This window comes from Rahnella bruchi (assembly GCF_003614975.1).
Taxonomy (GTDB): domain Bacteria; phylum Pseudomonadota; class Gammaproteobacteria; order Enterobacterales; family Enterobacteriaceae; genus Rahnella; species Rahnella bruchi.
This window is the reverse complement of the sequence record NZ_QZWI01000011.1, coordinates 1-56,709: the sequence shown is the minus strand read 5'-3', so window position 1 is coordinate 56,709 and position 56,709 is coordinate 1. Positions and strand designations below refer to the sequence as shown.

The 56,709-nt window shown below is 52.6% G+C and carries 59 protein-coding genes and 1 pseudogene (1 of these 60 only partly in view); 27 read left to right on the top strand and 33 right to left on the bottom strand.

The features are described from left to right. The 5 genes from D5398_RS17520 to D5398_RS17500 all read left to right on the top strand — a co-directional run. A protein-coding gene (locus D5398_RS17520; RefSeq protein ID WP_120508773.1) for an MFS transporter crosses the window boundary here: on the top strand, nt 1-283 show its final stretch. Its footprint begins 956 nt before the window's first position; the window shows 283 of its 1,239 coding nt (coding positions 957-1,239); its start codon lies off the left edge, out of view; it ends in the stop codon at nt 281-283. Between the two features lie 287 nt (nt 284-570). Continuing rightward, a complete protein-coding gene (locus D5398_RS17515) occupies nt 571-2,304 on the top strand; it encodes an ABC-F family ATP-binding cassette domain-containing protein (RefSeq protein WP_120508772.1) in 1,734 nt (577 codons plus the stop codon). A 160-nt stretch (nt 2,305-2,464) separates the two neighbouring features. After that, nucleotides 2,465-3,199, top strand: coding sequence for a pirin family protein (locus D5398_RS17510; protein ID WP_120508771.1), 735 nt, complete (start codon nt 2,465-2,467; stop codon nt 3,197-3,199). A gap of 977 nt (nt 3,200-4,176) precedes the next feature. Then, nucleotides 4,177-5,421, top strand: a complete 1,245-nt coding sequence (mtr, locus tag D5398_RS17505; protein WP_120508770.1) for a tryptophan permease — start codon at nt 4,177-4,179, stop codon at nt 5,419-5,421. Between the two features lie 81 nt (nt 5,422-5,502). Continuing rightward, on the top strand, nt 5,503-6,168 hold the full coding sequence (locus tag D5398_RS17500; protein WP_120508769.1) for a Rossmann-fold NAD(P)-binding domain-containing protein: 666 nt from the start codon (nt 5,503-5,505) through the stop codon (nt 6,166-6,168). 64 nt (nt 6,169-6,232) lie between these two features. Here D5398_RS17500 and D5398_RS17495 read toward each other — a convergent pair whose 3' ends face one another. From D5398_RS17495 to D5398_RS17455, 9 genes are all read right to left on the bottom strand, one after another. Beyond that, nucleotides 6,233-7,618, bottom strand: a complete 1,386-nt coding sequence (locus D5398_RS17495; protein ID WP_120508768.1) for a PTS transporter subunit EIIC — start codon at nt 7,616-7,618, stop codon at nt 6,233-6,235. A gap of 41 nt (nt 7,619-7,659) precedes the next feature. Further along, entirely contained in the window at nt 7,660-8,730 is a 1,071-nt protein-coding gene (locus tag D5398_RS17490) for an SIS domain-containing protein (protein ID WP_120508767.1), read from the bottom strand. A 205-nt stretch (nt 8,731-8,935) separates the two neighbouring features. Then, nucleotides 8,936-9,982, bottom strand: coding sequence for a LacI family DNA-binding transcriptional regulator (locus tag D5398_RS17485; RefSeq protein ID WP_120508766.1), 1,047 nt, complete (start codon nt 9,980-9,982; stop codon nt 8,936-8,938). Between the two features lie 63 nt (nt 9,983-10,045). Beyond that, a complete protein-coding gene (locus tag D5398_RS17480; protein WP_120508765.1) occupies nt 10,046-10,612 on the bottom strand; it encodes a hypothetical protein in 567 nt (188 codons plus the stop codon). Nucleotides 10,613-10,645: 33 nt separating this feature from the next. Further along, nucleotides 10,646-11,233, bottom strand: a complete 588-nt coding sequence (locus D5398_RS17475; RefSeq protein WP_120508764.1) for a flavin reductase family protein — start codon at nt 11,231-11,233, stop codon at nt 10,646-10,648. A 58-nt stretch (nt 11,234-11,291) separates the two neighbouring features. After that, nucleotides 11,292-12,146 carry a metal ABC transporter permease gene (locus D5398_RS17470; protein WP_120508763.1) on the bottom strand — a complete coding sequence of 285 codons (855 nt, stop codon included), beginning with the start codon at nt 12,144-12,146 and terminating at the stop codon, nt 11,292-11,294. Continuing rightward, the gene (locus tag D5398_RS17465; protein WP_120508762.1) at nt 12,143-12,997 is read right to left on the bottom strand and encodes a metal ABC transporter permease; all 855 of its coding nucleotides are present in this window, start codon (nt 12,995-12,997) and stop codon (nt 12,143-12,145) included. The genes D5398_RS17470 and D5398_RS17465 overlap by 4 nt, the downstream gene beginning before the upstream one ends. Next, nucleotides 12,994-13,773 (bottom strand): ATP-binding cassette domain-containing protein, encoded by a 780-nt coding sequence (locus D5398_RS17460; RefSeq protein WP_120508761.1) that lies wholly within the window; start codon nt 13,771-13,773, stop codon nt 12,994-12,996. Before D5398_RS17460 ends, D5398_RS17465 begins: the two co-directional genes overlap by 4 nt. Then, on the bottom strand, nt 13,770-14,723 hold the full coding sequence (locus tag D5398_RS17455; RefSeq protein ID WP_120508760.1) for a metal ABC transporter substrate-binding protein: 954 nt from the start codon (nt 14,721-14,723) through the stop codon (nt 13,770-13,772). The genes D5398_RS17460 and D5398_RS17455 overlap by 4 nt, the downstream gene beginning before the upstream one ends. Before the next feature lie 188 nt (nt 14,724-14,911). Here D5398_RS17455 and mntR point away from each other — a divergent pair, with 188 nt between their 5' ends. From mntR to D5398_RS17440, 3 genes are all read left to right on the top strand, one after another. Then, nucleotides 14,912-15,352: a manganese-binding transcriptional regulator MntR gene (gene mntR, locus D5398_RS17450; protein WP_120508759.1), complete on the top strand. Its 441-nt coding sequence runs from the start codon at nt 14,912-14,914 to the stop codon at nt 15,350-15,352. A 263-nt stretch (nt 15,353-15,615) separates the two neighbouring features. After that, complete coding sequence (locus D5398_RS17445; RefSeq protein WP_120508868.1) at nt 15,616-15,969, top strand: hypothetical protein; 354 nt, start codon at nt 15,616-15,618, stop codon at nt 15,967-15,969. Nucleotides 15,970-15,984: 15 nt separating this feature from the next. Then, nucleotides 15,985-16,524, top strand: a complete 540-nt coding sequence (locus tag D5398_RS17440; protein ID WP_120508758.1) for a glycine zipper family protein — start codon at nt 15,985-15,987, stop codon at nt 16,522-16,524. Between the two features lie 74 nt (nt 16,525-16,598). Here D5398_RS17440 and D5398_RS17435 read toward each other — a convergent pair whose 3' ends face one another. The 5 genes from D5398_RS17435 to tssD form a co-directional block, all read right to left on the bottom strand. Continuing rightward, on the bottom strand, nt 16,599-17,411 hold the full coding sequence (locus D5398_RS17435; RefSeq protein ID WP_120508757.1) for a Cof-type HAD-IIB family hydrolase: 813 nt from the start codon (nt 17,409-17,411) through the stop codon (nt 16,599-16,601). A gap of 117 nt (nt 17,412-17,528) precedes the next feature. Then, nucleotides 17,529-18,698: an MFS transporter gene (locus D5398_RS17430; RefSeq protein WP_120508756.1), complete on the bottom strand. Its 1,170-nt coding sequence runs from the start codon at nt 18,696-18,698 to the stop codon at nt 17,529-17,531. Between the two features lie 87 nt (nt 18,699-18,785). Next, nucleotides 18,786-19,784, bottom strand: a complete 999-nt coding sequence (locus D5398_RS17425; RefSeq protein WP_120508755.1) for an ROK family protein — start codon at nt 19,782-19,784, stop codon at nt 18,786-18,788. 145 nt (nt 19,785-19,929) lie between these two features. Further along, on the bottom strand, nt 19,930-20,418 hold the full coding sequence (locus D5398_RS17420) for a hypothetical protein (protein ID WP_120508754.1): 489 nt from the start codon (nt 20,416-20,418) through the stop codon (nt 19,930-19,932). Continuing rightward, nucleotides 20,418-20,882 carry a type VI secretion system tube protein TssD gene (tssD, locus tag D5398_RS17415; RefSeq protein ID WP_244216791.1) on the bottom strand — a complete coding sequence of 155 codons (465 nt, stop codon included), beginning with the start codon at nt 20,880-20,882 and terminating at the stop codon, nt 20,418-20,420. The genes D5398_RS17420 and tssD overlap by 1 nt, the downstream gene beginning before the upstream one ends. A gap of 221 nt (nt 20,883-21,103) precedes the next feature. Here tssD and D5398_RS17410 point away from each other — a divergent pair, with 221 nt between their 5' ends. After that, the gene (locus tag D5398_RS17410; RefSeq protein ID WP_120508753.1) at nt 21,104-21,511 is read left to right on the top strand and encodes a VOC family protein; all 408 of its coding nucleotides are present in this window, start codon (nt 21,104-21,106) and stop codon (nt 21,509-21,511) included. Here D5398_RS17410 and D5398_RS17405 read toward each other — a convergent pair. The 5 genes from D5398_RS17405 to D5398_RS17385 all read right to left on the bottom strand — a co-directional run bounded on the left by D5398_RS17405 (nt 21,508) and on the right by D5398_RS17385 (nt 25,743). Further along, the gene (locus D5398_RS17405; protein WP_120508752.1) at nt 21,508-22,395 is read right to left on the bottom strand and encodes a serine hydrolase domain-containing protein; all 888 of its coding nucleotides are present in this window, start codon (nt 22,393-22,395) and stop codon (nt 21,508-21,510) included. The two genes, D5398_RS17410 and D5398_RS17405, sit on opposite strands and share 4 nt — an antisense overlap. 53 nt (nt 22,396-22,448) lie before the next feature. Next, the gene (locus D5398_RS17400; protein ID WP_120508867.1) at nt 22,449-23,171 is read right to left on the bottom strand and encodes an amino acid ABC transporter ATP-binding protein; all 723 of its coding nucleotides are present in this window, start codon (nt 23,169-23,171) and stop codon (nt 22,449-22,451) included. Continuing rightward, complete coding sequence (locus D5398_RS17395; protein WP_120508751.1) at nt 23,158-23,922, bottom strand: amino acid ABC transporter permease; 765 nt, start codon at nt 23,920-23,922, stop codon at nt 23,158-23,160. Before D5398_RS17395 ends, D5398_RS17400 begins: the two co-directional genes overlap by 14 nt. 60 nt (nt 23,923-23,982) lie before the next feature. After that, the gene (locus tag D5398_RS17390) at nt 23,983-24,750 is read right to left on the bottom strand and encodes a basic amino acid ABC transporter substrate-binding protein (protein ID WP_120508750.1); all 768 of its coding nucleotides are present in this window, start codon (nt 24,748-24,750) and stop codon (nt 23,983-23,985) included. 87 nt (nt 24,751-24,837) lie between these two features. Beyond that, nucleotides 24,838-25,743 carry a LysR family transcriptional regulator gene (locus D5398_RS17385; protein ID WP_120508749.1) on the bottom strand — a complete coding sequence of 302 codons (906 nt, stop codon included), beginning with the start codon at nt 25,741-25,743 and terminating at the stop codon, nt 24,838-24,840. 131 nt (nt 25,744-25,874) lie between these two features. Between D5398_RS17385 and D5398_RS17380 the strand changes: the two genes are divergently transcribed. Together D5398_RS17380 and D5398_RS17375 are read left to right on the top strand one after the other, a co-directional pair. After that, nucleotides 25,875-26,687 (top strand): alpha/beta fold hydrolase, encoded by an 813-nt coding sequence (locus D5398_RS17380; protein WP_120508748.1) that lies wholly within the window; start codon nt 25,875-25,877, stop codon nt 26,685-26,687. Between the two features lie 77 nt (nt 26,688-26,764). After that, the gene (locus D5398_RS17375; RefSeq protein WP_120508747.1) at nt 26,765-27,562 is read left to right on the top strand and encodes a hypothetical protein; all 798 of its coding nucleotides are present in this window, start codon (nt 26,765-26,767) and stop codon (nt 27,560-27,562) included. A gap of 33 nt (nt 27,563-27,595) precedes the next feature. Here D5398_RS17375 and kup read toward each other — a convergent pair whose 3' ends face one another. Both kup and D5398_RS17365 read right to left on the bottom strand, forming a co-directional pair. After that, on the bottom strand, nt 27,596-29,470 hold the full coding sequence (gene kup, locus D5398_RS17370; RefSeq protein WP_120508746.1) for a low affinity potassium transporter Kup: 1,875 nt from the start codon (nt 29,468-29,470) through the stop codon (nt 27,596-27,598). 222 nt (nt 29,471-29,692) lie between these two features. Continuing rightward, nucleotides 29,693-30,733: an oxidoreductase gene (locus D5398_RS17365; RefSeq protein ID WP_120508745.1), complete on the bottom strand. Its 1,041-nt coding sequence runs from the start codon at nt 30,731-30,733 to the stop codon at nt 29,693-29,695. A gap of 224 nt (nt 30,734-30,957) precedes the next feature. Here D5398_RS17365 and umuD point away from each other — a divergent pair, with 224 nt between their 5' ends. Continuing rightward, on the top strand, nt 30,958-31,377 hold the full coding sequence (gene umuD, locus D5398_RS17360) for a translesion error-prone DNA polymerase V autoproteolytic subunit (protein ID WP_120508744.1): 420 nt from the start codon (nt 30,958-30,960) through the stop codon (nt 31,375-31,377). A gap of 264 nt (nt 31,378-31,641) precedes the next feature. Further along, a complete protein-coding gene (gene mntP / locus D5398_RS17355) occupies nt 31,642-32,214 on the top strand; it encodes a manganese efflux pump MntP (RefSeq protein WP_120508743.1) in 573 nt (190 codons plus the stop codon). Between the two features lie 24 nt (nt 32,215-32,238). Here mntP and D5398_RS17350 read toward each other — a convergent pair whose 3' ends face one another. From D5398_RS17350 to D5398_RS17320, 7 genes are all read right to left on the bottom strand, one after another. Continuing rightward, complete coding sequence (locus tag D5398_RS17350; RefSeq protein ID WP_162940787.1) at nt 32,239-32,745, bottom strand: hypothetical protein; 507 nt, start codon at nt 32,743-32,745, stop codon at nt 32,239-32,241. Nucleotides 32,746-32,925: 180 nt separating this feature from the next. Beyond that, entirely contained in the window at nt 32,926-33,435 is a 510-nt protein-coding gene (locus D5398_RS17345) for a hypothetical protein (protein WP_120508866.1), read from the bottom strand. A gap of 307 nt (nt 33,436-33,742) precedes the next feature. Next, nucleotides 33,743-34,894: a BamA/TamA family outer membrane protein gene (locus D5398_RS17340; protein ID WP_244216785.1), complete on the bottom strand. Its 1,152-nt coding sequence runs from the start codon at nt 34,892-34,894 to the stop codon at nt 33,743-33,745. Nucleotides 34,895-34,911: 17 nt separating this feature from the next. Beyond that, complete coding sequence (locus D5398_RS17335; RefSeq protein ID WP_120508741.1) at nt 34,912-36,012, bottom strand: DUF4056 domain-containing protein; 1,101 nt, start codon at nt 36,010-36,012, stop codon at nt 34,912-34,914. 32 nt (nt 36,013-36,044) lie between these two features. Further along, nucleotides 36,045-37,175: a BamA/TamA family outer membrane protein gene (locus tag D5398_RS17330; RefSeq protein WP_120508740.1), complete on the bottom strand. Its 1,131-nt coding sequence runs from the start codon at nt 37,173-37,175 to the stop codon at nt 36,045-36,047. Further along, nucleotides 37,175-38,083, bottom strand: coding sequence for a hypothetical protein (locus D5398_RS17325; protein ID WP_120508864.1), 909 nt, complete (start codon nt 38,081-38,083; stop codon nt 37,175-37,177). The genes D5398_RS17330 and D5398_RS17325 overlap by 1 nt, the downstream gene beginning before the upstream one ends. 126 nt (nt 38,084-38,209) lie before the next feature. Then, complete coding sequence (locus tag D5398_RS17320) at nt 38,210-39,241, bottom strand: HAD family hydrolase (RefSeq protein ID WP_120508739.1); 1,032 nt, start codon at nt 39,239-39,241, stop codon at nt 38,210-38,212. Between the two features lie 206 nt (nt 39,242-39,447). Here D5398_RS17320 and D5398_RS17315 point away from each other — a divergent pair, with 206 nt between their 5' ends. The 9 genes from D5398_RS17315 to D5398_RS17275 all read left to right on the top strand — a co-directional run bounded on the left by D5398_RS17315 (nt 39,448) and on the right by D5398_RS17275 (nt 49,767). Further along, a complete protein-coding gene (locus tag D5398_RS17315) occupies nt 39,448-40,638 on the top strand; it encodes an OmpP1/FadL family transporter (protein ID WP_120508738.1) in 1,191 nt (396 codons plus the stop codon). 307 nt (nt 40,639-40,945) lie between these two features. Then, nucleotides 40,946-42,535: an arylsulfatase gene (locus D5398_RS17310; protein ID WP_120508737.1), complete on the top strand. Its 1,590-nt coding sequence runs from the start codon at nt 40,946-40,948 to the stop codon at nt 42,533-42,535. 53 nt (nt 42,536-42,588) lie between these two features. Beyond that, nucleotides 42,589-43,884 (top strand): anaerobic sulfatase maturase, encoded by a 1,296-nt coding sequence (locus tag D5398_RS17305; protein ID WP_120508736.1) that lies wholly within the window; start codon nt 42,589-42,591, stop codon nt 43,882-43,884. Then, entirely contained in the window at nt 43,881-44,879 is a 999-nt protein-coding gene (locus tag D5398_RS17300; RefSeq protein ID WP_120508735.1) for an AAA family ATPase, read from the top strand. The genes D5398_RS17305 and D5398_RS17300 overlap by 4 nt, the downstream gene beginning before the upstream one ends. After that, entirely contained in the window at nt 44,879-45,784 is a 906-nt protein-coding gene (locus D5398_RS17295; RefSeq protein WP_120508734.1) for a DUF58 domain-containing protein, read from the top strand. Before D5398_RS17300 ends, D5398_RS17295 begins: the two co-directional genes overlap by 1 nt. Continuing rightward, the gene (locus D5398_RS17290) at nt 45,785-46,225 is read left to right on the top strand and encodes a DUF4381 family protein (protein WP_120508733.1); all 441 of its coding nucleotides are present in this window, start codon (nt 45,785-45,787) and stop codon (nt 46,223-46,225) included. It begins immediately after the preceding gene. Then, complete coding sequence (locus D5398_RS17285) at nt 46,218-47,195, top strand: VWA domain-containing protein (RefSeq protein ID WP_120508732.1); 978 nt, start codon at nt 46,218-46,220, stop codon at nt 47,193-47,195. Before D5398_RS17290 ends, D5398_RS17285 begins: the two co-directional genes overlap by 8 nt. Beyond that, entirely contained in the window at nt 47,192-48,718 is a 1,527-nt protein-coding gene (locus tag D5398_RS17280; protein ID WP_120508731.1) for a vWA domain-containing protein, read from the top strand. The genes D5398_RS17285 and D5398_RS17280 overlap by 4 nt, the downstream gene beginning before the upstream one ends. Next, entirely contained in the window at nt 48,715-49,767 is a 1,053-nt protein-coding gene (locus D5398_RS17275) for a BatD family protein (protein ID WP_120508730.1), read from the top strand. The genes D5398_RS17280 and D5398_RS17275 overlap by 4 nt, the downstream gene beginning before the upstream one ends. A gap of 42 nt (nt 49,768-49,809) precedes the next feature. On the opposite strand, the gene D5398_RS17270 is transcribed toward D5398_RS17275, so the two are convergent. Further along, the gene (locus tag D5398_RS17270) at nt 49,810-50,751 is read right to left on the bottom strand and encodes a LysR substrate-binding domain-containing protein (protein WP_120508729.1); all 942 of its coding nucleotides are present in this window, start codon (nt 50,749-50,751) and stop codon (nt 49,810-49,812) included. Nucleotides 50,752-50,846: 95 nt separating this feature from the next. Here D5398_RS17270 and D5398_RS17265 point away from each other — a divergent pair, with 95 nt between their 5' ends. Next, nucleotides 50,847-51,704, top strand: a complete 858-nt coding sequence (locus D5398_RS17265; protein WP_120508728.1) for an aldo/keto reductase family oxidoreductase — start codon at nt 50,847-50,849, stop codon at nt 51,702-51,704. Between the two features lie 60 nt (nt 51,705-51,764). Here D5398_RS17265 and D5398_RS17260 read toward each other — a convergent pair whose 3' ends face one another. Beyond that, the gene (locus D5398_RS17260; RefSeq protein WP_120508727.1) at nt 51,765-51,968 is read right to left on the bottom strand and encodes a DUF6434 domain-containing protein; all 204 of its coding nucleotides are present in this window, start codon (nt 51,966-51,968) and stop codon (nt 51,765-51,767) included. A gap of 194 nt (nt 51,969-52,162) precedes the next feature. Here D5398_RS17260 and D5398_RS17255 point away from each other — a divergent pair. Continuing rightward, nucleotides 52,163-52,315, top strand: a pseudogene (locus D5398_RS17255) (LysR family transcriptional regulator); the annotation flags it as partial. On the opposite strand, the gene D5398_RS17250 reads toward D5398_RS17255, so the two are convergent. After that, nucleotides 52,298-52,927 (bottom strand): dTMP kinase, encoded by a 630-nt coding sequence (locus D5398_RS17250; protein ID WP_120508726.1) that lies wholly within the window; start codon nt 52,925-52,927, stop codon nt 52,298-52,300. The pseudogene D5398_RS17255 and the gene D5398_RS17250 overlap by 18 nt on opposite strands. 361 nt (nt 52,928-53,288) lie before the next feature. On the opposite strand from D5398_RS17250, the gene D5398_RS17245 reads away from it, so the two are divergent. Next, on the top strand, nt 53,289-53,936 hold the full coding sequence (locus D5398_RS17245; protein ID WP_120508725.1) for a hypothetical protein: 648 nt from the start codon (nt 53,289-53,291) through the stop codon (nt 53,934-53,936). 33 nt (nt 53,937-53,969) lie between these two features. On the opposite strand, the gene D5398_RS25470 is transcribed toward D5398_RS17245, so the two are convergent. Together D5398_RS25470 and D5398_RS17235 are read right to left on the bottom strand one after the other, a co-directional pair. Next, the gene (locus tag D5398_RS25470) at nt 53,970-54,374 is read right to left on the bottom strand and encodes a lysozyme family protein (RefSeq protein ID WP_162940784.1); all 405 of its coding nucleotides are present in this window, start codon (nt 54,372-54,374) and stop codon (nt 53,970-53,972) included. Nucleotides 54,375-54,518: 144 nt separating this feature from the next. Then, nucleotides 54,519-55,013: a 2-thiouracil desulfurase family protein gene (locus D5398_RS17235; protein WP_120508723.1), complete on the bottom strand. Its 495-nt coding sequence runs from the start codon at nt 55,011-55,013 to the stop codon at nt 54,519-54,521. A gap of 439 nt (nt 55,014-55,452) precedes the next feature. Between D5398_RS17235 and D5398_RS17230 the strand changes: the two genes are divergently transcribed. Then, a complete protein-coding gene (locus tag D5398_RS17230; RefSeq protein ID WP_120508722.1) occupies nt 55,453-55,998 on the top strand; it encodes a cysteine hydrolase family protein in 546 nt (181 codons plus the stop codon). 241 nt (nt 55,999-56,239) lie between these two features. Then, entirely contained in the window at nt 56,240-56,551 is a 312-nt protein-coding gene (locus D5398_RS17225; protein ID WP_112288749.1) for a hypothetical protein, read from the top strand. The last annotated feature ends 158 nt before the right edge of the window (nt 56,552-56,709 follow it).

The following is a 56,709-nucleotide window of genomic DNA, read 5'->3' as shown; positions in this document are numbered from 1 at the left end:
CGGCGGATTCGATATGATCAGCATGGTCATTCGCGGCGCGCTGGTGCAGCTCGACACGCCGGACGATATGCGCGGACGCGTCAGCGCGGTTAACTCCATCTTCATCAACACCTCGAACCAGCTCGGCGAATTTGAATCCGGCCTGCTGGCGGCCTGGGTCGGCGCAGTCCCCGCGGCAGCCATTGGTGGCATCGGAACGCTGGTTGTCGTCGGCTTATGGATGACCTGGTTCCCCGGTCTGCGTAAACGACAGAAACTGGAAAATGAAGTCGTGGAAGCGTAAAGGCAGTAAGGGGAATTTTGTAACTGGAACAATTCAGAATTCCCCAATATAATCAGCTCATTCATTCACCAACGTTATACATAAGGAGGATCCCCATGCTGACCCGTGAATGGTTTTTATATTCACCTGTCTTTGGCGATCGTCGCTGCTCAGGCGTTTCCGGCTCCGTGCCGCGATAACCTGTCTGAGCGAAGCTAACTGACAAACTGAGTTCTTCCCTCCGGCTTACCGGTTATCGTCGGCGTTATTGACGAGAGGCATTTTTTTGCCCGAAAACCTGAGTAAGCATCATGACTTTACTGTCTGCACAATCTGTATCTTTCGATAATTCCTTCGGCCCTTTGCTGGCTGAGATTTCCTTCGGCCTGAAAAAAGGCGACCGCATCGGCCTTATCGGCCACAACGGCTGCGGCAAAAGTACCCTGCTGAAAATCCTCAGCGGCGAACTGGCGGCAACATCCGGCAGCGTTACGCTGGCGAACCAGTGCCTGATGGCCCGCGTCGAACAACATCTGCCTGAAGCACTGAACCATCACACCCTGCTGGAATCTGTTCTGAATCATCTGCCGCCGGGTCTTCATCAGCCAGAACTGTGGCAGGCGCAGGTGCTCCTTTCCACGCTGGGGTTCGATGAATCCGCCTGGCAACTGACGGCCGGCACGCTGAGCGGCGGGCAACACACCCGCCTGCTGCTGGCCCGCGCGCTGATCCGCCAGCCCGATTTACTGCTGCTCGATGAGCCCAGCAACCATCTGGATTTACCGACGCTGTTATGGCTGGAGCAGTTTCTGAAAAACTGGAACGGCAGTTTCGTGCTGGTTTCTCACGACCGCAGCCTGCTCGACAATGTGACCAACAGCACGTGGATCCTGCGCGACAAAACCCTGCAATTTATTCGCCTGCCATGCACGCAGGCACGTCACGCGCTGGAGGAAAAAGACACCTCCGACGCCCTGCGCAGAAAAACGGAACAAAAGGAGATCGACCGCGTCACCAAAAGCGCCAAACGTCTGGCGCTGTGGGGCAGCGTTTACGATAACGAAGGGCTGGCGCGCAAGGCCAAGCAAATGGAAAAGCAGGTCGACCGGCTGAAGGATGATCAGACCGAAGTCACCGCCGGTAACCAGTGGAAACTTAAGCTTAGCGGCGAAGCGCTGGCGGCTGACCGGGTTCTGGCGCTTTCAGGTTTGCAGGTTCGCCCGGCGCCTGATGCCCCGGTCCTGTTCACGCTGGATGATATGCGCATCAAAAGCGGTGACCGTATCGCGCTGGTCGGGCGCAACGGTTGCGGAAAATCTTCCCTGTTGCAGACGTTGTGGAACGCCTTCAGCCAGACGGAGTCACTCCCGACCGGTGTGACTTTCCATCCACGCGTGCGTGTGGGTTATTACGATCAGAATCAGCATCAGTTACAGGATGATGATTCTCTGGGTGACGCGCTGTCGAACTTTGCGCCGCTGACGGAAGAGCAGCGGAAAATGGCACTGATTGGCGCAGGATTCCCGTTTATCCGTCATCAGCAAAAAGTGAGTACGCTCAGCGGCGGAGAACGTTCCCGGCTGTTGTTTATCGGGCTGACGCTGGCAAATTACTCGTTACTGCTGCTGGATGAACCGACCAACCATCTGGATCTGGAAGGCAAAGAGGAGCTGGCGGAAACGCTGAAAACCTTCAGTGGCGCGGTGCTCTTAGTTTCGCACGACCGGACGCTCATCGAACAAAGCTGTAACCGGTTCTGGCTGGTGGATGAACAACGGCTGGAGGAATGGCATACCATCGCGCCGGTTTACACTGTGCTGGCGGGTTCTCCTCCCCCTGCTGAACCCCTCTCACCACCAGGCCAGTCCGACGTTGCGGTTACAGAAGTCACAGAAGAAGAGCAACTGCTGGCGGAACTGGTGGAATTGGAACACCGCCTGGCAGAGGATGTGGCGCGCAAACCAAAGCATCAGAAACCTGAACTGCAACGTGAGTGGCAAACGCAAATTGCCCGACTGAGTACATTGTTAAGTCTTGATTAACTGCTGATTATTCATTCAATGGCCTCAGGGACGGGGCCTATATTTATAAATAAACGGAAAGTTTATTTGCTGGCTGTACGTTTTCACGAACATTGTATGTTAAAAAATAGTATTCGATTTTCATCTGAACCCTGCGTTCCTGTCTTCCGCCGGAGAGACTATGTTTAACGTTTTACGTGCTGAACCCAAAACTACCTTTGAATATGGGCCGTTTCGTATCCGTCGTATGCGACCGGGACAAATCCAGCCTGAGAAAAACGATGACGCGTTCGGCCCTCTGAGCGTTATCGATCACGCCACGCTTGAGCAAGGCACGCTGGTGAAAATGCATGAGCATAACAACGACGAAATCCTCAGCTATATGTGGCGCGGTTCGATGGTGCATGAAGATTCAGCCGGGAACCGCGTTCCTCTTTCTCCGAAGCAACTGATGATGATGAATGCCGGTGAAAGCTTCTGGCATGAGGAATCGACGCCGCTGGTATCGGCAGAAATGTTGCAGATCTTTATCCGTCCGCGCACGGCAAATCTGGAGGGTCGCGTGCAGTTTATGGCACGCCCTGACGGCATAAAAAGCAATGAGTGGACGCTGCTGGCTGCGCCGGAAGGCATTGAGTCCCCGCTGGAAATCCGCCAGGCGGTATATGTTTATGACATCCGCATGGATGACAACACCACCACCGAAATTCCTTCATATGCGGGATTTGCTCAGTGGTTATATGTAATGGATGGCGAAATCAGCGTGGGTGATGTCACGCTTTCTAAAGGTGACGCCATCAGTGATGAGGATAGCGGTTTAACTGCTGCGACTGCGGGCAAAGACACGACACTGGTGTGTTTTCTGGTGTGCCTGGGCGCACAAGCGATTCTCGAAGGCACTATCAGCGGGAAATAATAAGAAGCAAGCTGTAGAAATGAAAAAGCCCCAGTCGTTAAACCGGGGCTTTTAAGGTACTATCAAATTAATATTTAACATTCATCAACTTAATTACGTGTACTGCTCAGATAAAGCAACTTCTTAAGATGTACATATTTTCACAGGATATATTTTTGAATCTGGGTAACGCTATCCTCCTATAACATTGTGGAATAACATCGGTATCCTGTTGATTTCATCTATACCGGTTTTCAGGCGGGATAAATGAGTACATCACCCTCGCGATATATACTCTTTGATGCGTGGCCTTACTCTCGTCGCGACATTCTCGATTTCATACTTACGTACCCAAATCGCGAACATTACTCTAACTAACAAGGCGTTACATCATCGCGTTTTAGTCCACATCATGCGATTGCACAGCTTTACTGCGTGGCCTTAAAGCATCATCTCACGGACTTTCAATTAACGTCCGGTGTTGAATCACCCATACTAAAATACTTCGTAGCCTTTATCGCATCTCATTATTGGCAAGTTTATCAACTTGCTAAATGCACCGCGAAATAAAAATTTCTTTTCACTTCTCTCTGGTGCTGAGTTCTAATCTACTCGCTATATGTTGTGTGTCAACCCTGTATTTTCGAACAGGGTTTTTTATTCTTTAAAGATAAGAAACTGTAATGAAATCTGTGAGCTGCGCCTAAGATATCGGGCATGCTATTAACCTGAAAATTGCACAATGATAATATTTTGTACACATTTCCAGTGTTATTTCCCTGTGTCACTTCCTGAATGCCCTGCTCAGCTTCTGAATCTGCGATTTTGTATCAGCAAACTAGTTCAGCAGTGTACAAGACACTTCATTTGCACTATATTGCCGCGCTTAAGACCAAAATCGCAGCACAAAACAGCGATTCATGATCAATATTCAACTCATTTCTTTTTCAGCCATTCTTTCGACGAATTCTGATAAAAGCCACGCGAGGATACGCACTATGGCGACGCTTTCCGTAACCGCCCCGCAACGTTCAGTACTGGGCGGCGCAATGATTATTGGTGGAACGATCATCGGCGCGGGGATGTTTTCCCTGCCGGTGGTGATGTCCGGCGCCTGGTTTTTCTGGTCAGTGGCCGCACTGATTTTCACCTGGTTTTGCATGCTGCATTCCGGCCTGATGATCCTTGAAGCAAACCTTAACTATCCGGTGGGATCGAGTTTCAATACGGTGACCGGCGATCTGCTGGGTAAGCACTGGAACCGGCTGAATGGCATCACTATTGCGTTCGTTTTATACATTCTGACTTACGCTTATATCTCCGCCAGCGGTTCGGTTATCCAGCATACTTTGCGCGAAATGTCGGTGAGTTTTTCTCCCCGCCTTGGCGGTCTGCTGACCGCACTGGTCGTGGCCTTTATCGTCTGGCTGAGCACCCGGGCAGTGAGCCGTATGACCGCTATCGTGCTCGGCGCAAAAATCATCGCCTTTTTCCTGACATTCGGCAGCCTGCTGTGGCATGTGAAACCGGTGAATCTGCTTAACAGCGTCGAGATCAACCCGAGCTATATGCCTTATGTGCTGGCGACGCTGCCCTTCTGTCTGGCGTCATTTGGCTATCACGGCAATGTGCCGAGCCTGATGAAGTACTACGGCAAAAATCCGCAGATCATCAAAAAATGTCTGCTGCTGGGTACGCTGATGGCGCTCGGGTTGTATATCATCTGGATGCTGGGGACGATGGGCAACATTCCGCGTCCGGAATTTATCGGTATCGCCGAGCGTGGCGGCAACATTGACGTGCTGGTGCAGTCGCTGAGTCAGATCCTCAACAGTGCCGGTCTGGATTTGCTGCTGACTATTTTCTCCAACTTTGCGGTTGCCTGTTCATTCTTAGGGGTAACGCTGGGCCTGTTTGATTATCTGGCCGACCTGTTTACATTCAGCGACAGCCGCACGGGTCGCTTCAAAACGGCGCTGGTCACCTTTGTTCCGCCGATTATCGGTGGAGTGATTTATCCCGACGGTTTCATTTATGCGATTGGTTTTGCCGGTCTTGCAGCGACCGTCTGGGCGGTGATTGTTCCGGCGCTGATGGCGCGTGCATCGCGTCAGCGTTTTGGCAGCCCGCTGTACCGCGTGTGGGGCGGCAATAAAATGATCGTACTGGTGCTGCTGTTCGGCGTGCTCAATGCAGTGGTACATATTTTGTCGAGCGTGAATTTACTGCCGGTATATCGTTAAAGGCCGCCTTGCTTCTGTTCTTCGGCACCACCATATCGGTAAATGACAGCAACGCTGAATGACTGAAACCAGAGGTGATAGATGAACGTGTTGATATTTGGGGCCAGCGGTATGGTCGGACAAGGTGTGCTGCGCGAGTCTCTGGCAGCTCCGGATGTGGAAAGTGTGACCGTGGTCGGGCGGTCGCCGCTGGCGCTGGAAAACCCGCGACTTCATCAGCAAATCTGGCCGGATCTGATGGCAGAAGAGCGCATTGCCACGCTGCCTGATAACGCCGATGCCTGTTTCTTTTGCCTCGGCGTCTCCTCAGCGGGAATGACGGAAGCCCAATATTCCAGACTGACGTATGACCTGACGCTGGATATCGCGTCAGCGTTAGTGAAAAAGAATCCGGCGATGACTTTTATCTATGTTTCCGGTGCAGGCACCGACAGTTCTGAACAAGGGAAAAGCATGTGGGCGCGGGTGAAAGGCCGGACCGAAAATGCCCTGCTGAAACTCGGTTTCGCCAACGTTTTCCTTTTACGTCCAGGCGTCATTCAGCCATTACACGGAGCGCAATCCAAAACCCGCAGTTACCGGATACTGTACACCGTGATGGCTCCGCTGTTGCCGTTGCTGCGTAAGGGGTTCCCTGATTCAGTGCTGAGTACTCAAATTATCGGCAACGCCATGCTCAATGCTGTGCGTCAGGGGTATCCGAAAGCGATACTTGAAACGGCGGACATTGCCCGTCTGGGGCGCTGAGAACCCGAAACATATTAAAAAAATCCCCTGCCAGCCAGGGGATTTTTTTCACGTTCGTTTCACATTAACGGCTCAGATCCCCGCTTAATCCCGGCCCGGCAGAGGGCACCAGCACCCGCGTTTTACCATAGACAATGGTCAGAATCGCCGGAACGGTAAACGCCACCGCAATCGCCAGCACTTCATAAATCATTTTCGAATCCGGGCCGCTGAATAATCCCAGCTCAAACACGTTCAGGACCGGCAGGAAACTGTAAGTTTTCACGCCCAGCAGACCGGTTATCGCGCCACCCAGTGCCGCGCCTACGCTGCCGAACACAAACAGCATTTTGTATTTCAGATTCACGCCGTAAAGCGCGGGCTCGGTAATCCCAAAGAAAGCAGAGACGGAAGCCGAAATCGCAATCTGCTTATCACGGATATTGCGGGCAATGAAAATCGCCCCGAACGCCGCACCAAACTGCCCCATCACGGCGGACATAAACATCGCCATAATCGTGTCGTAACCGTTGACCTGAATGTTGATCAGCGCCAGCGGAATAATGCCCCAGTGAACGCCGAACACCACGAATATCTGCCCGATCCCCGCCAGTAAGGCCCCGGAAATCACCGGACTCAGGTTGTACAGCCAGGCATAGCCGCTGGCGATCCCCACACCGATATAATCAGCCACCGGCCCGATGACGGTAAAGACCACAAAGCCGCAGATAATCAACGACAGACACGGCACAAAGACCAGCGCGGCAATTTCAGGAATGACCTTTTTCAGCCAGCGTTCGACATAACTCAGGAACAGTACCGCGAAGACCGCCGGGATCACCGCGCCGCCATAAATTTTAACGTTCAGCGCCAGTCCCATAAAGTGAAATGCGCCGGGAATACCGGGGTCGGTCAGCGGAAATATCATTGCCGCAGTCAGCGCCAGCGCGGTGAATTTGTTCGCCCTGAAACGCTCGGCGGCCGTCACAGCGATGAACAACGGCAGCATGACAAACACGCCGCTGGCAAGTGCGTTGAACACAGTAAAAACGTAAGAATGGGGATCCACCAGATTCAGGGTTTGCAGCAGCACCACAATCCCTTTGACCACCCCGACACCGGCCAGCACGCCGATGTACGGCGTGAAAATGGCCGACAGCGTCGCCAGTAAACGATTGATCAGAGACCCCTGAGTCATCGCACCCGGTTCTGCGGCAGACTGCCCGCCAAGAGAGGCCTGGATCGCCGCAAAGACCTGCTCTACTTTTGGGCCAATCACAATCTGAAACTGACCGGGATTCTCCACCAGTTTTACGACTTCAGACAGCTTGTACAGTGCCTCTTTTTTCACTTTCCCGGCGTCTTTTAGCGTGAAGCGTAAGCGGGTTGCGCAATGTGTCAGGTGTTGTATGTTTTCTGATCCCCCCACGTTTTCAATAATCTGCGGGGCAAGCTGACTGAATGTAGCCATGATGATTCCTCAGTTTCAAGGTTAGAACGCAGGTGTTGAACTCAGACGAAGTCGCCCGGTTTTGTTTTACTTTTGACGGCGACGCCAAAGTCGGTAAAGATGCGTTGTGGCAGGTTATTACCTTTCGCTTCAGCAATATGATGAGCGAGGATCTGGAACGGGATCACCATCAGCAGCGGCGCAATGAATTCATCCACCGGCGCGTTGATGGCCAGTGTGCGCGGATCATCGCTTTGGCCGAGTTTCAGCGTGTAAACATAATCCGTGTACTTTTGCTCGTAGGCTTTCAGCAGCAGCAATCTTTCCCGCGCAACGCCGGGCGTGTCGATAAAGAACATCCGATGGCTGGCATTCACCTCAAAATACGGACCGTGCATGAACGCTTCTAATTCCACGCCCTGGGAAGGCACGCGAACGGTCTCCGCGAACTTGGTCTCCATTTCTTTAATCACCCCGACAGCCGGACCATAACCAATGGCGGTAAAACGCGGCGAACCGGTCAGTTCTTCCTGCCATTCTTTAAAGAAAGTTTCTGTGGCAGAAATAACGTCAGGAATACAACTCACGGCAGCAGTTAATTTATCCAGTTCAGCCCTTTCCTGTTCTGAACTGATGAGCCCGTTAATTCTGGCGGTATAAACACCCAGTAACATAAATTTAAATATAGTGGCGATATATCCTTTGGTGACATATCCCACTTTCTCTTCACCTATTTCAAGATCAATAACATGGTCAACGGTTGTGGCTAATTCACTCTTTAAATTCCCGGTCATGCCGTAGGTCGTTACCGAATAACTTTCGCGGATATATTTAATGGCATTCAGCGTGGAGGTACTTTCCCCACTTTGCGAAACTCCGATGACAATGCGCACCGATTCGTCGAACTTTTCGTAATGCTGGAAATGGAAAGGTTCCACGACGCTTATCCGCACCCCCGTCAGTTTCTCAACGTAAAACTTGGCGCTCAAAATGGCATTGATGCTGGAGCCTGTTGCCATCACCAGCCAGTTGGCAGGGTCAGTTATCACCGGTAAATCATTAGGATAACGGGAAATAATCCCTGCGAGCGTCGCCTGTTCTTCCTGGATGTAAGTCATCATGGTCGGTTTCATCTGGTTCTCCTCTAGGTTAAAACCTGAAAACGTTTTCAGGTTTTAACCTAGAGGAGGACAGGGTACGTTGTCAACGGACTTGTCAGCAATTGTGGGCGGGATCAAAAAATATCATTTCGGGGAAAAGCAGGATACTAAAAATGACTCAGGGCGTAATACGAGGAAGTATTACGCCCTGAGTGAAAATGGATAACAGAAGAATAAACTACGCTGACTCACCGCTGATCAGGTGAAGAGGAATTTTTACCGGCGGTATTTTCTGCTCATTATTTTCAAGCAATAACATCAGCCGCGACATCACTTCCCTGCCAATGAGTTTATTCTGGTGGTCGACCGTCGTAATACGGGGAATATAATATTCACTGCCGGGAAAATATTCACAACTGGCTACCGCAATATCCTGAGGAACATTGAGATGATTGTCTTTCAGCGCGCGGATAGCGCCTTTGGCAACATGGTCATTAATACACACCAGCGCCTGAGGCAGCGGTTTATTCAGAGCCAGTAATTGCTCTATGGCCTGATATCCATGTTCAGAATAGAAGTTATTTTCGATAATAAATTCATCGGTCACGGTTAAGTTTTCACGCTCCAGCGTCTGGCGAAAAGAAGCGACACGCTGACGCGTGATATACACATTTTTAGAGCCACCGATAAAGCCAATCTGCTGATAATTCTGGCCGATCAGATGTCGCGTCACCCGCTCCACGCAGCCGGTCTGGTCGCGCTCAATGCAGGAATAATCAATCCCGTCCAGTTCGCGCCCCACCACCACCACCGGAACCGTGGCGCACAAATGCGTTAACGCCTGAAGGTAAGGTCCGGGCACGTCGTTATAATCGATATTGCCGCCAAGAATAATCACGCCATCGATCTGACTGTCGGTTATGGAACTGAAAATGTTTTCTTCAGAAATGATGTCTGTGCTGGATGACGACTTATTTGCCGATTGCGTATCATAAAGCGTGACCTTATAACCCGCCTGCAAACTTTCGTGCTCAATCTGCGTGACCAGCATGACGAAATAAGGATTGCTGATATCAGAAACAATGATCGCAAGCGTCCGGGTTTTCTTGGAAATCATGCCGCGCGCCAGCAAATTCGGGCTGAAATTATTCTCCTGAATAACCTTCTCCACCCGGCTGCGGGTTTTGTCAGACACCCAGTTATTTTTATTCAGCACCCTGGAAACGGTGGTGATCGACACGTTCGCCAGTTCAGCGATATCCTTGATTGTCAGCGTTTTTTTCATTTTTTCCCTTCCCTATTTCCGGTTCATACTAAGGCAACGGAAACTGGGATGCAAAGAGACGGATCACAGGGTTTTCTGATAAAACGCCAGCACCGCACGGGGCGCAAAAGTGAAGATGACGTAATCCCGGCCATTAAGAGTAAATTCACCCGATTCCGTCATCGGATAGTGGCGATGAATAAGCAACGACTTGTGATTTTCCTTATCCACAAACGCCACGCCGAGTGCGAAATCCGCCTGCAACGTCCGGCAGATGTGCAGCAACAGTTGAGTCAGAATGCCCTTACCGCGATATCCCTTTCTGACACTGACCGGTCCGTAGAGAAAAATCTTCTCAGCTTTGGCGACACCGCTTTCCCGTACTTTCTGATAAGCCGCCAGCGCAGGGCCGTTTTTCGCCACCCCCCCCGGCGAAGTCATGGCAAGGCCGGAAATCAATGAGTTTCCGGCGTCACGGCTGACAAAGATTCCGCTTTCCGACTGAATAGCCGCAAGTTTCTCCGCTGCCAACGTCCCCTGGGTAAACCCTTCAGTTTCCCTCTGCTCCGCCGTCAGGTTATCGCCTTTCGAGGCATTTAAAATGCTGAGAATTTGCTGAATATCGCTGCTGTCAGATCGGGTGATGTCCATTTTTGCGCCTGTAAGGAGTCAGTGCAGTAAAGATTAGTCCAGTTTCGTATTGGCGTTCAGCGGTTCGCCGGTGGCGTAGAACTGACCGCCAGCGATGTAATGCAGGCTGCGCTGTGAAGGATCGGCATCTTCGAAATGCCAGTGGCCGTCTTTGAAAACACGGGTATCCGCCCAGGCTCCGACGATTTCGCCGATAAACAGGTCATGCGCTTGCTGGTTATGTGGCTCAGGGATCAGCTTACAGGCCAGCCAGGCGGTACACCCGGCGACGAATGGCAGATCACCGTGGCCTTGCATGCGAAACAGTTCTGCGCCGCAATGCTGTAATTTATCCGGGTCGGTTCTGAGCGTTCTGTTACCCAAATCATAAGTCATTTGCAGCTGCGCCACGGTCGGCACCTGAATGACAAAATAACCGCTTTGCTCAATCAGCTCACGGGTTCTGGCTATTTTATCCAGCACCACAGTCAGTTTTGCCGGTCTGAAATCCAGCCCGCACACCCACGAGGCTGACATCACGTTGTCCGTACCCTTGTGATGGGCGGAAACCAGCGCCGTCGTGCCGTGATTTATCAGGCGGTACGCTTTTTCCAGTTCTACCGGTGCAAATTGTTGGGTCATCAGAATCTCTCAGAAAAGTGAATGCAATGCGCAGAATGACAAACCTGCCGCACTGACACTATGCATTTGGTGCCGACTGACGGGATTTTAGCGGTTTGCGTAAAAGGTGAATGGCTAATGCCAGCAGGAAAAGCATAGCCTGAATCAGCACAATCGCCGGACCGGTGGCGGCATCGATATAAAAACTGATAAAAGTGCCGGACACGGCGGCAATAAGTGACGCCGTCACGGCAACCATGGTCATTTTCGGCAGCGTTTTACACAACAAAAACGCCGTAATGCCGGGGGTTATCAGCATTGCGACCACCAGTACCACGCCCACGGCCTGCAATGCCGCCACAATGGTCAGCGCCAGCATACACAGCAACGCGTAGTGATAAAAACGCACAGGCAGCCCGACCACTTTTGCCTGCACCGGATCGAAACAGAACAGCATCAGGTCTTTGAATTTGATGATAATCGCCAGCGTCACCACCAGCGCGATGATTAGCGTTTGCAGCATCTCACTGTCAGTCACGCCCAGCACATTGCCGAACAAAATATGACTGAGATGCTGCTCGGTATTTACACGGGAAAACAGCACCAGACCGGCCGCAAACATGCCGGAAAAGACAATGCCCATCACCGAATCTTCTTTGACCCGGCAATGCTCTTTGATAAACCCGGTCGCCACCGCGCAAAAAAGACCGGAGCCAAACGCGCCAATCACCAGCGGGATCCCCGCCACATAGGCCAGCACCACACCGGGTAATACCGCGTGTGAAATTGCATCGCCCATCAGCGACCAGCCTTTGAGCACCAGAAAACAGGAAAATATCGCGCAGACAATACTCGTCGCCATCGCGGTCAGCAGCGCACGCTGCATAAAGTCGAAGCTCATTGGCTCCATCAGCACATCAAACCAGGTCATCATGCGCGGCTCCGCCGTTTGATACGCACATGACTGGTCAGCCAGCCGTGTTTTGGCGCGAATAAAAACGCCAGCAGGAAGACTGTGGTTTGCAGACAAACGATGACACCGCCGGTGGCGCCATCCAGGTAATAGCTCAGCCATGCCCCCGCCGCGCTGGTCAGCGCGCCGATAATCACCGAAATGATCAGGACATGTGAGAAGCGGTCGGAAAGCAGATAGGCGGTCGCCCCCGGCGTGATCACCATCGCAATCACTAAAATTGCGCCGACGGTTTGGAGCGCCGCCACACTGCACGCGCTGAATATCGTGAAGAAAATAATTTTGAGTCGCAGCGGAGAAAGTCCGACTGAAACCGCATGGGCTTCGTCAAAAAATACCGCCAGCAGGTCGCGCCAGATAACGCAAAGCACCAGCAGGGAAACGCCGACAATAATCTGCACCTGCAAAATATCGGCGTCATCGATACCTAAAATATTCCCGAACAGAATCGACTGCACATTCACCGAGGTCGGGTTGAGTGAAACCAGCAACAATCCCAGGGCAAAAAAAGTGGAGAACACGAAGCCGATGATCGCGTCTTCACGCAGCTTAGTGAAATGACGCAACAGCGTCATGGAAAGCGCGGCCAGAATACCGGTACCGAATGCACCGATGGCATAAGGAAAACCCAGCGCGTACGCCCCCGCCACACCCGGCACCACCGAATGCGACAGCGCGTCACCCATCAGCGACCAACCTTTGAGCATCAGATACGCCGATAAAAATGCGCACACCGCGCCAACCCCGGCGCTCACCCAGATGGCTTTCACCATGTAGTTGTACTGGAATGGCTCTAGCAGCAGCTCCGTCATATCGCCCGCCTCACCGGCTCTTGCGGTACTAAATAACCGATATTTCTCAGTGCGCCGCCAAAGGTGTTTTCGAGATTCTGATGCGTAAAAGTGGTTTCAAGCGCACCGGCCGCGATGACCGTACGGTTGATCAGCACCACGCGGTCACAGAAATCCGGCACGCTGGCGATGTTATGTGTCGAAACCAAAATCAGGTGTCCTTCTTCGCGCAACTGAAGCAGAAGTTCAATAATGGCGTTCTCGGTTTTGATATCCACACCGGTAAACGGCTCGTCAAGCAACATGACCCGCCCTTGCTGTGCCAGCGCCCGTGCCAGAAAAACACGTTTTTTCTGTCCGCCGGAAAGCTCACCAATCTGTCGGTGCGCCAGGTCGGTCAGGCCGACACGCGCCAGTGCCGACACAACCTGTTTTTTGTCCTCTGCCGACGGGATCCGCAAAAACGACATTTTGCCGTAGCGCCCCATCATCACCACATCACGCACCAGCACCGGAAAATTCCAGTCCACGTCTTCCGATTGAGGTACGTAAGCGATGAGGTTCTGTTTAAGGGCTTTCGCCACGTTCATGCCGTCCAGCATCACGCTGCCGTGCGTCGGACGGATGATCCCCATAATGGTTTTAAACAGGGTGGATTTTCCGCTGCCATTCACGCCGAGCAGCGCGCAGATCGAACCGCCGCGCAGGGTAAACGAGGCATTTTCAATCGCGGTATGACCGTTGTTATAGGTCACCGAAATATCGTCAACGTTGAGATGCAACGCGGCCTCACTCATTGTCCGAATCCTTCTGCGATGGTGCCGACGGTGACTTTCAGGAGATCGATATACGTCGGAACCGGTCCGTCAGCGGCTGACAACGAATCGACAAACAGCACGCCGCCGTATTTCGCGCCGGTTTCCTTACTGACCTGTTTTGCCGGTTTGTCTGAAATCGTGCTTTCACTGAATACCACCGGGATATTTTGCTGGCGCACCAGGTCGATGATTTTTTTCACCTGCTGCGGCGTGCCTTGTTCTTCGGCGTTGATCGGCCACAGATAGGCTTCTTTCAGGTCGTAATCCTTTGCCAGATAACTGAACGCGCCTTCACTGGTCACTAACCAGCGCTGCCCGGCCGGGATTTTTGCCAGCCGCTCACGCAGCGGCGCATCCAGCTGGCTGATTTTTTGCGCGTAATCTTTGGCGTTACGATCATAAATGGCGGCATTTTCAGGATCGTATTTCACCAGCGCGGCGCGGATATTTTCGACATACACCAGCGCGTTTTTAGCCGACATCCACGCGTGCGGATTCGGATTCCCCAGATACGGCCCTTCCTGAATAGGCAGCGGCGTAATGCCGTCCGTAACCGTCACCGAAGGCACATGTTTGATGTTGGCGAAGAAGCGCCCGAACCAGCGTTCAAGATTAAATCCGTTCCAGAGAATGAGATCGGCAGACTGCGTTTTCACGATATCCCGTGGCGTGGGCTGATAGTCGTGGATCTCCGCGCCAGGTTTGGTGATCGACTCTACGGTCGCGGCGTCACCGGCGACGTTCTGTGCGATATCCTGGATCACCGTGAAAGTGGTCACCACTTTAAACTTTTTCTTGTCCTGATTTGCAGTCTGGCCTGCCGCCTGCGCATTGCCGGTGATCAGCGCGACTATCATGCCGACCAGCATCAGCCGCAAGCGAAACGGCGAATGGCTGAATAAATTTAAGATGTCTCGTCCCTTTTCCATGAAATCTCTCCTGTCATTCCGCGCATCAAATGGCGGTTTATTATTCAGATATAGCACAGGCTATACTCCATAGCCAAGGCAAAGTTTTCATAAATTGGTAGATATGTGGACTTGGTTTACAATGCGAGGGTTGCTGCGGTGAGCGCAGCTGCGGTGGAAAACCGTTGAGCAAGAAAGAGGCAGGCGTAGTGAAAGATAAAAAAATGAATCCATTACTGGATGTGGAAGAACACGCGCAAGGTTTCTTACAGGTGCGCGAGGCGCATCGCCGGGAATTAATGGATGATTACGTTGAGCTGATTTCAGATCTCATTCACGAATTTGGCGAAGCGCGGCAGGTCGATCTGGCTGCGCGTCTGGGTGTGTCCCAGCCGACGGTGGCCAAGACCCTGAAACGCCTGGCCAATGCCGGACTGGTCCATCAGCTGCCTTATCGCGGAACCTTCCTGACGCCGGAAGGTGAGAAACTGGCCGCGGAAAACCGTGAACGTCATAACGTGGTCGAAGCATTCTTCATCGCGCTAGGCATCAGCGCCGAAACCGCTCGCCTGGATGCCGAAGGTGTGGAGCATCATGTCAGCGATGAAACGCTCGAAGCTTTTCGACGCTTTACGGCAAGCCGTAAATAACACCGCAATGGTGAATTTTTAGATTTTCCGCCCGGGGCTGCTGCGGCAAAACCGGGTCTGAAACGTCAATGTCCCCGACGCTAAACCCCCGGACGTAAACAAACGTTTGTTGCTGAATTTTTTGGTCACAATTGCTGCCACAGCCTTGTCGAATCCCCCCTAATCTCCCGCCAACCTTTTAGCCACAACCGGCGTATCGTTATCCTCAGGAGTGGTGGATTTTTATCACTTCGGACATCCGGTCAATGTGCTTCGAGGTCGTTATGAAAAGGCTGTTGTTGTTGATGCTTGCTGCCGGCGCGCTGATGTCGGCCAGTCCTGCGTCGTTCGCCTACGGTTATTATGGTCATGGTTACTACGGTCACGGCTACGGTCACGGTTATTACCATGGCGGCTATTATCGCGGAGGCTGGTATGGGCCAAACGTGGTCATTGGTATTCCTCCGCCGGTCTATTACGGGCCACCTGCTGTCATTTATGCTGCGCCGCCACAGCCGCAAACGTATGTCGAGAAACCACCGGTGTATGCGTATTACTGCCGTAATCCGGCGGGATATTACCCGCAAGTCCCGGCCTGCCCGCATGGCTGGATGAAAGTGGTCGCAGGCCCACGTTAACAGGCGATATAAGTCATGAACAGGTTTACTCCGGTGGCGGTACTCGCCTTAGCCGCAGCTTTGTCCGGCTGCGTTTCTCCTCCAACCCGGCCAGATGTGATGGTATTACCCGGCACGGGAAAGGATTATCAACAGTTTCAGATGGATGAAATGTCATGCCGCAATGCGGCCTATGGCAATGTGAGCGGCGGCGCACAAACCGCCAGTAATAATGCCGCCGGTACTGCAGCAGCAGGCACGGTCGTTGGCGCGGCCGCCGGAGCATTGATCGGTGCAGCGTCGCATCAGGCCGGACCGGACGCGCTGATTGGTGCAGGCAGTGGTTTGCTGATTGGCAGCGCGATGGGCAGTAATAATGCGGGTGCCAGCAGCGGCGATTTGCAGGATCAGTACGATACGGTCTACACACAATGTATGTACGCCAAAGGCAATAAAGTACCGGTAGACGCCAGCTACGGTGACAGTTCAGATCAGCCACCGCAGTCGCCGGTTCCACCGGATTACTCTCCTTCCCAGCCCGGTAACAGTGACGTTCCGCCAGACTACGTGCCATAAAGCTCTTTGCACAATGCTAAAAAAGGCTGCCGTTTTATGCGGCAGCCTTTTCGTTTTAATGGATATTAAACCGCTTATGCGAACGGCGCGCGACCGTTCAGCACGTCATCAATCACTTTCAGCACACCCTCATCACGGTTGGATGGCGCAACGTATTTCGCAGCGGCTTTCGCCGGTGCCGACGCATTTTCCATCGCAAAACCGTAACCGGCGTAACTGAGCATTTCCAGGTCGTTACCGCTGTCGCCAAACGCCAGCACTTCGTCATCACGGATCCCGTAGATTTGCTGGATTTTTTGCAGACCGCAGGCTTTGTGATTCCCGCTGATGATCAGATCCACAGAGCCATGACCGCTGGTCACCGGCGCAACTATCCCGCCAAGATTCGCGTTAACTTCACCCATCAGCGGATACACATCGTCTTCCACATAGCTCAGTGCAAATTTGAAAATCGTATCGTCGATTTCTTCGTAATGTTGCACTTTGGTCAGGCGGTGATAGTAACGGCGCATGCGGCTGATGAAGTCCTCATCTGTGCCAGCCAGCACATACGCGCCTTTGCGGCCACAAACGATGGTGTTGATGCCAGGCGTCCGGCTTATCCAGTTCAGCACCTGTGTGACCTGTTCAGATTTGAGCTCGCCGCAGTAAATTTCCTGTTCCTTATCGACCACATACCCGCCGCCTTCTGCGACATAAGCAATTTGTGTATCAAGGTCATCAAAGAAGGATTTCAGCTGGTAATACTGGTTGCCGCTCGCCACCACAAATTTAATGTCACGTTGCAAAAGTTGCTGATATTGCTCACGAAAGCGGGCTTTATTGTATTCGTGCTGCGGATTGAGAAACGTTCCATCCATGTCTACGGCGATAAGTTTTACGGCCATTACTGCTCCTTACAGAGTCGGATTCTAAATCAATCAGGGTAAAAGATGGCTGGCGGTTTTTACGCGCCAGCTGGCAAATTTGCCACTCAGTTATAAATCATTGGACTTTGAAAACAATCAATACTTCAGTTTGTATGCGCCAAGCGTGATAACCAGAAACGCCACAGCGACCGCTGAAAAGGCGACATACAGACTGGAAAGATGGGCAATAAAACCGATCAGCGCCGGGCCACCCAGCACGCCGAGGTAGCCGAGTGTGGCGACCATTGCTACCGCCATATTTACCGGCATCACTTTTTCCTGACCGGCCAGCGTGATCAGCACCGGCACAATATTCGCGGCGCCAATCCCGACCAGCGCAAATCCGCACAACGGCAGGATCCAGCCAGGCAATAACACCACCATCAGATAACCGGCGATACCCAGAATGCCGCCGATTATCAGAATACGTTTACGCCCCAGCGCGCTGACAATCGCGTCACCGGTCATGCGCATCAGCGACATCGCCACGGCAAAGACCGCAAAGCCCCAGCCAGCATGTTCAAGCGCCAGACCGCGATCTTGCGTCAGGAATACGCCGCCCCAGTCCAGCACCGCGCCTTCGGCCATAAAACAAATCATCGCCATTACGGCCATCAGCATCAGACGGAAATTCGGTCTGGCCTTCTGCTGTCCTTCCTCTGGTTCTTCATGTGCGCCAAACGGCAGCAGTCCCCGAAAGGAATATGCCGTTACTACGACGACCAGCACGACGGCAAAAAATGTGCTGCCGAGCGGCGTGATACCGGCGCTGAGCAGCAACGCGCCGCCACCGGCTCCGGCGATCCCGCCCACGCTCCACAGACAATGAAAGCCGGACATTAGCGGTTTATCCGCCGCCTGTTCCACCAGCGTGCCCTGCACATTGACGGCAACATCCGCCAGCCCAATCCCCATGCCGAAAATAAACAGGCTGAGCGCCAGCAGCCAGATGTCACTGAAAACGGCCAGAAGCGGCAACATCAGACAGTATAAAATCACCGCCGCGACGATCACCGCACGACAGCCGAACTTGCCGATAATCCGTCCTGAAACGAGCATCGACAGCAGCGAACCGGCACCGAGACACAACAGCAGTAACCCGAGATCGCCCGCCTCTGAATGCGTGCGCAACTGAGCGTACGGAACCAGCGCTGCCCACAGCCCCATCGCCATACCGGTAACAAAAAAGATCGCCCGCGTCGCCACACGCCGGACAGGACTTCCGGCATGAATACCGGTGCGCTCTATTTCAGATGACAGTGACATCAGGTTCTCCCGCAAGGTGAAGTTAGTTATTAAAAGTCTTTTAATAAGTCCGCAGTATAAGGCCGCATTAAACAAAGTCAACCGGCGTTATTCACCAAATGCGATGTGTAAATTGTAGTTGCTGAGCGTCAGTTCTGTGATGCCTTGCAGATAATCCTGACGCATCGACGGGCGGTAAGTCAGCTGCGGCATATGCTGCGCGGGAATGTGCCGCTGACAAAGCGTGGTCAGTTCAGGCAGCAGCGCTTCGCTGATTTTCGGGCCGGAAAGCGCAATGGTGGCCGGATTGATAATCGCGGTCAGCGAGACAATCACCTTCGCCATTTCTTCAGCGACCGGCAGTTTATCCAGTCCTTCAAACGGCAGATTTGAGACTTCTCCGGCAAACTGGCTGGCACCCTGTAATACCTGACCGTTAATCACCATGCCGCACCCCAGACAAGGCACCTCCGGCTTAAAAAGATACGCCACCGGCGCGGTGATACCTGTACAACTGCTGCGGTAAAAACCCCACGCGGTATAGTTCATGTCGTTATCCGCCTGAACATAAATTCCGAACCGTTCACGCAGTTGCTGCTCGACCGCCACACCGGCAAATGCACTGATATCACAGGTCGCCACGGTTCCCTTCACCACTACGCCCGGCAGACCAATGCCCAGCGCTTTAATGTCAGGATAATCGGCGATCAGGCTGCCAATTTGCTGATAAAACCTCGCCAGCGACAGCGGTAAAAAACGGATTTCACCCTGCGCCAGACTTTCACCGGTGGCTGAGTTTACTGACCAGACAATCTGCGCGGCGGCGTCACTGCCCTGCGCGTAAATGCTGAGCACTGAGAAATAATCCGGATTATACGCATAGCGTTGTGCCGGTCGTCCGCCGCGTGAGACTTCCATTTCCAGCGCCAGCACTTCCCGCCGCTGGCTCAGGTCATTGAGCACCGCGCCGCAGGTGGCGATACTCAGACCTGTGGCCCCCGCCAGTTCCGCCTTCGTCGCCGATCCCAGTGATTTCAACGCATTCGTCACCAACACGACATTGTTTATTTTCATTTCACGGGTGGTACGGTTTGAAGGAATGATCATGGTGCCTCGGGAATGCGGGTAAGAATTGGGGTAATTTAGCACAAAGTGGCCGGCTGGAGAGATCGTTGATTTTCAGGTGGACCAACCTGCATACAAGTCACAAGCTGGCCTGTTTTTTAATAATTAAAGGCAAGAAACACGTCTTTTAACCATATTCCGAGAATAATCTGACCGGTAAAACATCTCTCAGCGTCGGATGGATATTTCTCAATTTCCTGTCCTCCGGGGGTTGATAATGCCCGCTGTTGTTTGACCAGTGAATCATCCTGCCATTCACTATTGTTGTTTCTCCGGCATATAATGCCGTAGCGCCATTCGATACGGTGGTATGTCCCTCTACAGTATTGCTGAGAGAACAAAATATAATGTCTGGATGTTGCTCTTTAATGACGAAAGTATAATGCCCATGCGCCATCTGGCTTACCGAATCGGCTCTTAAAATATCACCTACTCGATTCACCGGGATGGTCATATACCGGGATTGCGCATGATCCAGCGTTAACTTCAGCCGCAGATCTGAATTGGGCGGGAATTGCGGTTGCAATCCTCCCCACAGGCGAGTCGGTACCGGCAGGTAGAAGGTGTTGATTAACGTGTCAGCAAATTCATCAGGGAGATTATTAGGTAAAGGCATTAGCGCCTGTCCCAGGAATCGCTGTAGATCAGATTGCCATCATGGTGTTTCCACGTGATTTTTTCGTAACGGAGCTCCACTGTTTCCATGTGGTTTTGCAATCTGGCCGCGGGGGTTTTGTAGTTGTGCATGAAAGGGGAAATCGACACGACGTGAACATTCTCCATTAACATATTGAAATACTCTTCTTCCTGCCCGGCATCACTTATCCGGTACCACTTCAGTTCGGCTGATTTTAACTGGATACCTTCAGAGACTGCCTTATAAAGGAATGGTGATGAGGTATCAAACTCTTTTTCAAATCGCAAAGGTGAGTGGACCCTGTTACCCATGATTTTCCCTGAATGCCCGTCAACCGGAAGATACATTCCGTGACTAAAACTGATCACCTCCACACTTCCTTCACGTCCGTTAACGTCGACAGAGCCTTTTATATCCGCGCCACCATCATCTTTCAGCCATATATATCAAGGAATAGCCATTTTAAACGTCCTTTTATTTAATAAATGAGAATTCATAATGCCATTATTTAAATAAAACAAAAGACGCCTAAATCCTGTGTGCATATTTACTGCTCAGTGGTATTGATGCCATGAATTATGAATGATTAAATAGTAATCCTGGCTAATCTCAGAGTTTAAAATACACTTACTCCTCCTTGTATTTGGTTATTTTCGAGGTATCTATGATTTCTCACATCTGTATCGGCGTTAATGATTTCAGGCGGGCTTTTACTTTCTATTCAGCAGTGATGGCAGAACTGGGTCATGTACTTAAGTTTTGCGACGAGGAAAAACCCTGGGCGGCGTGGATGGCACCTGGCGCGCCAAGGCCGTTGTTTGTTATCGGCCAGCCTCATGACTACGGAACAGCCAGTGCGGGAAACGGTCAGATGGTGGCATTACTGGCAGAGCGGCGCGATACCGTGGACCGGATCTACCAGTTCGCGATGGCAAACGGCGCGACAGATGAAGGCGCACCGGGACTACGTCCGCATTATCATGCGGATTACTACGGTGCCTATTTTCGGGATGCCGACGGCAATAAGCTGTGTATTTGTTGTCATCATCCTGAGTCCCTTTCGCCCCTTTAGCCGAAGTTTTGTACCCACCTGCCCAGCTCATTTTCGGCTACGCCTTCGTGATGCCCGTCAGTGAAACAGGCGCCGGTCACCGGTTCAGGGAGATCCGGGAAGTGATAGACCGCGTTCACGCACGACGGGCCGCCGCCTGAATGACCGGCTGAGCGCCCGGCGTTCCCCATTGCGCCGCTCATCAGTCCCAGCGCGTATCCGCATTCTGTCCACGGACGCCCTTCGAGGGCTCCACCTAGCGGAATTGTCGCCTGCATTTCTGCCAGCGATGCTGCACTCAGAAGTTTACCGTTGAATAATCCGTGCAACAGTCTGGCGGCGTCCTGTACATTCCCCGCCAGACAGCCGTGATACACCCAGCCCGGATGGTATTTTCCGGCAGCTTCGCAGTGAAGTTGGGCAAATTCTTCGCGCGTGGTCACAGGCGCGATGCTGGCCAGCCCGAGCGGTGTCGTGACGATATCTGCCACCAGTTGCGCGAAACTCAGCCCGGATGCCGCTTCAATGTGTTCGCGTGCCAGCATGTAGCCGATATTGGAATAAGACCATCCCGCACCCGGCGCAAACAGCATGCCTTTGGCTAAAGCGACACTGAGTAATTTTTCGCGCGACCAGGGGTTTTCTCCTGCATCGACGGCTTCGTGATAAGTTTTCAGCGCGCCATAATCCGGCAAACCGGCGGTATGATTGAGCAATTGCCGCAGCGTGTAAGCCCCGCCATCTGTGCAGCTATCCAGATCCACAACCCTACTTTCACAGAGTTTCAACGCGCAAATGGCGATCACGGTTTTCGTGAAGCTCCAGTAAGGGAAACGCGCGCTTAAATCGCCTTCTCCCCTTTCTTCGCCGGAGGCTGAAATACAATAAGAATGGAAATTCTGCATGGCGGACCCCATCGCATCAAAGAAAACGGGCGCTGATTAAAGCGCCCGCCGTATCACAATACTTTACTCAAAAACTCGCGGGTTCGCGGGTTTTCCGGTGCAGTAAACAGTTGCGCCGGTGGCCCCTGTTCCTGAATCACACCCTGATCGATAAACACCACGCGGTCGGCCACCTCACGGGCGAAGCCCATTTCGTGCGTCACGATCACCATCGTCATGCCTTCGAGTGCCAGCTGTTTCATGACTGCCAGCACTTCGCCGACCAGTTCCGGATCCAGCGCAGAGGTGGGTTCATCGAAAAGAATGATCGAAGGTTCCATTGCCAGCGCACGGGCAATCGCCACGCGCTGTTGCTGACCGCCGGATAAACTGGAAGGCCAGGCATCGATTTTGTCGATCAGCCCGACTTTTTGCAGCAGCTTTTCGGCACGCATTACCGCTTCGGCTTTCGATAAACCTTTCAGTGACATCGGCGCCATAATCAGGTTTTCCAGCACCGTCATGTGCGGGAACAGATTAAAGCGCTGGAAGACCATACCGACGCCGGAACGCAGCGTGTTCAGGTTGGTTTTCGGATCGTGCACCGCAAAACCGTTCACCACCACTTCGCCACCGTTGGGCTTTTCCAGCGCATTCAGACAACGCAGAAAGGTACTTTTACCGGAGCCGGAAGGCCCGATGATGCACACCACTTCTTTCTCTGCGATGTCACAGGAAATACCGCGCAACACGTGGGTTTCGCCAAACTGTTTCTGTAAGTCCTTAACGTGAATCACTTTTGCCAAACCTCTTTTCCATGTGTTGTACGAGTAGCGAGAGCAGGAAAGTCAGAACCCAGTAAACCAGTGAAATGGTCAGGTAGGGTTCCCAGTAGGTGGCGTATGCGCCGGAAACGGTACGCGCGGCATACGCCAGATCAGCAAGGCCAATCGCTGAAGCCAGCGAGGAATCTTTCACAATCGCGATGGCGTTATTACCGAGCGGCGGCAGAATTCGGCGAAACGCCTGTGGCAGGATAACCTTGCGCATCGTTTTGCCCCAGCCCATTCCCAGCGCGCGGGAAGCTTCCATCTGACCGTTGTCGATAGACTGAATACCGGCACGGAAAATCTCGGAAACATAGGCTCCGGCGTTGAGGGTGATCGCCACCACGCAGGATAAGAATGCGCCGTAATCAGAGCGCAGTGCGCGGGCAAAATCCGAAGACATCAGGCCGTTCACCACTAAAATGCCGTCACGCGGATTAATAAACAGCGGCACTAAGGCAAAGTGAACCACCATAATCTGCACAAACAGTGGCGTCCCACGAAAGGCACTGACGTAAATACGCACCGGCCATTGCACGGCAAAACGCAAAACGTGTTTCCATGGGCCGTCGTCGGCGCGGGCCATCCGTCCGAGCCCCAGCAGCAGGCCCCAGGTGGTGCCTAAAATCACACAAATAATGGTGCATTTGATGGTCATCAGTGCGCCCTGCACAAACAGCGGCGCATATTCTGAGATTATCTCCCAGCGAAATCCGGTCATACCTGTCCTTGTTAAGGGGCGTTTTACCGCCCCTGCTTCACGTTGTTCTGGTTGGGAATATTACTCAGCTGGAAGTGTCGGTACGTTCTTATCAAACCAGGTTTCGTAGATTTTAGCGTAAGTGCCGTCAGCCACGATTTTCTTCAGACCGGCGTTGATTTTACCCAGCAGCTCGGTGTTATCTTTGGCGACGGCAATACCGAAATACTGACGTTCGAATTTCGCGTCCGGTACCAGTTTCAGCGCTTTTTCAGGATGAGATTTGATGTAGTACTTCACCACGCCCACGTCACCGACAGCCGCGCCGATACCGTCTTCAGCCAGTTCCTGCAACATCAGCGGGGTGTTATCAAAGCGTTTGATATCAGTGCTATTCTTGCCCAGTTCATTGGAGACCACAATGTCGCCGGTGCTCGAGTTCACCACGCCGACTTTCTGGCCTTTCAGGGCGGCCACGGAATCCACTTTGGAATCTTCAGGCACCACGATGGACTGTTCTGCCGGGAAATACGGCGCGGAGAAAGCCACCATCGCTTTACGTTTATCGGTAATGGTGATGCCGGAAATAATGATGTCACGGTCACCGGAATTCAGGGTCGCAAAAATCCCTTCCCACGGCGTGTTAACCAGTTTGATGTCAAAATCTTCGGCTTTGGCGATGGCCTTGATGATGTCGATATCAAAACCTTCCAGCTGTTTCTGGCTGTTTTCATATTCGAACGGACGGTATGTTCCGCCGGAACCGACGACGTACGTGGTCTGCGCGGCATAAGCAGATGTGATTAACGAAGAAAGCAGGCACCCGGTGAAAATTAACGACTTAAGCATGGTCACTCCCGTTTGATTGTTATTTTATGCAATTAATTTGCATAAAAATACACAAATTGCCGAAGTGCTTCAACTGAAAGTTGTCGCTTACAAGACATTTTGAACATCTGTTCCAAATGCCTGTTTCAGCCTGTCGATAAACAAACGCGTTTTGAAATTAACGTGTTTCGCGGTGGGCGTAATGGCATGTAAAGGCAATGCCGGGCAAGTGTAAGCAGGCAATACCGGCACCAGTGTTCCCTCCGCCAGCGCTCTGGCGAAAACGAAATCAGGGCCATACACAATACCCGTACCGCACAACGCCACGTCGAGCATCACGGCGGTATTATTCGCCAGAAAACGGCAGCGGCAGTCCAGCGAAACAGGCTGGCCCTGTTCATTGACAAAACTCCAGGGCTGCGCCGTGACCGCGCCGATATAACCGAGCAGCTGATGTGTTTGCAAGTCTGAGGGTCTTTCCGGCATTCCCGCTTTTGCCAGATAGCCTGGCGAAGCGCAGGCCATCAGGCGATAGTCAGTTATCTTACGGGCAACCAGATCCGAATCCGGCAACGTTCCGATCCTGACGGCAATATCGACGCCCTCTTCAACCAGACTGACAAAGCGATCCTGCAACTGCAAAGCGACCTCTATTTCAGGAAAATCCGCCATAAATTTCGCGATAACTGGCCCAAGATACATTGAGCCAAACGTGACAGGCGCGGCAATGCGCAATGCGCCACGCGGCGTAGTTTGCCGATCAGCGGCTTCTTCATTAGCTTGTTCCAGCGCCTCGAGAATATGTTTGCTGCGAACGAAATACGCCTGCCCCGCATCGGTCAGGTTCAGTTTGTGCGTGGTGCGCTCAATCAACCTGACCGAAAGTGACTTTTCCAGCGTGGAAAGATACCGACCCGCCATGACGGCAGAAAGACCGAAACGCCTTCCCGCAGCAGCTATGCTGCCTTCTTCGACGGCACTTACAAACACCGACAAGCTCATAAAACGATCCATGACGCCTCACTTTGTATGTACTTTGAGTTAATACACTACAGATAATTTAGCCTGTTCAACACTTTAATGTCACAGGAGAAAATAGTCATAAAGCGGCTGACTTCCGGACGCAACTTCAAAGAGAATAACTCATGAAAATGTTAATCAACGGCATCAATCTGAACGTTAACGACACACAAAAAGGTGAAACGGCGCTGATATTTCAGCATTTCTGGGGCGGGTCTTCGCGCACCTGGGATGACGTGGTGGCGCGACTACGTGACACATTCCGCTGTATCACGTTGGATGCCCGCGGCGCGGGAGGATCTGACGCGCCCGCAAAAGGTTACCGGGTGCAGGACCATGCAGATGATGTCCGGGGTGTGATCGCCGCGCTCGGGCTGAAACGCTATGTTCTGGTCGGGCACTCGATGGGCGGTAAAGCGGCGCAGTTGCTGGCGTCAGAACGTCCGCTGGGACTGGAAGGTCTGGTGCTGGTCGCATCGTCACCGCTGTCACCGATGAATTTTCCGCAGGAACAACGCGAGCAAATGAAAAGTACGTATGCCAGCCGTGAAGCCGTTATCTGGACGTTGGAAAATGTACTCACCGGTACCCCGGTTGCAACTGTCCAACGTGAACAGCTGATCGCCGATGCGCTGCGAATGAGCCCGCAGGCGATCAGCGGATGGACTGACACCGGCATGGCAGAAGATCTTCACCACCACGCCGCACAGATCAACGTGCCGGTAGCGATTGTGGCGGGGGAACTGGACCGTGTTGATCCTATTGACGTCGTGAAGGCGCACATCATTGCGAGCTATCCTTCTGCGGATGTACATTTTCTGGCCGGGTTTGGACATTTATTACCGGTCGAAGCGCCAGAGCAAGTGGCGGCGATCGTCCGGGATTTTGTCACCAAAACGGCTCAACGCAGACAGCAGACTCCTCCGAGTTCCCTGTAAGAGCGTTCATCTCTTCCGTGGGATCGGGTATATTGGAACGCAGATCACAAAAATCCCTTAAAGGAAGACGTCGCATTATGAGTTATCGCTTCACCCTGGCTGCTGTGGCAGCCGTTTTAGCCCTGACAGGATGCGCAAAAACGAAAACCGCCGACCAGGCACCGGCTTTCGATTTTGGCTCGACGCGCCTGACCGTAGCGCACGTCCCGACGAAAACCGATGATGGCACTAAACTGTATGTCACCATCGATGACAAAGATGCCGGTGCGCTGGGAACCGGCGAAAGCCTGGAAGTCCAGCTTCCGGAAGGTAAACATAAAGTCGGCGGCTATGCCCGTTCACTGATTGGCCGCGTCACCATCGCGCCGGTCGACGTGGCGACATCGCGCGATGTCGTCAGCCATGTGACCTATTCTGTGGCGAATCTCAAACCGACGTTCCTGGTTCGCGCATCAACGCCGGTACCGAAACCGAAGTCAGAATCGATTCCGGCAGAACCGGTTCCGACGCTGCCGAAAGACATTGAAGCACCGGCAACTGCCGAACAGTCGCAGGCTTCAGCTGCACCGGCCACCGCAGCAACGCAAGCGGCTCCGGCGACGCAAACTGTTGCACCGGCAGCCACTCAGCAGACGTCTGCAACCGTTGCAACGTCGACAACGACCGCAACACCTGCAACACCTGCGACCCAGCCGACGCAAACCGTTACGCCTGCGACACCGGCAGCCACTCAGCAGACACAAACTGCCGCGCCAGCCACGCAGACACCAGCCGTTACCGAGCTGACGCCAACCACTTCGTCGCAAACCTCACAAGCGACGCAGGGTTCGACCACGCCGGATATCACTGACCTGACTTCCGCGCCGCAAGCGTAATTTACTTCCCCGCCGCACAGGCGGGGAAAGTCCTCAGAATTTCACCACCGCACCCAGTTCAATCACCCTGTTCGGCGGAATATGATAATGCTCAGGCGCACGCAAAGAGTTGCGCTGCAAAACCTGAAACAGTTTCCCGCGCGCTTTTAAGTACCACGGCCGGGGTTCGCCCAGCGTAAACGTATCCCGTGACATAAAGAACGACGTCTCATTCATCGTACATTTCAGCCCTTCCAGCCCGCAGCGGTAGAGAATATCCGTCACATTCGGCGTTTCCCGCCAGCCATAACTGGCAATGACCCGCCAGAATGCCGGTGAGAGCTGTTCAATCGTCACCCTTTTCACATTATGAACGTACGGCACGTCCTCAGTCACCACCGTCAGCAGCACCACACGCTCGTGCAAAATTTTGTTGTGCTTAAGATTATGCAGCAGCACCAGCGGTACTTCATATTGCCCGCGAGACATGACCACCGCCGTGCCCGGCACGCGTTTCGGCGGCGCTTTTTCCAGTGAGGCGATAAGCGCCTCAAGCGCTTCCGGATCCTGTCGCAGGCGGCGCAGCAGGCGCGAACGCTCGGTTTTCCAGGTGAGCATAATCAGCAGAATGGTCACCCCGATGGCTACCGGCAGCCAGCCGCCGGAGAACAGTTTGGTTAAGTTCGCGGCAAACAGCGGCACGTCAATCAGCAGCAGCGCCGCCATCATCAGCCCGCCAGCCCAGGTTTTCCATCCCCAGTTTTTGACCATCACAATGCCAATCAGTACCGACGTAATCACCATTGTGCCGGTGACCACAATCCCGTAGGCCGACGCCAGATTGCTGGAATGTTTAAAGCTGACGATGGCAATCAGCACTGCGAAATACAGCAGCCAGTTGACCACCGGAATGTAAATCTGGCCGGATTCTTCGTCAGAGGTGTAGATGATGCGCATCGGCGGCAGATAGCCCATACGCACGGCCTGGCGCGTCAGGGAGAACACGCCGGAAATCACCGCCTGCGAGGCAATCACCGTCGCCAGCGTGGCCAGGATCAGCAGCGGGATCAGCGCCCAGCCGGGAGCGAGCAGGAAAAACGGATTCACAATGGCTTCGGGTTTACTGAGCAGCAACGCGCCCTGCCCGAAGTAATTCATCACCAGCGAAGGCCCGACCAGGACAAACCAGGCAATGCGGATCGGTTTTTTACCGAAATGCCCCATGTCGGCATACAGCGCTTCGCCGCCGGTCACCGACAGCACTACCATGCCAAGCGCGAAGAACGATACGGTTTTAAATTCCACAAAGAAATGCAGTGCCCAGTACGGATTCAGCGCCTGTAATACATCGGGATTGCGCATAATGCCGCTGATCCCCAGTGCGCCGATGGTGATAAACCACAGCACCATGACCGGGGCAAAGATTTTCCCCACGCTGCCGGTGCCATTTTTCTGAATGAAAAACAGCAGCGTCAGAACGGCAATCGAAAATGGAATGATAAACCGGTCGAGCGAAGGCTCAATAATCTCCAGCCCTTCAATCGCCGAAAGTACCGAAATGGCGGGCGTGATCACCCCGTCACCATAGAAAAAGCTGCCGCCCACCAGCCCGATAAACATAATCGCCGGGATCCAGCGCGGGTTAATATTACGAATGGCCAGCGACATCAGGGTCAAAATACCGCCCTCGCCGTCGTTATCTGCGCGCATCACGAAGCTGATGTATTTCACCGACACCACCAGCATCAGAAGCCAGAATATCAGCGACAGAAAGCCGAATAACGCACTTTGGGTCACGGCGATACCCGCTTGACCGGTCAGGCATTCGCGCAGGGTATACAGCGGGCTGGTACCGATATCGCCATAGACGACACCAATACACGCCACGGTTACAGTCAGCAGTGATGATTTATTTTTTGTATGCTTCATGAATGGCTTCGCAATCTCCCGGTACGACATGTGTCGCCCCATTCACAGAGTATAGTCGCTACATTTACTTCATTTCATTAACAAACTGTTATCTTTTACAGCCGGAAATTCAGGAAGCTGAAGGGAGCGAGTGGGAACAATCGGAGAGTGATAACGGAGGGTTAAAACGAAGGATTAAAACGGGCGACATGATGCCGCCCGAAAGGTTTAGCGCAGGGGAAATTACCGCAGACGAAGCGTCTGCCCTTTTTCAGCGGATTCCTGCCCGAGCTCGATTAACTCCATCACCGCAATGGCGTCAGCCGCGGTCACCGGATTCTGCCCTTTACCCTGAATGGCTTCGGCGATGGCATGATAATAAGCCGGATAGTTACCCGGTAATGTCGGGCAGACAGACGTCGTCATCTGATCGCCTTCGGCCAGCGTCAGTACGCCATCACGCGCGTCATGCCCCCAGTTTTCCGCAGGCGGACGTGCGCCCGCTTTCAGATTATCTTCCTGTGGATCCAGACCATATTTCACGTAACTTCCGCGCAGGCCGTGTACCTGGAAACGTGCAGATTCTGCCGCCACCAGCATGCTGCCGTGCAGTACGACGCGACGCTGCGGATAAGACAGCACGGCGTGGAAGTAATCGGTGGTCTGACCGCCGGGACGCAGTTCTGCCATATCCACCTGAATCGACGACGGCGCACCAAACAACTGCAAAGCCTGGTCGATAATGTGCGGCCCAAGATCGTACCAGATACCGCTGCCAGCCCCTTTCATCTCGCGCCAGCGCTGACGAACTTCGGGACGGAAGCGGTCAAAATGCGATTCCAGATAACTCACTTCACCCAGCGTTCCGTCGGCAATCAGTTTTTTCAGCGTCAGGAAATCGCTGTCCCAGCGGCGGTTATGGAATACAGAAAGCAGCAGGCCTTTGGATTTAGCCAGCGCATCAAGCTCTTTAGCCTGTGACAGTGTCACGGTAAAAGGCTTATCGACGATCACATGTTTTCCGGCATTGAGTGCGGCCTGCGCCAGCGGGAAATGCGTATCGTTAGGTGTCGGGATCACAACAAGATCTAGCGTCGGATCATCGAACAAACTCTGCGGATCCGCCACTACCTGCATTCCCGGCCAGTCGGCGTGTACTTTGGTGGCATCACTGCTCGATACTGCCGCCAGTTCCATTTCAGACGTTCCCGCAATCAGCGGGGCATGAAACGTTTTGCTGGCGAAACCGTAGCCTACCAGCCCGACCCGAATTTTTTCACTCATCATCTGTCCTCTTTTGAAATCACCTTTTCGTAAGATTGTAATCGATTACTTTACGCAAAGTAAAAGCGTTCCTGAGGTAAAAGGCACACGGCGTCACTGCTGCCACGCACAAAAATAAATTCTCCCGCCGATCAGCCAATTACTCTTTTCTGCCACTGACGGGCTTGATCCGTACCCCACCGGCGTGAATACTGTATATAAAACCAGTATCACGAGAAATGAGCATGATTTTGAATATCCCCGCAGAACATCTGCAAAAAATTACCCTGCCGTTATTCCTGGATCGTGTGCCTTGCGGCTTTCCTTCTCCGGCGCAGGATTACGTGGAATCACGGATCGATCTGAACAAGTTGCTGATCGCCCATCCCAGCGCGACCTATTTTATCCGTGTCTCCGGCCATTCGATGAGCGATGCTAACGTCAACGAAGGCGATTTACTGGTGGTGGACAGCGCCCTGACGGCGGTTGACGGCGATATCGTGGTAGCGGCGGTGGACGGTGAATTCACAGTGAAGAAACTGCGGACGCATCCGGTGCTCCAGCTGGTACCGATGAATCCGAACTATTCCCCGATCACTTTTCAGGATGAAGAATCGCTGGAGATATTTGGTGTGGTGACATTTATCGTCTACGCCGCGCGGTGAGGGAGAGCGAGCCTTTGCAGGTGGGATTTGCACAATAATAGCGGCTCGCGATAAATCGTTATGATGATTGATGTTTTTCATTCCTGCCGCTGCCATTTTCAGCAATTCGCGGGCATTTCAATCAAATATAGCCTGTGCTAACATTCTTAACCTATACTATAACACATTGAATATTATGGTTTTTTTATTTTAAGTTCTGTGGCAAACTGCGCGCATCTTTTAATAAACAGCCTTTTTCTTCCCGAAGGCCTGACTGGTCCGTTTATGCAACTTTATACTATCCTCATTCTGGCGTTTGGCATGTCCATGGATGCCTTCGCTGCGGCCATCGGAAAAGGCGCAGCGCTGCACCGTCCGCCATTGAAAGAGGCAATACGTACCGGACTTATTTTTGGTGTGATTGAAGCGATTACACCGGTGATCGGCTGGGGTATTGGTCTGGCGGCCAGTCAGTTTATTATGAGCTGGGATCACTGGGTCGCCTTCACCCTGCTGCTGATCCTCGGTATCCGCATGATTGTGCAAGCCTTTAAAAAAGACACCGCAGAAATGACCGAAGCACCGCGCCGTCACGGTTTCTGGCTGCTGGTCACCACCGCTGTCGCCACCAGTCTCGATGCCATGGCCGTCGGCGTGGGTCTGGCGTTCCTTCAGGTGAATATTCTGGTGATGGCACTGACGATTGGCGCGGCCACCACTATCATGGCAACGTCCGGTATGCTGCTGGGCCGTTTTCTCGGCGCAGCGATTGGCAAGTGGGCGGAGATCCTCGGTGGCGTGGTGCTGATTGGCATCGGCACCTCAATTCTGGTCGAGCATCTTGGCCTGCTTGGCTAAGCGAAAACGCTCTGTGCAGTGGCGTTATCTGAAACTCCACTGCACGCTGATAACAAATACCGAAGGGATAATAATCCCGCTTTCAACGCCAAAATAATCAGTGAAGTTGTATTGAATGGCGTGATAAATATACGGCGAGAAGCCAATGCCGGTGACTTTCTTGAAATCAGCATAAGAGCCATCGTCACCGCAGTGTTTGAAGGCATCGAAAAAGAACTCGCCGGTGTAGCCGTACACACCTTTGAACACCCAACCCGTGTTGCCCTCCACCCAGTCGCGGCGCATCCCGATGGCAATACAGCGGTCGTCGAAGCTGTTTTTCATCGTACCGACTAACACGCTATATTTTGAATCCTCTGAGAATTTTCTTTCGACCGAGTAGAAATCATTATCAAATTTCTCGGTATATTGCCCGTGGTTACCGGTCAGATGATAAACGAAGGAACCGGTGTTAATCGAATATAAGTTTAATGGATCCGCCTGACCCGCAGGAAGAGCAAGTAATAACGGCAGGCCTAAAATACCGGAAATTTTTTTGAGCACGTCAGCCACCGCCTTAATGAAAAAACATCAGTGGGCAATCGAACAGCATCAGCCAGAATTTGAGTATAGACGCAGGGAATAAAAAGAATATCTGAAGAAAATCCGAATACTATTTTCGATATATAAGGAGGGTTTACCACATTGAAAAAAACTATTTATCTCAGACCTTTACCGGAAACTCCACTGAATGCTGGTTGCAAAAATGTCAGGCGCAATGATCCCCGCTTCAACGCCGAAGAAAGTGGTCGGGTTGTACTGGATCGCGTGGTAGATGTAAGGCGAAAAACCTATGCCGGTGACTTTTTTAAAATCATGATATGAACCGTGATTGCCGCAATCGCTGAATGCTTTTGCAAAGAATTCTCCCGTGTACGCATAGACCCCTTTCACCCTCCATTTGGCGTTGAGTTCCATCAAGTCCCTTCTCATACCCACCGACAGGCAGCGATCGTTAAAGCTGTTTTTCATCGTGCCTACCAGCAGACTGTTCTTCGATTCCGGAGAGAATTTACGTTCGACAGAGAAGAACTTATTCTTGAAAATTTCGTTGTAGTCCCCTACGTTCCCCGTCATATGGTAAACAAAAGATCCGGTATTGATGGAGTATAAACTCAGTTCACTGGCCTCATTTTTAGCCGCTGCCGGTCCGGTAAAAACCAGAGCTAATAAAAGACTCATTCGGTTAAACATACGCATCAGAATACAGCTAAGACCTCAGATAATTTATTGATTCACCGGTATTCATGGTCATAATCCCAGTAAGCAATACGTTATTTAATATCCCTTCAAACTTTCATAAAGGATATTTTTAATACTATTATTCTGAATCAGGCAATCTAAATAAGGCTTAAACAAGCCCGGTCTATGTCTTTATTACTGTAAATGTTATTTATGATTTTTGGATAAATATATCCGGCATGAGTAATTGTCGTGGATTATTTTGCGTTTGTGTTAAAAATTTGCAGGCAGATGACGGGCCGCTGAATTAAAGCCCGGCACCCAGATTGAAATATAACGCCTGTTCGTTGTCGCTGAATGCCACGTCAATGCCGGTATAAAGCCCGAACTGGCTTGCAATCAGATAACGAAAACCACCGCCCCACGCCACTTCGGTTTGCTGATATAAACTCCCTGCCGTTTTACCTGCGCTCCCCGCACCGGTAAACGCCTGCACTATCCAGCGCGGCGTGACCTGCCACTCCAGCTGGGTCTGCACCGTGCTGACATAATCCCCCTGATACCGGTAACGGGAAATCCCGCGCAAATTGATGTAGGGCCTTGCCATTGGCGGAAGGTGTTTGTCATGGCGCGACAGCGACTGATAATTCCCGGCCACCACCAGCGTAAAATCAGTGCCCAGCGGGTAGAAATAGCGCCCGTCAATATTGAGCAGGTCATAGCGGTAATCGCCGCTGAGAAAATGCGTGTAGAACTGGTATTCGCCGGTCAGAGACAGGCCGTTACGGGGATAAAACAAGTTATCAGTAGAATCATATTCGGCCACCAGCCCCACGCCGGAAGTGGTGCTCGATTCCCCCAGCACCTGCTTAAAGACGCGGTTTACCACGGGATTATCATCTGCGGAGATTTGCATATGGGCATAAAACTGAGAAACACCGACGAATATTGGCGATCCGGCGACGCGAAACTGAAGTTTCTGCATTCCACCGTAGCCGCGCGTGGTGGTATTTACGCTTCTGCCATTTCCAAACCCGGCGATATCGCCGGAATAAATATCCAGATTGATATCGGCATAACCGGCAGCGCCCAGATAACGGATGCTGTCGTCATTCCAGGTATGGCGATGGCCGCCACCGGCAAACCAGGTGCCATTTTGTGTCCCACCGCCGCCCAGCGCACTCATCGCCGCCGGAACGTGAGGCTTAAGCGGATCGGCGTTTTTATCCTCGTCGGTATCATGCAAAAACAACCCAAATAATCCGCCGCCGTAACCGACCGCAGGTTCAGTGATCACCACAGGAACAGGCAGAAAACTGTAAGGATTTTCCCGCAAATAATTGCTCATATCCGGCATAGTATCTGTCGGGTCAATCTGTCCGGCAGCACTGGTTTGCGATATTCCCGCCAGAAACAGCAACAGCCCGTTCCGGCTTAACTTCGCGATCCTTAATAACATAGCCGCCCCCGCTGCAATTATTTATTCAGTTTCTGCAACTGGATCTGGTCGGCATATTTCGCCTTTTCCGCCAGTGCCGGGAATTGTGAAGGCTCATAGAAATGCTCCGGCGGTTTAAGCCCGCGCATATCATTACCGGTATAAATTTGCAGTTGTCCAAGCTGAGACAGCGTATATCCCGCCACTTTTTCAGGCATTGTGAGTTGATAAGGCGCGGTGCGCTCGAAAGGCACCGGCGTCGGATAGCGGGTTTCGCTCAAATCATAATTGCGGTTCAGCACCAGAAATTTGTCCGGCACGCGACGTTTGCTGTTCCACCAGTCACCGTCAATTTCATGAAACTTTTGCCCGGTTTCCGCCTCACTGACGGCCCCCAGTTTGACCAGTACGTCACGCAACGCGACATCCATCGCGGCATTATATTTCGCGGTCGTTCCAGCGTTACCTTGCAGGATCACGTTAATCGCCAGCCGTGCGCCGAGCAGATTGGAATACAAATCTTCCGGTGAAAAGGCCGACACTTCTTCGGAGAAACCCGCCACTGACTGAAAGCCGTACCACTGGGCAATTTCATGCCATTGCGCCAGCTGGAATGCCAGATGCCCCGCCAGCCAGGCGGCTAGCGTATAACGCTCAGCCGGAGAGGACGGCGGCGTAAAGTGTTTGAGCTGAATGCGCCGCAGCCCCAGTTCCTCGCTGTAAAACAGACGCCAGTCACTGCCGAGCCGCGGATAAATCCGGGTGAACAGGTAGAAAGTATTATCCGCCGTATCACGGACATGGGCGATATCAATGAACCCGCCACGATGGCTGTAAATCAGCCCGCTTTTTTCCTCACTCAGCCCCGCGATATTTTTCACTGCGGCAAAGCGGCTGTCGTTGTAATGATGTTTTCCCAGCGTTGCGACCGTCAGCACATTGCCGATTTGATAAAACGGCACCGGCACCCCAATGGCGCGGACGTGCAGATCATAGCCAAATGCGCAGCACGGCCGCAGCGATTCAGGCGCAGCCAGATGTTTCGCAACCGTTCCCACGCGGGATGCCGATTCCACCGGCAAAATTTGTGCGTCCGGTGCGTGTGCATGTGAAATTTGTGCATGGCTCAATGCCGCCATGCCGAGCAATAAGGCCCGCAAAATCCTGATTCTCAAAAGGCCTCCGCAATCTGAAAATAGAATCCGGCGCTGTCGCGACCAAATCCGAGATCCAGACGAATATTCATGTCGGGCTTCACTTCGAAGCGGTAACCCGCTCCGGCGTTAGGCAATATTGGATGGGAAGTCAGATCCCCCGGTTTGTCGCCCAGCGCCCCCGCCCCCAGCCACACGACATAACCATTACGCCAGTTGAGTTTTTTACGGTATTCCAGCTGGGTGCTGACCACGTCTTTATCGCGATATTGCCCCTGATAGTAGCCACGCAGACGGCGATCATCGCCGGCCATAGAAAGCCGGTCCCACGGCACGTCGCCCTGGGTAAAACGTCCCCAAAGATCAAAGGCCAGAACCTCGCTGTCGCTGAGTGGCTGGTAATGGTTGTACTGCAACTGCAACGCGGTGAAATGCGTGTCTGAACCTGTCGCCGGATCGAAAACGCTGTATTCAGCGCTGAAAAACTGACCATGCTGCGGGCGGGTGATCACATCACGGGTATCGTAATTCACCGCCACACTGCCGCCGGAGCTGAGCGAGTTTTTATCCGCACCGTAGCGTGTGAATAAATCATTCTGGTGCGGATCATCCACATCGGCATGAATGGTCGAGAAATCCCAGCCCACGCCGCCATAAAAATTGTCCGCCAGCCGGTAGAAGATTTGCGGATGCAGACGCAACGTATTCTCGGTGTATTTCATTTCATCCCCCTGCGCCGCGTTATAGCCGATGCCCCAGAAACCGGTAGGGATTTTAGCCAGCGAGCCATCCATAAACAGCCGCCACTGATCGTCACGAAAAAAAGTGTAATTGGTCATTCCCAGCCCCAGCGCACCGCTGCTGCTGACAAATCCGGTAAAGGAAATCGATGAGTTTTGCGTCACTTTATCTTCAGGACTGACACGAAAAACGCCCGCCACGGCGGTGCCGAGCCCAAGTTTCAGCTCAGGCGTGTAAAACGGCCCCGGCAGCACACTCCAGTTCACGCCTTTGCTGGCATCAAAGTGGTTATCCGCACCGAGTTTATTAAGAAAGCCGTCGATCTCCTCACGCGACAGAACTTCGGCGTTCAGAGGCGACGCCATCAGGGTCAGTAATCCCGCCAGCAATAATCCAGACTTGTTCATCAGAAACGGTATTCACCCGCCAGAAAGAAACTGTTGCGGTCGTTGAATCCAATTTCTGACAGCACGTTAAAGTTTTGCGTGATTTCATATTGCGCGCCGACCAGCATATTCCACGGCGAATTGAGATGCTGTTTGACGTCAAAACGCCCGTCATCGTCCTGATTGACGGTCGAAATCAACGGCTGAAGTTCGGCAGGCATATGCAAGTCGGAAAGCTTGCCTTTAAATTCCTGCTGCACGTCCTGATACATACTGCCGACCCACAGACTCAGGTGCGAAGGCCCGGCCACGCCCGGCAGAGTAAATCGATACCCCACGCGAGGTGACACTGTCACTGCCGAAATGCTGCCGTCGAGGATGTCAAAATCCGTGCGGGTATAGTTGGTATCGACCAGCGTAAACCAGTTGCCATACCCCCCCGCCAGGGTGAAGCCGGTGCCAATGGTTCTGCCCTGAAAATCGAGTGTAAAATCAATATCTTTCAAATCACCGCTGCGGTTCAGATTATGCACTGACGAAGCGATAACACGGTCAAGACCGGTGTATCGCGACGGATCCGCATCCACCGAAACATTCGACACCGATGAACCTTTGGTGTACCCGAGCAACCCGTAGACATTCAGGAAAGGGAACACCCACATATCGAGGCGCAGGTTTTCCGTCTGGCTGCGTTCGCGGGTTTTAGCGACATCAATATTAAACATGTCGGAAGGGATCGGGTGCGCGCCCAGTTTCAGGCCGGAGAAGGTAATGCTGTCGACATCGACGTTCTGGCGCATGTTCATGTAGCTGAGATTGACGCCAAACGGCAGCGGAATGGAATAGCCGCGCGCACGCGCCTCATCGCCCCAGATAGGAAAAGTGTGACCATCGGAACTGGCATCTTGCGGCTCAGTCATTTCTGCCATCGCCTGTGGTGCCCACCACAAACAGACCACTATCAGAAGTTTTTGCGTCCCGCTGAACTTGTTCATGTTAATTTCCGCCCTTTCGCTCACATCATGAGCAGAGAACAATCCTGTAGCAGGAATGCGTTATTTCGTCTGAACGTCTGGAAAAATGGTTTTCCAGTCCGTTTTCATACTGACCACCGGCCAGCCTTTTTTCGCTGCTTCATCGAGCCCTTTATCCAGCCGGCCAAAACTCGACTGGCGGTCGTAGGCGTATTCGCGGGCAGCGTCATCATGATGCACATACAGCACCAGATGCGGACCCGTGCCGGAAGCAACATATTGCAGCATCGGCAGGTCGCCGTCGGAGTTACCAAACGCCATCAGGGGCATCCGCCCGATATAACGGTTGATCGCCACCGGTTTGTTTTCAGCATCATCAATAAAATTAATGACGCCCTGTTTAATCAACTGCGCATGACCGTTTTTGTCGATTTCAAATTTTACTTTATCGGTAGAGCCAATCACCTGTTCCGGCGGAATACCGTAGGTTTTTTCTGCCCACGGACGCATAAAATCAGTGCCACCGCCGGACACAATGTAAGTTTTGAAGCCGTTTTCCCGCAGATAACTCAGCAGTTCCAGCATGGGCTGGAAAACCAGTTCGGTGTAAGGGCGTTTGAAACGCGGATCACGGGCTGTTTCCAGCCAGGCCGAGACGTTCTTTTTGAATGCTTCTGTGGTCAGCCCGGCATCTGCGGCATGTTCAATCGCCATCAGCCCCTGATCGCCGGTTGCCGCCACGGCTTTCATGTCGTTTTCCAGAATGCCTTTAAATGGCTGCTGGTTTTTCCATTCAGGATGCTGAGGTGCCAGTACCCTGATGCGATCCATCAGGTAAACCAGCTGCACGTAAGCGGGTTGTTCGGTCCACAGAGTACCGTCATTGTCAAAGACCGCAATGCGTTCTTCCGGTTTAACGTAATCAGCGCCGCCTTCCAGTGTCACTTTTTGCACAAAATCGGTGATTTTGGTTTTAGTCGCTGAGTCATTCCAGGAAGGTAAAACCGTGGCTGCAAATACCTGCTGACAGGCAAGAGAAATAAACAGGAGAACCGCGACAAGCAAACCCGGAATTCTTCTGTCACGAACGGCAATACAGCCAGAATTTATCATCTCAATATCCTGCAAAATTAGTAAGAAACGTGTTTTTTCATTGGGATGGTACATCGGTAAAGGCTAGTCAGTAAGTGAAATTATTTCTAGCAAACAGAAATATCTTTTTATTATTTGTTATCTGAGATTTGCAATTAATGAATTCCTTTCCTACTTGTTAGAAGAGCATAACGGGGCAGCACTCGAACTGACATCACAGGCGGAATATGAAAAGACTTACATTATTGATAAGTGGAATTTTATTTTCTGCCAGCCCGCAGGCAGCGGGATTATACCTTTATGAAATCGGTACCGAGGATACCGGGCTGGCCGGTGCAGGGCAGGCCGCGCGGGCGCAGGATGCCTCCACGCTGATGTCCAACCCAGCGGGAATGACCGAACTTCCCGACCATATGCTGACCGGCGGAATACAGGCGCTGTATGGCCATACGCCCTATTCTCTCGATGATAATTCCGCGCTGAAAGGTAAAAGTCCCGGCAATACCATCGGCTGGTTTCCGGGTTCCAATATGTTTTACGCACAGCGCCTGAATGACTCAGTTTCCGCCGGGATCGGACTCTATGGGAACTATGGTCTGGGACTGGATTTTGGCGACTGGGCGGCTGATCGTCTTATCAAGAAAAGCACGCTTATCGGCTTAACCCTCAGCCCGGCGCTGGCCTGGAAAGTCAATGAGCGCCTCTCCTGGGGTGTTGGTTTAGGGATTAATTACGGTTTTCTTTCGCTGACCCGTGAGGTGGATGGCGACGATAAAAAACAAAACGATCATGACTGGGCGCTCAATTTCCGTACCGGTATTTTATTCAAAGCCACTGAAAACACCCGTATTGGCCTCAATTATGCCAGTAAAACACAATACCATTTCAGCATTGATGCCAAAGCCCGTTTCCCTCAGATTAATAACGCTGAATACACCTTACCGCTTGCGGCACAAGTGAATACACCCGACCAGCTCATGCTGAGCGTGGTGCATGACATCAATAAACGCTGGTCGGTGATGGGCGATTTAGGCTGGCAGAACTGGAGCGAATACGGCAGCAATCAGATTTACACCGGCAACAATCCGCTTGAACGTGAAAATAAATTGCAGGATACCTGGCATACGGCGTTAGGGGCGCAGTTCCGCCCGAATGATACCTGGCGGTTAAATGCCGGTGTCGCCTATGACAGCAGTTTTTATAAATCGCAGGATGATACTTCGCTGACTACGCCTTCCGGCGCAGCGTGGCGTTTCGGCACCGGGGCGCAATATCAGCTGACCCCAGCCAGTAACGTCGGGGTGGCGTTTGAGTATCTGACCATGGAGTCATCGAGGGTCAAAACGCCACTCATTAAAGGAGAATATCAGGATCCTTCCCTGTACTTTTTCAGCATGAATTACAGCTATAAATTTTGAGCCTGACTCCGCCGTGTTGATGACAATATCAGGCGGAGAAATCTGAATCCCCCACAGTACCTTTTCAAAAAGTCAGCGCCCTGGGAAAATTAATATGAATTGTTTAATTTAAAATTAAACAAGTTAAATCATTGCCTATTTCCAAAATAAGGCATGATCGGCAGCTCATAAATCAAAGGATTAATTTTTCATTTCATCAATTGAAACGTCATTATTACCTTTTAATTCAAAATGTAATGAAAAAACTCAAAACTTGACTATACTCAATTTGACTTAATCCCTGCCCCTAATGAACGGAGTGACCACCATGGTTGACAAAGTATCTTTCAGGCGAACGATTGTTGCCAGCATGCTCGCACTGATATCAAGTGCTGCGGCAGCAGCGACTCCCCAGCCTGCAGCGGGATCGCCCGAAAATGCCCCCAAACAAGACAGCTCTAAACCGAATATTGTTGTAATTTTCGGCGATGACATTGGTTACTGGAATTTAAGTACCTATAACCAGGGAATGCTGGGTTATAAAACGCCAAACATTGACAGTATTGCCAATGAAGGTGCGAAGTTCACGTCTTACTACGCTGAGCAAAGTTCTACTGCCGGGCGTTCTTCGTTCATTACCGGACAGATGCCTTTCCGTACCGGCATGAGTAAAGTGGGTATGCCAGGCGCACCGCAAGGGTTGCAGAAAGAAGACCCGACCATTGCCAATATTCTTAAACAACTGGGGTACGCCACCGGTCAGTTTGGTAAAAACCACCTCGGCGACCGCGACGAATTCCTGCCTACCGCCCATGGATTTGATGAGTTCTTCGGTAATCTTTATCACCTGAATGCGGAAGAAGAACCGGAAAACCCTGACTATCCGAAAGACCCGGCCTTCCGTAAACAATTTGGCCCGCGCGGCGTGATTAAAAGCTCTGCTGACGGCAAAATAGAGGATACCGGCCCGCTGACCATCAAACGTATGGGCACAGTGGATGAAGAAACTCTGGCAGCAAATAACGACTTTATGGAACGCCAGACCAAAGCCGGTAAGCCATTCTTCACCTGGTTTAACACCACCCGCATGCACAACAAAACTCACCTGAAAGACGCCAGCATTGGTGTCACCGGGCTGGGCACCTATGCCGACGGCATGGTTGAGCATGACAAGATGATCGGTGAAGTGTTGCAGAAGATTAAAGATCTGGGCATCGAAGACAATACCATCGTGCTTTACACCACGGATAACGGCCCGATGACCGCGACCTGGCCGGATGGCGGTATCACGCCATTCCGGGGCGAGAAAAATACCGGCTGGGAAGGCGGCTTCCGCGTTCCTGCGATGATCCGCTGGCCGGGACATATCAAACCGGGCACGATTATTAACGATATCTTCGGCAGTAATGACTGGTTCCCGACGCTGATTGCTGCGGCCGGTACGCCAGATATCAAACAACAGTTGCTGAAAGGCTACAAAACGCCGTCCATCACCTACAAAGTGCATCTCGACGGTTATAACCAGCTCGATTTCATTCAGGGCAAAGGCGAAGACCCGCGTAAGGAATTCTTCTACTGGAGCGATGACGGCGACCTGCTGGCTATCCGTTACGGACGCTGGAAAGCGCACTTCATGATCCAGGAACATACGGGTCTGGATCTGTGGCGTTATCCGTTCACCAAACTGCGTGCACCGATGATCTTCGATCTGGCAGTAGATCCGCTTGAAAAAGGCTCCGACGGTATGGGTTATCAAACCTGGTTCTACGACCGTCTGTTCCTGATGGGCGGCGCGCAGAAATACGTTCAAGAAATGCTGGATACCTTTAAAGAATTCCCGCCACGTCAGAAACCGGGCTCATTCACGATTTCCGATGCGGCAGCGATGATTGAACAGGGCGCCAACGCGAATAACTAATACACGTCCTATGCCGGGCAGGCGACTGCCCGGCATTCCATTCAGGAGGCGCGATGAAGTACAGCACCACATTGCCTGTTAAAGCACTCCCGTCAGCTGAAAAATATGATGGCAAAGGCCCTGAATATAAGCGACGTTTCCACGTAATGGCCAAACCTTCCGGCTCAACCTGTAATCTCGATTGCACCTACTGTTTTTACCTGAGTAAAGAAGATCTGCTGCACCAGGATCGTCACACCGGCATGAGTGATGAAGTGCTGGAGAATTTTATCCGCCAGTACATTGACGGTCAGGACGGTGAGCAGGTGGTGTTCTCCTGGCAAGGCGGGGAACCGACGTTAATGGGTTTGGAATTTTTTCAGAAAGTCGTGAAATTCCAGAAGCAGTACAAGAAGCCCGGTCAGCGTATCGAAAACGACTTACAAACCAACGGCGTGCTGATTAACGATAAGTGGGCCGAATTCCTCAAAGAACATCATTTCCTGGTGGGCATCTCCATTGATGGCCCGCGGGAACTTCATGACCGCTACCGCGTCACGCGCAGCGGCAAACCGACTTTCGACAAAGTGATGCAGGGCGTCGCGGCACTGAAAAAATACAAAGTGCCCTTTAACGCACTGGTGACGGTCAACCGCACCAACGCCCGTTTTCCGCTGGAAGTATACCGTTTCATGACCCGTGAACTGGGCGCAACCTACGTCCAGTTTAATCCGTGCGTCGAACCGGTCGATTTCAAAGTCACCGCCCCGCAGTTCTGGCGTGATGAGACCATCCCTGTGACCGGCTCCCGCCGCGCAAAACCGGGCGATCTCGATTCTGTCGTCACCGACTGGTCGGTAGATCCCAATGACTGGGGCACCTTCCTGATTGCGGTGTTTGAAGAATGGGTGAACAACGATCTGGGCCGCGTTCAGGTCAATCTGTTTGAAACTGCCGTTGCGCAGACCATGGGATTGCCCGCGCAGATTTGTACCGCGTCGGAATTTTGTGGCAAAGGGCTCGCTGTAGAGAAAAACGGGGATACTTATTCCTGCGATCACTACGTCTATCCGGAATATCAGATCGGTAATATCGCCGATACTGAGCTTTCTCATATGGCCTTTTCCGAGCGGCAGAAAGCGTTCGGTATGGGGAAAAAAGATACCCTGCCCGCTTACTGCAAAGCCTGCCCGTATCTGAAACTGTGCTGGGGTGAATGCCCGAAAAACCGCATCGTGCGCGCACCGGATGGCGAAGCCGGGCTGAACTATCTCTGCCCCGGTATCAAAGCCTTCTTTAATTACGCCGAACCGATGCTGGTAGGGATTGCCACGCTGGTTAAACGTGACTTCTCAGGATTGAAGCGATGACAAACAGAGAAAAACTGTTGCAGCTTGAGCAGCGGATGAATGAACAGGTGATCGGCCAGCAATCGCTGGTGCGTATGTTGCTGGTGGCCTTGCTGTGTGACGGACATGTATTGCTCGAAGGTTTGCCTGGTCTGGCTAAAACCCGTGCCGTTCGTGAACTTGCCCGGCACGTGGAAGGTGAGTTCAGCCGCATTCAGTTCACGCCGGATTTGCTGCCTTCTGACATTACCGGCAGTGAGATTTATCAGCAGCACGCCACGCGCGAAGAAGAGCAGTTCCGTTTTCGTCCGGGGCCGGTATTCGGCAACATTATTCTGGCCGATGAGATCAACCGTGCTTCCGCCAGGGTGCAGTCAGCCTTGTTAGAAGCCATGGAAGAACGCCATGTGACGGTTGCGGGGAAAACCTGGCCGTTGCCCGGCGTGTTTATGGTGCTGGCGACGCAAAACCCAGTGGATCAGGAAGGCACCTGGCCCCTGCCGGAAGCGCAGCTTGACCGCTTTCTGATGAAAGTGCTGGTGGATTATCCGTCGCGCGAAAACGAGCAAAAAGTGATGCAACTGGTGCGCGCCGAACAGCAACAGAAATACCTGCATACAGGGTCAGAACCAGCGGCGGCTGAACCCGAAAGCCTGATGCTGACTCAACAGGATATTGCCACCTGCTGGCAGGAAATCTCTGCGATTTATGTGGCACCGGTGGTGGAAACGTACATCGTGAATCTGGTGGAAATGACCCGCCATCCGCAGGGTGTCAGCGACACATTGGCCAGCTATATTACCTTTGGTGCCAGTCCGCGCGGCACGCTGGCGCTTGACCGGTGCGGGCGCGCGCTGGCCTGGCTGGAAGGCCGCGACGCCGTGCTCCCCGAAGATATCCGCCTTGTCGCTCCTGCTGTATTGCGCCACCGGCTGATGCTCAGTTATCAGGCCAATGCCGATAACTGTTCGCCGGACGACGTCGTTCGTATGTTGCTCGATGCCGTGGTGGCCTGATGGAAAACCCGCTGACGATTGACCGCAACACGCTCATGGCGCTGGCCGGTGAAGCGAAATTGCTGTCAAATCCACCGGGACAAATTTCGCCCGGCGCACTGGCGGGTGAACGCGTTTCCCGCCAGCAAGGGCGCGGTCTGAATTTCGACAGCTTGCGGCGTTATCAGGCCGGTGACGATGTTCGCCTGATCGACTGGCAGGCTACAGCCCGCCTGCGTACACCATGGATCCGCCTGTATAACGAAGAACGTGAGCGCCCGGTCTTTATTGTCGTCGACCAGCGCCTCGACATGTTTTTCGCCACCCGTGGACAGACCAAATCGGCGGTGGCAGCCAAAATTGCCGGATTACTGGCGTGGCGCAGCTGGCACGACGGTGACCGGCTGGGCAGCGCCGTGTTCAGCGATACGAATTACACGCTGCAAAAATGCCGCCCGCCAGCGTCAAATCTCAATCTTATGCTGGATGATTTGCTGGCCTATAACCAGCAACTGGCGCAGCAATATCCGGCAGAACCAGCCACGACCTTATCCCTGGCGTCTGTATTACAACACGCGCGACAACTGATCCCGGCGGGTTCATGGGTGGCGGTGATCAGTGACTTTCATGATCTGGATGCTCAAAGCGAAGCGCTGCTGGCCGCACTGAGGCGGCGCAGTGAAGTCAGCGCATTTGTGATCCTCGACGATCTGCACAGGCGCCTGCCCTCCTCGGGTAATCTGGCCGCACGCTATCGCGGACATGAGGCGGCATTCTCCCTGTCAGGCGTGCTGCGCGATGAGATACAACAAAGCATCACCACCCGTCTCGGCGCGCAGGAGAAAAAGCTGACAAGGCTGGGGATCCGCGTGAATCAGATTGTGGTAACACAGGATTTAATCCGGCAGATGCAAAGGGGGCTTTAAATGCTGGAAAAGGGATTTAGTGTACCGGATTTGTTCCAGCCCGCGTTGCCCGGACGGTTTTCGTGGTTTCCTCTTCCTCCCGGCTGGTATGTTCTGGCGGCTCTGCTCGCTGCAATCCTGCTGATCTTCCTGTTTTATCGTCTCGCCCGCTGGCGGCGTAATCTCTGGCGGCGCCAGGCACTGGCCGCGTTACGACAACCGCAGGACGCCGACGGCTGGCTGGAACTTATTAAACGCATTCTGCTGATGCATCAGCCCCGTGACGTCGTCAGTCAGTGGCTGACACCGGAGCAACTGCTGCAACAAGTGGCGATTGACGCGGATTTGCGTCAGCAACTCAGCGACCGGTATTGCCAGCCGGATAACGCGCTGGACGCTAAGCAAAATGCCCGTCTGCAATCACAGTTAACACACTGGCTGGAGAAACTGCCTGATGTCTGAGTTTCTGAGCCGCCTCGATTTCGCCTGGCCGTGGGCCGCGTTACTGATCTTTCTGCCACTGCTTAGCCGCTACTTTCTGCCTCAGGACAACGAGGTCAAAGAGCGCGTGCGCGTGCCTTTCCTGCCTGAGCTCATTGATGAAGTTAAACTCAACAGCCAGCCGGTTCGCAGCAGCAAACTGAGCGGCGTTTTGTTCTGGATTATCTGGATCCTGCTGGTTACCGCTCTCGCCCGCCCGGAATACCTGACCCCGCCACAGCATATTCAGAAACCGATGCGCGACGTGGTGCTGATTCTGGATGTCTCCGGTTCGATGGCAAAAAATGATGTCGAAGGCGGCATAACCCGTTTGCAGGCCGTGCAGGATTCTGTGAGGAAATTTGTGGCGCAGCGAAAATCAGACCGCATCGGTCTGGTGATTTTTGCCAGCCACGCCTGGCCTTTCGCGCCGGTCAGTGAAGATAAACAGGCCTTGCAAACGCGGATCAATCAGCTGGCACCGGGCATGATCGGCCAGCAGACGGCGATTGGTGATGCGCTCGGCGTGGCCGTTAAACTGCTCGACACCACTGCAAACAAAGACGCCAGCAAACTGGCAATATTGCTCACCGACGGCAACGACACCGCCTCGCAACTTGCGCCACCGCTCGCCGCGCAACTGGCGGTTTCTCACCACGTTCAGGTGCACACCATTGCTTTCGGCGATGTTACCCGCACCGGCGACGATAAGGTTGATCTGCCGCTGTTACAGGACATCGCACGTATTACCGGCGGGAAATCCTGGACGGCCAGCAACTCAGGTGCTTCGCTCGACAGCGTATGGCAGGAAATCGACGCGATTACACCGGTTCAGGTGAAATCCATCGGCTGGTCATGGCATATACCGCTGTTCCAGTGGCCGTTGCTGCTGGCGCTCGCGCTGCTGCTTCTCATTAATCTGGGGCGATATTTCAGGGAGAAAACCGCATGAGTGATTTCCATTTTATCTACCCGTGGCGTTTGCTCGGTTTATTGCTCTGCGCCCTGCTCTGGTTTATCAGCACGCGCGAACGCAGCGCCTGGCACCAGATTATGGATAAACCTTTCGCCAAAGCGCTCATCATCGGGCAGCAAAACCGCCTGACCCGCGCCCTGCCGTGGTTGTTTGCACTGGGGGTGATAGCCCTTTCCGGCCCGACCTGGCAACGGGAATTACCCGCAGCCCTGACGCCGCAAAGTGACATGATGGTTATCCTGCAACAGGATCCGGCGATGATGGCGCAGGATCTGGCCCCCAGCCGTCATCAGCGTATGCAAAGCAAAATTATGGATCTGATGACGCAATCTCCGGGCACCCGTTTCGGGCTGGTGGTGTATAACGCACAAGCCTGGCTGACTACCCCGCTGACGCAGGATCCGGCATTTTATTCGCTGTTCCTGCACGCCCAGACGCCGTCACTTTTGCCGGAAGGCCAGGGTTCCGGCCTGCGGGAAGCGGTCGCACTGGCGCAGAAAAACATGCCCGCCACCGCGGATGCCCCGCGTAATCTGCTGCTGATCGCTGATTCTCTCACTGCTGAAGATGCGCGCTGGCTTGCCGGGTCAAAACTTCCCCTTCAGATATGGGTGCCCGGTACTGCCCGTGGCGGTGCATTACCCCAAGCCTATGACGGGCGCGGCATCGATACACGACTCAATGTTCAGCGGTTCAGTCAGACCCGTGACAGCGGTGTGCCGGTAACACTGGTGACCAGCGATGACAGTGATATTTCGGTGATCGCGAGCCATATCCGCCAGTCAGTGACCGCGCAGAATAATGCCCGCGCTGACCTGCACTGGAAAAACAGCGGTTTCTGGCTGGTCATACCGTTACTGTTGTTGCTGCTGTTTTGCCGACGTCAGCTGATCTGCTGGCTGGTCGTGGCGCTCCCGCTGATGCTGTATCTGCCGCAAAGTCAGGCCAGCTGGCGCGATGCATGGATAAGCCCTGATATGCAGGGGCAACGGGCGTTTGATAAAGGACAATATTCCCAGGCGGCAGAACGTTTTCAGGATCCCCTCTGGCAGGGCATTGCCTGGTATCGTGCCGGGAATTTTGTCGCGGCCACCTCTGCGTTTCGCCAGTCGCCACCCACTGCCGATGTTTTGCTGTGGACGGGCAACAGTTACGCGCAGCAAAAAATGTGGCAGCAGGCGATCAACAGTTACGACCAGGCGCTGAGTCTGCATCCCGGCTGGAAGATGGCACAGGACAACCGCGCTAAAATCGCACAAATCATCATGACACTACGCCAGCAGGAACGTGACCGGCAGGCCGCACAGGGTAAAGAAAAGGACTATAAGCCCGATGATATCAAATACGATCTGAAGAAAAATCAGGGCGTAAATCAGAAGGATATTTTGCCCGCTGCCAGTGCGGATCCGCAGGTCGGCCAGTGGTACGACAATCTGGATGTTTCCCCGGCCGGACTGCTGGAAAATCTCTACCGCTCACATCAGGGGGAAACGCCATGAAAGGTCTGTTGCTGATCCTGCTGCTGATAGTTTTACCCGCGCGCGCCGCCATGGACATCACCCGCGAACTGGTCGCGCCCGACCATGTCGTACCGGGGCAACCGGTGCGCGTGGCCGTCACGTTCTGGACAGATACCTGGTTTAATCCGCCGCCGGAATGGCCCGCCTTCGTGATAGAAAACGGATCATTACTGACCACGCCGTTACCTAATCAGCTGCTCAGCCGCCGCAAAGACGGCGCCAGCTGGAGCGGTATCCGCCTTGAACGGCAGGTGATGGCCTGGGATCAGGGCACGCTGCGCTTTCCGGCAACGGAAGTGACGCTGACCTCTCCCGGCCAGCCACCAGTGACAGTGTCACTCCCTGCTATTGAAAAACCGGTCAACTGGCCACAGGACACCAAACAACCCGACCGCTTTTTACCTGCCAGCCAGTTGACACTGAGCCAGAAAATCACCCAATTCCACGCCGCCGATGACAAACAGCTGCATGCTGGTGATGTGATTGAACGGGCGGTGACCGTGAAAGCCCGAGGAATTGTGGCGAACCAGATCCCCCTAGTGCTTTACGCCATTCCGGGTACGCAAACACAAAGTCTGCCTGCGCAGAGCCAGTTGCTTACAGAGGGGCGCGGCGATGTTGACGGCGCAGAGCGCACGGAACGGCTGCGTTATCTGCCTTCACAGGCGGGCACCGTCACGCTGCCACCCGTACAGCTCAGATGGTGGGATACTGACCATCAGCAATGGCAACTGGCAAAACTGCCGGGAGCCACATTTCACATCGCCGCAGCGCGGGGTGCAGGCAGTGAGTCCGTACTACGCGGCAGCACCGGAGAGGAAAAATGGCATATTATCCTGCCAGCCGTCGCTGGCGTGATCCTCGCGGTCATCCTGTGGTTCAGCAGACACCCGATCGCCCGTGGCGCACGGTATCTGCATCGCCGCTGGCATCGTTTCTGGCATCCTGTTCCGCTGAGCGAGCTGACACCCGGTCGTCACATTCACAATGCCATCGCCGGCAATACAGCCAGCAAGAGAGCGACATAAACCCGTGCATGCAAAAGATCGGGAACCGCAGGAATACATAGGTCACAGCACAGCGCCACGGGAACGGAAAGCGGATTCCCGACGTAAATTATCTTCCCGCACAAAATCAATGAACGCCTGCAAAGGCGCGGGGATCAGGCGGCGGTCGTTGTAATACAGCCACGGGCCGGAGAACGACAGCCACCACGGTTGCAAGATGGGCTCGAGTTTTCCGCTGGTGATGGCGGGCCGCAGCCACTCTTCGAACAGATAAATAATCCCCGTCCCTGCGATCGCCGCTTCCACCGCCAGATCGACCGCACCACCGACGCTGACCACCAGCGGACCGCTTACCTGTACGCTGAGCGTTTCACCTTCGCGCTCGAATTCCCAGTCGGGCATGATGCCGCTGGCATAGCGCCCGCGCAGGCAGCGGTGTGGGATCAAATCCCGCGGATGCGACGGTCTGCCGTATTCATTAAGATAATCCGGCGACGCCGCCGCGGCGTAGCGCTGCATACGCGGGCCAATGGGGATCGCCACCATGTCCTGCTCCAGCCGTTCGTCATAACGGATACCGGCATCACAGCCATCACGAAACACATCCTGTACATTACTTTCGGCAATGATTTCCAGCTGAATGTCGGGAAAGCGCCGCAAAAACTCCGGCACCAGCGCAGGTAAAACCAGCCGCGTGGCGCTGACCGGCACATTCAGGCGCAGTACGCCGCCCGGCGTGTGGCGGTAACGGTTGAGCGCATCCAGTGCCGCATTCACCTCATTCATGGCGGGCAGCAGCCGCTCAATCAGTGCTTTGCCAGCTTCGGTCAGCACCACAGTACGCGTGGTACGATGAAATAACCGGATGCCCAGTTGCTGTTCGGCGCGACGTACCGCGTCACTCAGCCGGGACGCATTGCTGCCGGTGACCCGCGCCGCCTCGCGAAATCCACCGGCTTTCGCCACCTCAACTACCGCGTGCAACAGGGCGATATCCATCGACATTGTGCGTAACCTCGTACAGTTTGTCCTGATTTCACCGGATAGTTGCACAGCCAGCGCACCGCTACAATCAATGAACACTTATAAAGGAGAGTCCCATGTCACAACCTTCAATGACTTATCGTCTCGGCGACCGCGAAGTATCACGTTTAGGTTACGGTGCCATGCAGCTGGCGGGGCCGGGTGTTTTTGGTCCGGTAAAAGATGAAGCTCGCGCGATTCAGGTATTGCGCGATGCCGTGGCATGCGGCGTGAATCATATTGATACCAGTGATTTTTACGGCCCGCACGAAACCAATAAGCTGATTAAAAAAGCCCTGCATCCTTACACTGACGATCTGTGCATCGTCACCAAAGTTGGTGCGCGTCGTGATGAAAAAGGTGGCTGGTTAACGGCTTTCACCCCGCAGGAACTGGTCAGCGCGGTGGAAGACAACCTGCGTAATCTGGGGCTTGAGGCAATGGAAGTGGTGAACCTGCGCAGTATGCTGGATATTCATCAGCCGAAAGAAGGATCACTGGAACCGCAGCTGGAGGCGATGATCAAGCTGAAAGAACGCGGTCTGGTCCGCCATATTGGTCTGAGTAATGTCACGGCGAAACAGGTGGAGGACGCGCAAAAACTGACGCCGATTGCCTGCGTGCAGAATATGTATAACCTGGCCAACCGCCATGACGATGCGCTGGTGGACACACTGGCAGAACAGGGCATCGCCTACGTGCCCTTCTTCCCGCTCGGCGGATTTTCCCCGTTGCAATCCACGCAACTCGATGAAGTTGCTGCGGAACTGCAAGCCACGCCGATGCAGGTCGCGCTGGCCTGGCTGCTCCGCCGTTCACCGAATATTTTGCTGATCCCCGGCACGTCATCGCCGGAACATTTGCAGGAGAATCTGGCCAGTGCGCGTCTGAATTTATCGGATGAAGTGATGGAAAAACTGAACGCAATGAACTGATACCGTTGTGAACTGGGTCCTCAGAAATGAGGACTCAGTATTGTAAATTCAGCATTGCACTTACTGCCTGCGCTTCCACTCATCGGCCACATCGCCCAGAGTTTTAGGGATCTCATTGCGGATCCAGGCCATAAAATCACGATCGAACCGGAACTCTTCCCCGCACTGCTCAGTCATAAAACGCCGGACATTTTGGGTGTTCTTGTAATCTTTATCCACGAGCGTGGTACGTGTCAGTAATGCGCTGTGCCAGTCAATTTTCATCTTTCCTGCTCCGGTAAATGCCCATGCGGATAACGTCATTAAGCTTAAATGAGCCGGCCGCCCTTTTCTATACCGTCACAAAACAGCGAATTAATGACTCAGGTCGCCATATACAGCGCAAATATGTAGGACGAAGTGCGCCTGGGAAAGCGGATCCGCGCAGTATTTTTTGTCACTGCATTAGACATCGGATTATCAGAGATGATATTGATATCATTACTAAAATAGCAGAAAACGGCGGCGAAATTGCGCGTATACCAATGAGTATTTATTCCTGCGTCAACGAACGTTCGGCGCTGAATTCAAAGGTCAGAGCTTTTATTGAGTTTTTAGAGGCGGGGATTTAAGGGCTCGTAAACCCTGTAGATCTCAGATATCACCTGCATCGTTGCGTCTTCCACCGTTCCTTCATTACGGCATAATATCCAGCCGTGACTGGCAACTTCCCGCTCGAAAGCGTGGGTACAAGCGACATGTTCTTCCAGCTTATGAATTACCGTACTGTCCAGCCCGCGCGACCGGGACGCCGCCCTCGCCCATGAAATTTCAGGCGCAGTCACAACCCCGACATGCAGGTCTGGCGTTCGCACGTTTCGGTCAATGTTAAGCTGTAAAATCTCTGCAAACGGCACCATCCGGCGAAATGCGGCATCCGATGGATACCAGCGATCCATCAGGATAATGCTGTCCGGTGGTTGTTGAGTCAGTACATGCCGGGAAATCCAGGCACGACTGTCGGCCAGGCGCTCACAAATCTCCTGTTCCAAATCCAGGCCGGGATTTCTGGCGAACTGGTTAACGAGAGCCATTGTTTGCCCCCTGAAGGGATCACTTTTTTTCTCGCTAAGTCGGATCACCTTCTTATTATCAGCCCTGAGTACTTTGGCAATGGCCTCCAGCAGGGTGGTTTTACCGGCCCCTTTTGGCCCGTCCAGAGAAACAAACAATGGACGACTCATTCTTTAAATGACGATGGAGAAACGGTTTTTGTAAAGCTTGTCGCTGGCAAAAGCATCTTTCTTCTCATATCTGACAATCTATGCGGTGTAGTTTAAGGGAACCGCCGCAAAAACGGAAAAATAACAGGGAAGCCTGTTTTACAGGCTGATGGGAGTTGACGGTCTGCTTTGAGCGAGAAGCGGAAGTACGCATTTTATCTCTCAGTTGATTGAGGAATTACTAACTGGGCATAAAAATCAGCCATACAAATAAAACAGGTATTCTGAGCGTGCCATGAATTTTGGGGGGAAGCGGGTATCTGAATTCGATGTAAAGTATATTGTGTCTTTGCACCTTACATTTCGTGTTTAAAGAGGGATTATGAATAATAAAATTATCGTGGGTGTGTTGCTTGCATGCGTTTCCGGTAGTGTTTTTAGTGAACCTTTACAAGAAGATAGTCAACCTATATCGCTGAAATTAAGTGATAATTCTTTGAAAGAGGTAAATACCTGCGAAGATTTTATCGCGCTTCGCCGTGCGGGTAAGACGGTGACCGACTTGCCTAATTTACCCGACCGTTTTGCTGATATGGCTAGAAGATCATTGACTAATTGTTATCTCACGACCTACGCCAAAGATCATGGATTGACAGAAATTAAACCGGTTCCAAAAAAACCTACGCTTAAAGAAATAGTCGATCATTTCCCTGCCTCAGCAGCTATTGCGATCAGCAATGAAGAAGTCGCTAAAGTGAAATCACTTTACCAAAATAAAACCATACGACAGAAAGAACCGGATTTGAAACCTGATAGTAAGGGGCGCATGGTTTCTGCGAAATCTGCTGGGGGGTACATGATAAATAATCACCAAACCTTCAAGGATAAAGACGGAAAGATCATTGATTACATCACACTGGTTAAGTTTGTAACCCAAGGTACATGGGCTGTGTCTACGACTTACGAGATTATTTCCAAAAATGATCCTGTTTGGAAAATTCAGGAGATTAATGAAAACTCCCCACTTTGATGAGGAAAGGCGCTGATGAGTGCCTTTTTCTTATTAATGACCTGAAAGTACATCATTGAAATTGCGTGCAGTATCGGCGTTTCTAATATCACCAACTTGTATACGATGCGATTCATGTGCCGCCGTCGCCCAGTCACCCCGATTTACCGCCGCATTAAATTTTGGAAATTCATTGCTTAAGCGCGGAATTCCCAGGTTAAATCCCATATCCACTAGTCCAGTTTTAGCGCTATCGCTAAAGTGATCATAGTTTGCATACAAACCTCGCAAACCAGTCTCAGTCGTTTTGACATCCGAAATACAGGTTTGGATAGCAACGTCATTGCTGAGATGCACGGCAGCACGGGTGTCTGGGTGCTCCAAAATTTGATTATAGCCATTTCTAATATCAGTGCTTGTAGCCGCGACTTCAACATTGTTGCTGTCACCGTGCCCCAATGACTGAGATGCGTTTTGGTAAATCGCAGGCTTAAAGCCGCATCAACACTGTTTCGCTCCTGGCACAAATCGGCCTGAGAAGGTGTGACATCAGTAATAAGCAAAAAAGCTGACATCTTTTCGTATCTCAATGAAAAAATATGTTCAGCGTTCTTTCTCATCAACCCAGGCAATGAGATCGGCGAGCCTATTCTCAGAAAACACGGCTATTCCATGTTCAGTGAGCAGAGACGCTGCGACTCCCATGCCTGACTTACGTTGGCCGCTAAATGAACCGTCATAGATGAATTGGCTACCACATGTTGGACTGCCGTCGGTTAACAGCGCAGCGGTACAACCTGACTCCCGAGCAGTACGTAGTGCCAACCAGGCGGCAAGCTGGTAGTGCTCAGTGACATCCTGCCCCGTAATTTCAAGTATTCTGATCTGCGCCTTCATTACGTCTTTACCATCAGTAGAAACAATCTCAGCTGGGGGACGTGGAATTGGCAACCCGGCGGCCAGTTCAGGACAATGGATCACAAGACGCTGTTCTTTCTGCCAGCGCTGCAACTGATCGGTCATTTGTGCTTTATCGCTTCCGTCATAGCGCACTTTGAACCCCACCAGGCAAGCACTGACCAGTATTTTATTTATCATCGTTATCGTATATCTGGGCAAATGAATGCTTCGATTATAACACCTTCGCTTTTTACATAAACTTAGCTGTGGCAGCGCAACAGGCGGCTAAGAGCGAAGAGCGGAAGCCAAATTGCTTTCCTTTGCGGGTCAGGGGGTGCTAACAAAACTCGGCAACATTCAGGAAACATTATTGTTGAATCCGGTAAATCTCAGTGCTAAAACAAAAGAGAAGTTTTTTCCGACTCGTTGTGTTTCCTGTTCCTGATACCCAACCCATAAGAGAAAGTCAGAAAATGAATAAGTCAGTTCATACAGCGACAACCGTTACCACCACCGGAACTTTCGGCGGCGTGGGCGTATCTGTGACTGGCTCCTGACAAAACAGACTCTGACTCCCCGCCAAACCGGACGGGGAAGAAAATTTCTCCGTTCATGACTTACTGAATGGAGATACATCATGATTTCATCTGAAAACGCGCTTTTAGTTATCGATATGCAGCAGGGACTTTTCCGTGGCCCCGCCTCACCGTATTTTGCAGACAGGGTTCTGTCTAACATCTGCTTGCTGATTGAAAAAGCGAGGCAGGCTAATGTGCCCGTATTTTTTGCCCGCCACACCGGACCTGATGATTCTCACTTCTCTGAGCAAAGTCCGTTGACACAACTGATACCCGAAATGAATGTGTACGCTGAGCACGATGTCGTGTTTATCAAAAAGCACCCCAACTGTTTCCGGGATACGAACCTGCAGCATCAGCTCAGCCAGCGAGGCATTAAGGAACTGGTTATCGCCGGGATGAAAACAGAATTCTGTGTGGACACTACCTGCCGCGCAGCATCGGAACTGGGATTCAGGACCGTGCTGATTTCAGATGCGCACACGACAATGGATAACAATTACCTGTCCGCAAATGAAATCATCAACCACCACAACGTCACACTAGCTGGCCCGTTTGTGTTGCTCGCGACAGCCGCTGACTGGGCCTTTCACTCTGAGAAATGAGTTGGGACTGAGAGCCGCCCTCAGGGCGGCTAAGGTGTTTAAAGTCCGCTTCTGGCATACAGCAGACAAACACGTGACGCTGAAGGTCTGCTGAGAGCGAGAAGCGGACATACAAGAAGAGGGAGGCTAGCTGATCCCAATAATTAGTTTTTAAGTTACGAGGCATGCTAATTGGAAAATACGCCATAAAGTGACTTCCGATGGTATGGTTACATTTTTACCACTAAAAGAGGAAACACTAATGATTGTAAGGACCTGGCACGGTTGTGTTCCACTAAAACATGCTGAAGCTTTTGCGAAACACCTTGAGAAAACAGGTGTAGAGCATTCAAAGAGCATATCTGGGAACATAGGCGCTTGTGTGCGTAGAGAAACCCAGGGTGGCTGGGAGCATTTTTTTCTGGCTACTTACTGGCAAGATCTACAATCGGTTAAGACATTTGCCGGAGAAAGCTATCACGTAGCTGTGACTTACCCAGATGACGAAGAATTTGAACTACTTTCCGATCCCTACGTATTCCAGCATGTAGTGGAAAACGTTGCGCCGCTATAGCTTCGTTTCCGGGATAACCTGTCGGTTACCCGAATTTTGTATAATATCCAAACTCATTCAACGTGCTGAGGTCTGCTCTTAGCACACAGCAGACAAAACACCTGACGCTGAAGGTCTGACGAGAGCGAGGAGCCGACCTTTCATTCATGGCGGCTATA

What these genes read in the sequence shown, in the direction of transcription:
- D5398_RS17510 (WP_120508771.1), top strand. Translation starts at nt 2,465, where the DNA reads ATGTTTAACGTTTTACGTGCTGAACCCAAAACTACCTTTGAATATGGG.
- mtr (WP_120508770.1), top strand. Translation starts at nt 4,177, where the DNA reads ATGGCGACGCTTTCCGTAACCGCCCCGCAACGTTCAGTACTGGGCGGC.
- D5398_RS17500 (WP_120508769.1), top strand. Translation starts at nt 5,503, where the DNA reads ATGAACGTGTTGATATTTGGGGCCAGCGGTATGGTCGGACAAGGTGTG.
- D5398_RS17495 (WP_120508768.1), bottom strand. Translation starts at nt 7,618, where the DNA reads ATGGCTACATTCAGTCAGCTTGCCCCGCAGATTATTGAAAACGTGGGG.
- D5398_RS17490 (WP_120508767.1), bottom strand. Translation starts at nt 8,730, where the DNA reads ATGAAACCGACCATGATGACTTACATCCAGGAAGAACAGGCGACGCTC.
- D5398_RS17485 (WP_120508766.1), bottom strand. Translation starts at nt 9,982, where the DNA reads ATGAAAAAAACGCTGACAATCAAGGATATCGCTGAACTGGCGAACGTG.
- D5398_RS17480 (WP_120508765.1), bottom strand. Translation starts at nt 10,612, where the DNA reads ATGGACATCACCCGATCTGACAGCAGCGATATTCAGCAAATTCTCAGC.
- D5398_RS17475 (WP_120508764.1), bottom strand. Translation starts at nt 11,233, where the DNA reads ATGACCCAACAATTTGCACCGGTAGAACTGGAAAAAGCGTACCGCCTG.
- D5398_RS17470 (WP_120508763.1), bottom strand. Translation starts at nt 12,146, where the DNA reads ATGATGACCTGGTTTGATGTGCTGATGGAGCCAATGAGCTTCGACTTT.
- D5398_RS17465 (WP_120508762.1), bottom strand. Translation starts at nt 12,997, where the DNA reads ATGACGGAGCTGCTGCTAGAGCCATTCCAGTACAACTACATGGTGAAA.
- D5398_RS17460 (WP_120508761.1), bottom strand. Translation starts at nt 13,773, where the DNA reads ATGAGTGAGGCCGCGTTGCATCTCAACGTTGACGATATTTCGGTGACC.
- D5398_RS17455 (WP_120508760.1), bottom strand. Translation starts at nt 14,723, where the DNA reads ATGGAAAAGGGACGAGACATCTTAAATTTATTCAGCCATTCGCCGTTT.
- D5398_RS17445 (WP_120508868.1), top strand. Translation starts at nt 15,616, where the DNA reads ATGAAAAGGCTGTTGTTGTTGATGCTTGCTGCCGGCGCGCTGATGTCG.
- D5398_RS17440 (WP_120508758.1), top strand. Translation starts at nt 15,985, where the DNA reads ATGAACAGGTTTACTCCGGTGGCGGTACTCGCCTTAGCCGCAGCTTTG.
- D5398_RS17435 (WP_120508757.1), bottom strand. Translation starts at nt 17,411, where the DNA reads ATGGCCGTAAAACTTATCGCCGTAGACATGGATGGAACGTTTCTCAAT.
- D5398_RS17430 (WP_120508756.1), bottom strand. Translation starts at nt 18,698, where the DNA reads ATGTCACTGTCATCTGAAATAGAGCGCACCGGTATTCATGCCGGAAGT.
- D5398_RS17425 (WP_120508755.1), bottom strand. Translation starts at nt 19,784, where the DNA reads ATGATCATTCCTTCAAACCGTACCACCCGTGAAATGAAAATAAACAAT.
- D5398_RS17420 (WP_120508754.1), bottom strand. Translation starts at nt 20,418, where the DNA reads ATGCCTTTACCTAATAATCTCCCTGATGAATTTGCTGACACGTTAATC.
- D5398_RS17410 (WP_120508753.1), top strand. Translation starts at nt 21,104, where the DNA reads ATGATTTCTCACATCTGTATCGGCGTTAATGATTTCAGGCGGGCTTTT.
- D5398_RS17405 (WP_120508752.1), bottom strand. Translation starts at nt 22,395, where the DNA reads ATGCAGAATTTCCATTCTTATTGTATTTCAGCCTCCGGCGAAGAAAGG.
- D5398_RS17395 (WP_120508751.1), bottom strand. Translation starts at nt 23,922, where the DNA reads ATGACCGGATTTCGCTGGGAGATAATCTCAGAATATGCGCCGCTGTTT.
- D5398_RS17390 (WP_120508750.1), bottom strand. Translation starts at nt 24,750, where the DNA reads ATGCTTAAGTCGTTAATTTTCACCGGGTGCCTGCTTTCTTCGTTAATC.
- D5398_RS17385 (WP_120508749.1), bottom strand. Translation starts at nt 25,743, where the DNA reads ATGGATCGTTTTATGAGCTTGTCGGTGTTTGTAAGTGCCGTCGAAGAA.
- D5398_RS17380 (WP_120508748.1), top strand. Translation starts at nt 25,875, where the DNA reads ATGAAAATGTTAATCAACGGCATCAATCTGAACGTTAACGACACACAA.
- D5398_RS17375 (WP_120508747.1), top strand. Translation starts at nt 26,765, where the DNA reads ATGAGTTATCGCTTCACCCTGGCTGCTGTGGCAGCCGTTTTAGCCCTG.
- kup (WP_120508746.1), bottom strand. Translation starts at nt 29,470, where the DNA reads ATGAAGCATACAAAAAATAAATCATCACTGCTGACTGTAACCGTGGCG.
- D5398_RS17365 (WP_120508745.1), bottom strand. Translation starts at nt 30,733, where the DNA reads ATGAGTGAAAAAATTCGGGTCGGGCTGGTAGGCTACGGTTTCGCCAGC.
- umuD (WP_120508744.1), top strand. Translation starts at nt 30,958, where the DNA reads ATGATTTTGAATATCCCCGCAGAACATCTGCAAAAAATTACCCTGCCG.
- mntP (WP_120508743.1), top strand. Translation starts at nt 31,642, where the DNA reads ATGCAACTTTATACTATCCTCATTCTGGCGTTTGGCATGTCCATGGAT.
- D5398_RS17345 (WP_120508866.1), bottom strand. Translation starts at nt 33,435, where the DNA reads ATGAGTCTTTTATTAGCTCTGGTTTTTACCGGACCGGCAGCGGCTAAA.
- D5398_RS17340 (WP_244216785.1), bottom strand. Translation starts at nt 34,894, where the DNA reads ATGTTATTAAGGATCGCGAAGTTAAGCCGGAACGGGCTGTTGCTGTTT.
- D5398_RS17335 (WP_120508741.1), bottom strand. Translation starts at nt 36,012, where the DNA reads ATGGCGGCATTGAGCCATGCACAAATTTCACATGCACACGCACCGGAC.
- D5398_RS17330 (WP_120508740.1), bottom strand. Translation starts at nt 37,175, where the DNA reads ATGAACAAGTCTGGATTATTGCTGGCGGGATTACTGACCCTGATGGCG.
- D5398_RS17325 (WP_120508864.1), bottom strand. Translation starts at nt 38,083, where the DNA reads ATGGCAGAAATGACTGAGCCGCAAGATGCCAGTTCCGATGGTCACACT.
- D5398_RS17320 (WP_120508739.1), bottom strand. Translation starts at nt 39,241, where the DNA reads ATGATAAATTCTGGCTGTATTGCCGTTCGTGACAGAAGAATTCCGGGT.
- D5398_RS17315 (WP_120508738.1), top strand. Translation starts at nt 39,448, where the DNA reads ATGAAAAGACTTACATTATTGATAAGTGGAATTTTATTTTCTGCCAGC.
- D5398_RS17310 (WP_120508737.1), top strand. Translation starts at nt 40,946, where the DNA reads ATGGTTGACAAAGTATCTTTCAGGCGAACGATTGTTGCCAGCATGCTC.
- D5398_RS17305 (WP_120508736.1), top strand. Translation starts at nt 42,589, where the DNA reads ATGAAGTACAGCACCACATTGCCTGTTAAAGCACTCCCGTCAGCTGAA.
- D5398_RS17300 (WP_120508735.1), top strand. Translation starts at nt 43,881, where the DNA reads ATGACAAACAGAGAAAAACTGTTGCAGCTTGAGCAGCGGATGAATGAA.
- D5398_RS17295 (WP_120508734.1), top strand. Translation starts at nt 44,879, where the DNA reads ATGGAAAACCCGCTGACGATTGACCGCAACACGCTCATGGCGCTGGCC.
- D5398_RS17290 (WP_120508733.1), top strand. Translation starts at nt 45,785, where the DNA reads ATGCTGGAAAAGGGATTTAGTGTACCGGATTTGTTCCAGCCCGCGTTG.
- D5398_RS17285 (WP_120508732.1), top strand. Translation starts at nt 46,218, where the DNA reads ATGTCTGAGTTTCTGAGCCGCCTCGATTTCGCCTGGCCGTGGGCCGCG.
- D5398_RS17280 (WP_120508731.1), top strand. Translation starts at nt 47,192, where the DNA reads ATGAGTGATTTCCATTTTATCTACCCGTGGCGTTTGCTCGGTTTATTG.
- D5398_RS17275 (WP_120508730.1), top strand. Translation starts at nt 48,715, where the DNA reads ATGAAAGGTCTGTTGCTGATCCTGCTGCTGATAGTTTTACCCGCGCGC.
- D5398_RS17270 (WP_120508729.1), bottom strand. Translation starts at nt 50,751, where the DNA reads ATGTCGATGGATATCGCCCTGTTGCACGCGGTAGTTGAGGTGGCGAAA.
- D5398_RS17265 (WP_120508728.1), top strand. Translation starts at nt 50,847, where the DNA reads ATGTCACAACCTTCAATGACTTATCGTCTCGGCGACCGCGAAGTATCA.
- D5398_RS17260 (WP_120508727.1), bottom strand. Translation starts at nt 51,968, where the DNA reads ATGAAAATTGACTGGCACAGCGCATTACTGACACGTACCACGCTCGTG.
- D5398_RS17250 (WP_120508726.1), bottom strand. Translation starts at nt 52,927, where the DNA reads ATGAGTCGTCCATTGTTTGTTTCTCTGGACGGGCCAAAAGGGGCCGGT.
- D5398_RS17245 (WP_120508725.1), top strand. Translation starts at nt 53,289, where the DNA reads ATGAATAATAAAATTATCGTGGGTGTGTTGCTTGCATGCGTTTCCGGT.
- D5398_RS17235 (WP_120508723.1), bottom strand. Translation starts at nt 55,013, where the DNA reads ATGATAAATAAAATACTGGTCAGTGCTTGCCTGGTGGGGTTCAAAGTG.
- D5398_RS17230 (WP_120508722.1), top strand. Translation starts at nt 55,453, where the DNA reads ATGATTTCATCTGAAAACGCGCTTTTAGTTATCGATATGCAGCAGGGA.
- D5398_RS17225 (WP_112288749.1), top strand. Translation starts at nt 56,240, where the DNA reads ATGATTGTAAGGACCTGGCACGGTTGTGTTCCACTAAAACATGCTGAA.